The organism is Pseudomonas sp. REST10 (assembly GCF_029542605.1).
Classification (GTDB): domain Bacteria; phylum Pseudomonadota; class Gammaproteobacteria; order Pseudomonadales; family Pseudomonadaceae; genus Aquipseudomonas; species Aquipseudomonas khazarica.
The window spans coordinates 3,893,245-3,950,915 of sequence record NZ_CP035677.1 but is presented as its reverse complement, the minus strand read 5'-3'; the positions used below and the strand labels follow the sequence as shown (position 1 = coordinate 3,950,915).

General features: G+C 59.6%; 47 protein-coding genes and 2 pseudogenes (2 of these 49 only partly in view). 28 read left to right on the top strand and 21 right to left on the bottom strand.

The window, feature by feature from the left end:
* From EWH21_RS18560 to EWH21_RS18515, 10 genes are all read left to right on the top strand, one after another.
* Nucleotides 1-142, top strand: the 3' end of a protein-coding gene (locus EWH21_RS18560; RefSeq protein ID WP_277699033.1) for a RodZ family helix-turn-helix domain-containing protein. 851 nt of this gene lie to the left of the window's left edge; only the last 142 of its 993 coding nucleotides appear in the window; its start codon lies off the left edge, out of view; it ends in the stop codon at nt 140-142.
* 3 nt (nt 143-145) lie between these two features.
* The gene (gene ispG / locus EWH21_RS18555) at nt 146-1,258 is read left to right on the top strand and encodes a flavodoxin-dependent (E)-4-hydroxy-3-methylbut-2-enyl-diphosphate synthase (RefSeq protein ID WP_277699032.1); all 1,113 of its coding nucleotides are present in this window, start codon (nt 146-148) and stop codon (nt 1,256-1,258) included.
* A gap of 161 nt (nt 1,259-1,419) precedes the next feature.
* Nucleotides 1,420-2,709 (top strand): histidine--tRNA ligase, encoded by a 1,290-nt coding sequence (gene hisS / locus EWH21_RS18550; protein WP_037049586.1) that lies wholly within the window; start codon nt 1,420-1,422, stop codon nt 2,707-2,709.
* Nucleotides 2,710-2,741: 32 nt separating this feature from the next.
* Nucleotides 2,742-3,380, top strand: coding sequence for a tetratricopeptide repeat protein (locus EWH21_RS18545; protein ID WP_037049583.1), 639 nt, complete (start codon nt 2,742-2,744; stop codon nt 3,378-3,380).
* Nucleotides 3,373-4,524, top strand: a complete 1,152-nt coding sequence (bamB, locus tag EWH21_RS18540) for an outer membrane protein assembly factor BamB (RefSeq protein WP_037049581.1) — start codon at nt 3,373-3,375, stop codon at nt 4,522-4,524. Before EWH21_RS18545 ends, bamB begins: the two co-directional genes overlap by 8 nt.
* Before the next feature lie 110 nt (nt 4,525-4,634).
* Nucleotides 4,635-6,113 (top strand): ribosome biogenesis GTPase Der, encoded by a 1,479-nt coding sequence (der, locus tag EWH21_RS18535; RefSeq protein ID WP_277699031.1) that lies wholly within the window; start codon nt 4,635-4,637, stop codon nt 6,111-6,113.
* A 141-nt stretch (nt 6,114-6,254) separates the two neighbouring features.
* Nucleotides 6,255-7,403 carry a pyridoxal phosphate-dependent aminotransferase gene (locus EWH21_RS18530; RefSeq protein WP_277699030.1) on the top strand — a complete coding sequence of 383 codons (1,149 nt, stop codon included), beginning with the start codon at nt 6,255-6,257 and terminating at the stop codon, nt 7,401-7,403.
* Between the two features lie 97 nt (nt 7,404-7,500).
* Nucleotides 7,501-8,283 (top strand): amidohydrolase, encoded by a 783-nt coding sequence (locus EWH21_RS18525; protein ID WP_134677038.1) that lies wholly within the window; start codon nt 7,501-7,503, stop codon nt 8,281-8,283.
* A gap of 17 nt (nt 8,284-8,300) precedes the next feature.
* Nucleotides 8,301-8,756: a hypothetical protein gene (locus tag EWH21_RS18520; protein WP_150606192.1), complete on the top strand. Its 456-nt coding sequence runs from the start codon at nt 8,301-8,303 to the stop codon at nt 8,754-8,756.
* A 210-nt stretch (nt 8,757-8,966) separates the two neighbouring features.
* Nucleotides 8,967-10,679: a GEVED domain-containing protein gene (locus EWH21_RS18515; RefSeq protein ID WP_277699029.1), complete on the top strand. Its 1,713-nt coding sequence runs from the start codon at nt 8,967-8,969 to the stop codon at nt 10,677-10,679.
* 61 nt (nt 10,680-10,740) lie between these two features.
* On the opposite strand, the gene leuA is transcribed toward EWH21_RS18515, so the two are convergent.
* From leuA to EWH21_RS18485, 6 genes are all read right to left on the bottom strand, one after another.
* A complete protein-coding gene (gene leuA, locus EWH21_RS18510; RefSeq protein WP_037049566.1) occupies nt 10,741-12,417 on the bottom strand; it encodes a 2-isopropylmalate synthase in 1,677 nt (558 codons plus the stop codon).
* A 276-nt stretch (nt 12,418-12,693) separates the two neighbouring features.
* Nucleotides 12,694-14,376: a flagellinolysin gene (locus EWH21_RS18505; RefSeq protein WP_347177583.1), complete on the bottom strand. Its 1,683-nt coding sequence runs from the start codon at nt 14,374-14,376 to the stop codon at nt 12,694-12,696.
* A 69-nt stretch (nt 14,377-14,445) separates the two neighbouring features.
* Nucleotides 14,446-15,717 carry a mechanosensitive ion channel family protein gene (locus tag EWH21_RS18500; protein ID WP_150606186.1) on the bottom strand — a complete coding sequence of 424 codons (1,272 nt, stop codon included), beginning with the start codon at nt 15,715-15,717 and terminating at the stop codon, nt 14,446-14,448.
* 121 nt (nt 15,718-15,838) lie between these two features.
* Nucleotides 15,839-16,702, bottom strand: coding sequence for a peptidoglycan DD-metalloendopeptidase family protein (locus EWH21_RS18495; protein WP_277699027.1), 864 nt, complete (start codon nt 16,700-16,702; stop codon nt 15,839-15,841).
* Between the two features lie 4 nt (nt 16,703-16,706).
* On the bottom strand, nt 16,707-18,086 hold the full coding sequence (gene xseA, locus EWH21_RS18490) for an exodeoxyribonuclease VII large subunit (protein WP_152489415.1): 1,380 nt from the start codon (nt 18,084-18,086) through the stop codon (nt 16,707-16,709).
* Nucleotides 18,087-18,129: 43 nt separating this feature from the next.
* Nucleotides 18,130-19,008 carry a LysR family transcriptional regulator gene (locus EWH21_RS18485; RefSeq protein WP_277699026.1) on the bottom strand — a complete coding sequence of 293 codons (879 nt, stop codon included), beginning with the start codon at nt 19,006-19,008 and terminating at the stop codon, nt 18,130-18,132.
* Between the two features lie 88 nt (nt 19,009-19,096).
* Between EWH21_RS18485 and EWH21_RS18480 the strand changes: the two genes are divergently transcribed.
* Nucleotides 19,097-19,552, top strand: a complete 456-nt coding sequence (locus EWH21_RS18480; RefSeq protein WP_277699025.1) for a multidrug/biocide efflux PACE transporter — start codon at nt 19,097-19,099, stop codon at nt 19,550-19,552.
* A gap of 55 nt (nt 19,553-19,607) precedes the next feature.
* Complete coding sequence (locus EWH21_RS18475) at nt 19,608-20,162, top strand: sugar ABC transporter ATPase (RefSeq protein WP_277699024.1); 555 nt, start codon at nt 19,608-19,610, stop codon at nt 20,160-20,162.
* Nucleotides 20,163-20,215: 53 nt separating this feature from the next.
* Here EWH21_RS18475 and EWH21_RS18470 read toward each other — a convergent pair whose 3' ends face one another.
* Nucleotides 20,216-22,333: a TonB-dependent siderophore receptor gene (locus EWH21_RS18470; protein ID WP_277699023.1), complete on the bottom strand. Its 2,118-nt coding sequence runs from the start codon at nt 22,331-22,333 to the stop codon at nt 20,216-20,218.
* A 145-nt stretch (nt 22,334-22,478) separates the two neighbouring features.
* Here EWH21_RS18470 and guaB point away from each other — a divergent pair, with 145 nt between their 5' ends.
* The 5 genes from guaB to EWH21_RS18445 all read left to right on the top strand — a co-directional run bounded on the left by guaB (nt 22,479) and on the right by EWH21_RS18445 (nt 28,024).
* Nucleotides 22,479-23,948 (top strand): IMP dehydrogenase, encoded by a 1,470-nt coding sequence (guaB, locus tag EWH21_RS18465; RefSeq protein WP_037049532.1) that lies wholly within the window; start codon nt 22,479-22,481, stop codon nt 23,946-23,948.
* A 75-nt stretch (nt 23,949-24,023) separates the two neighbouring features.
* Complete coding sequence (gene guaA, locus EWH21_RS18460) at nt 24,024-25,601, top strand: glutamine-hydrolyzing GMP synthase (RefSeq protein WP_047589986.1); 1,578 nt, start codon at nt 24,024-24,026, stop codon at nt 25,599-25,601.
* 301 nt (nt 25,602-25,902) lie between these two features.
* Nucleotides 25,903-27,159 (top strand): site-specific integrase, encoded by a 1,257-nt coding sequence (locus tag EWH21_RS18455; RefSeq protein ID WP_277699022.1) that lies wholly within the window; start codon nt 25,903-25,905, stop codon nt 27,157-27,159.
* Nucleotides 27,160-27,219: 60 nt separating this feature from the next.
* Nucleotides 27,220-27,495 (top strand): hypothetical protein, encoded by a 276-nt coding sequence (locus tag EWH21_RS18450; RefSeq protein WP_012019489.1) that lies wholly within the window; start codon nt 27,220-27,222, stop codon nt 27,493-27,495.
* A 4-nt stretch (nt 27,496-27,499) separates the two neighbouring features.
* The gene (locus EWH21_RS18445; protein ID WP_277699021.1) at nt 27,500-28,024 is read left to right on the top strand and encodes a DNA-binding protein; all 525 of its coding nucleotides are present in this window, start codon (nt 27,500-27,502) and stop codon (nt 28,022-28,024) included.
* Nucleotides 28,025-28,038: 14 nt separating this feature from the next.
* Here the strand turns inward: EWH21_RS18445 and EWH21_RS18440 are convergent, their stop codons facing one another.
* The 4 genes and pseudogenes from EWH21_RS18440 to parA form a co-directional block, all read right to left on the bottom strand.
* Complete coding sequence (locus tag EWH21_RS18440) at nt 28,039-28,410, bottom strand: AlpA family phage regulatory protein (RefSeq protein WP_231499300.1); 372 nt, start codon at nt 28,408-28,410, stop codon at nt 28,039-28,041.
* Nucleotides 28,411-28,529: 119 nt separating this feature from the next.
* Complete coding sequence (locus EWH21_RS18435; RefSeq protein WP_277699020.1) at nt 28,530-30,200, bottom strand: DUF6119 family protein; 1,671 nt, start codon at nt 30,198-30,200, stop codon at nt 28,530-28,532.
* Between the two features lie 1,150 nt (nt 30,201-31,350).
* Nucleotides 31,351-31,584: pseudogene (locus tag EWH21_RS18430) on the bottom strand (hypothetical protein).
* Nucleotides 31,581-32,200 (bottom strand): annotated as a pseudogene (gene parA, locus EWH21_RS18425) (ParA family partition ATPase). The pseudogenes EWH21_RS18430 and parA overlap by 4 nt, the downstream one beginning before the upstream one ends.
* A gap of 1,919 nt (nt 32,201-34,119) precedes the next feature.
* Here parA and EWH21_RS18420 point away from each other — a divergent pair.
* From EWH21_RS18420 to EWH21_RS18405, 4 genes are read left to right on the top strand one after another with little or no spacing between them, the layout of a single operon-like run.
* The gene (locus EWH21_RS18420; RefSeq protein ID WP_277699019.1) at nt 34,120-36,270 is read left to right on the top strand and encodes a DEAD/DEAH box helicase family protein; all 2,151 of its coding nucleotides are present in this window, start codon (nt 34,120-34,122) and stop codon (nt 36,268-36,270) included.
* A complete protein-coding gene (locus EWH21_RS18415) occupies nt 36,267-36,467 on the top strand; it encodes a hypothetical protein (RefSeq protein ID WP_037049501.1) in 201 nt (66 codons plus the stop codon). Before EWH21_RS18420 ends, EWH21_RS18415 begins: the two co-directional genes overlap by 4 nt.
* A gap of 9 nt (nt 36,468-36,476) precedes the next feature.
* A complete protein-coding gene (locus tag EWH21_RS18410) occupies nt 36,477-38,603 on the top strand; it encodes an AAA family ATPase (protein WP_156049207.1) in 2,127 nt (708 codons plus the stop codon).
* A complete protein-coding gene (locus EWH21_RS18405; protein ID WP_277699018.1) occupies nt 38,603-39,052 on the top strand; it encodes a hypothetical protein in 450 nt (149 codons plus the stop codon). Before EWH21_RS18410 ends, EWH21_RS18405 begins: the two co-directional genes overlap by 1 nt.
* Nucleotides 39,053-39,178: 126 nt before the next feature.
* On the opposite strand, the gene EWH21_RS18400 is transcribed toward EWH21_RS18405, so the two are convergent.
* Genes EWH21_RS18400 through EWH21_RS18390 form a run of 3 tightly spaced genes read right to left on the bottom strand, consistent with a single transcriptional unit; the run spans nt 39,179 to nt 44,353 of the window.
* Nucleotides 39,179-40,015 carry a phosphoadenosine phosphosulfate reductase family protein gene (locus EWH21_RS18400; protein WP_051800552.1) on the bottom strand — a complete coding sequence of 279 codons (837 nt, stop codon included), beginning with the start codon at nt 40,013-40,015 and terminating at the stop codon, nt 39,179-39,181.
* Nucleotide 40,016: 1 nt separating this feature from the next.
* Nucleotides 40,017-43,391 carry an ATP-binding protein gene (locus tag EWH21_RS18395; protein ID WP_037049493.1) on the bottom strand — a complete coding sequence of 1,125 codons (3,375 nt, stop codon included), beginning with the start codon at nt 43,389-43,391 and terminating at the stop codon, nt 40,017-40,019.
* On the bottom strand, nt 43,391-44,353 hold the full coding sequence (locus tag EWH21_RS18390) for a DUF4007 family protein (RefSeq protein ID WP_051800547.1): 963 nt from the start codon (nt 44,351-44,353) through the stop codon (nt 43,391-43,393). Before EWH21_RS18390 ends, EWH21_RS18395 begins: the two co-directional genes overlap by 1 nt.
* 81 nt (nt 44,354-44,434) lie before the next feature.
* Between EWH21_RS18390 and EWH21_RS18385 the strand changes: the two genes are divergently transcribed.
* Complete coding sequence (locus EWH21_RS18385; protein ID WP_347177582.1) at nt 44,435-45,607, top strand: cysteine desulfurase family protein; 1,173 nt, start codon at nt 44,435-44,437, stop codon at nt 45,605-45,607.
* Between the two features lie 78 nt (nt 45,608-45,685).
* Here the strand turns inward: EWH21_RS18385 and EWH21_RS18380 are convergent, their stop codons facing one another.
* From EWH21_RS18380 to EWH21_RS18365, 4 genes are all read right to left on the bottom strand, one after another.
* Nucleotides 45,686-45,985 (bottom strand): LasR-specific antiactivator QslA, encoded by a 300-nt coding sequence (locus EWH21_RS18380; protein ID WP_277699017.1) that lies wholly within the window; start codon nt 45,983-45,985, stop codon nt 45,686-45,688.
* Entirely contained in the window at nt 45,982-46,251 is a 270-nt protein-coding gene (locus EWH21_RS18375) for a hypothetical protein (protein ID WP_081876442.1), read from the bottom strand. The genes EWH21_RS18380 and EWH21_RS18375 overlap by 4 nt, the downstream gene beginning before the upstream one ends.
* Before the next feature lie 698 nt (nt 46,252-46,949).
* On the bottom strand, nt 46,950-47,465 hold the full coding sequence (locus EWH21_RS18370) for a hypothetical protein (RefSeq protein WP_277699016.1): 516 nt from the start codon (nt 47,463-47,465) through the stop codon (nt 46,950-46,952).
* Between the two features lie 2 nt (nt 47,466-47,467).
* Complete coding sequence (locus tag EWH21_RS18365; protein WP_277699015.1) at nt 47,468-47,938, bottom strand: DUF3592 domain-containing protein; 471 nt, start codon at nt 47,936-47,938, stop codon at nt 47,468-47,470.
* Between the two features lie 180 nt (nt 47,939-48,118).
* Between EWH21_RS18365 and EWH21_RS18360 the strand changes: the two genes are divergently transcribed.
* The 3 genes from EWH21_RS18360 to EWH21_RS18350 are packed head-to-tail and all read left to right on the top strand — an operon-like array spanning nt 48,119 to nt 50,514.
* On the top strand, nt 48,119-49,492 hold the full coding sequence (locus EWH21_RS18360; RefSeq protein ID WP_277699014.1) for a multicopper oxidase family protein: 1,374 nt from the start codon (nt 48,119-48,121) through the stop codon (nt 49,490-49,492).
* A gap of 56 nt (nt 49,493-49,548) precedes the next feature.
* Nucleotides 49,549-50,025, top strand: a complete 477-nt coding sequence (gene tadA, locus EWH21_RS18355; RefSeq protein ID WP_152489406.1) for a tRNA adenosine(34) deaminase TadA — start codon at nt 49,549-49,551, stop codon at nt 50,023-50,025.
* 21 nt (nt 50,026-50,046) lie between these two features.
* Nucleotides 50,047-50,514, top strand: a complete 468-nt coding sequence (locus EWH21_RS18350) for a hypothetical protein (RefSeq protein ID WP_277699013.1) — start codon at nt 50,047-50,049, stop codon at nt 50,512-50,514.
* Nucleotides 50,515-50,518: 4 nt separating this feature from the next.
* On the opposite strand, the gene mltF is transcribed toward EWH21_RS18350, so the two are convergent.
* Nucleotides 50,519-51,985, bottom strand: coding sequence for a membrane-bound lytic murein transglycosylase MltF (gene mltF / locus EWH21_RS18345; protein ID WP_277699012.1), 1,467 nt, complete (start codon nt 51,983-51,985; stop codon nt 50,519-50,521).
* A gap of 167 nt (nt 51,986-52,152) precedes the next feature.
* On the opposite strand from mltF, the gene purL reads away from it, so the two are divergent.
* The 3 genes from purL (at nt 52,153) to EWH21_RS18330 (ending at nt 56,935) form a co-directional block, all read left to right on the top strand.
* Nucleotides 52,153-56,049 carry a phosphoribosylformylglycinamidine synthase gene (gene purL / locus EWH21_RS18340; protein ID WP_277699011.1) on the top strand — a complete coding sequence of 1,299 codons (3,897 nt, stop codon included), beginning with the start codon at nt 52,153-52,155 and terminating at the stop codon, nt 56,047-56,049.
* Between the two features lie 143 nt (nt 56,050-56,192).
* Nucleotides 56,193-56,462 carry a CDGSH iron-sulfur domain-containing protein gene (locus EWH21_RS18335; protein ID WP_047589961.1) on the top strand — a complete coding sequence of 90 codons (270 nt, stop codon included), beginning with the start codon at nt 56,193-56,195 and terminating at the stop codon, nt 56,460-56,462.
* Nucleotides 56,463-56,617: 155 nt separating this feature from the next.
* A complete protein-coding gene (locus EWH21_RS18330) occupies nt 56,618-56,935 on the top strand; it encodes a YqfO family protein (protein ID WP_277699010.1) in 318 nt (105 codons plus the stop codon).
* A 36-nt stretch (nt 56,936-56,971) separates the two neighbouring features.
* On the opposite strand, the gene EWH21_RS18325 is transcribed toward EWH21_RS18330, so the two are convergent.
* A complete protein-coding gene (locus EWH21_RS18325) occupies nt 56,972-57,475 on the bottom strand; it encodes a L,D-transpeptidase family protein (protein WP_277699009.1) in 504 nt (167 codons plus the stop codon).
* Between the two features lie 18 nt (nt 57,476-57,493).
* Nucleotides 57,494-57,671, bottom strand: partial view of an NUDIX hydrolase gene (locus EWH21_RS18320; protein WP_037049459.1) — the final stretch only. 377 nt of this gene lie beyond the right edge of the window; the window shows 178 of its 555 coding nt (coding positions 378-555); its start codon lies off the right edge, out of view; the stop codon is at nt 57,494-57,496.

Genomic DNA, 57,671 nt, shown 5'->3' with positions numbered 1-57,671 from the left:
GCGCATCGAACTGACCGGCAAGGCTCCGATGGAGCTGCGTCTGGGTTTCGCTCGCGGAGCCCAGGTGACCTACAACGGCGAAAGCGTGGACGTTGCGCCGCACATGACTGGCGAAACCGCGCGCCTGAAACTGGGGTTGTAAAGCATGCATTGCGAATCGCCGATCAAGCGTCGTCTGTCACGCAAGATCTGGGTGGGCTCGGTACCGGTGGGCGGCGATGCGCCGATCGCGGTGCAGAGCATGACCAATACCGACACCAATGATGTCGCCGCCACCGTGGCGCAGATTCGTCGCCTGGAAGATGCCGGCGCCGACATCGTGCGGGTTTCCGTGCCTGACATGGACGCTGCCGAGGCCTTCGGCCTGATCAAGCAGCAGGTGCGCGTACCGCTGGTGGCCGACATTCACTTCGACTACCAGATCGCCCTGCGCGTGGCCGAGCTGGGCGTCGACTGCCTGCGTATCAACCCCGGCAACATCGGCCGCGAGGACCGCGTCAAGGCGGTGGTCGAGGCGGCGCGCGACAAGGGCATTCCGATCCGCATCGGCGTCAACGCCGGTTCGCTGGAAAAGGACCTGCAGAAGAAGTACGGCGAGCCGACCCCGGAAGCGCTGGTCGAGTCGGCGCTGCGCCATGTCGAACACCTGGACCGCCTCAACTTCCCCGACTTCAAGGTCAGCGTGAAGGCGTCCGACGTGTTCATGGCGGTCGAGGCCTATCGCTTGCTGGCCAAGCAGATCGAGCAGCCGCTGCACCTGGGCATCACCGAAGCCGGTGGCCTGCGCTCCGGTACCGTGAAGTCGGCCGTCGGCCTGGGCATGCTGCTGGCCGATGGCATTGGCGATACCATCCGCATTTCTCTGGCCGCCGATCCGGTGGAAGAGATCAAGGTCGGTTTCGATATCCTCAAGTCCCTGCGCCTGCGTTCGCGTGGCATCAACTTCATCGCCTGCCCGAGCTGCTCGCGGCAGAACTTCGATGTGGTCAAGACCATGAACGAGCTGGAAAGCCGCGTCGAGGACCTGCTGGTGCCGCTCGACGTCGCCGTGATCGGTTGCGTGGTCAATGGTCCAGGCGAAGCCAAGGAGGCGCATATCGGCCTCACCGGTGGCAGCCCGAACAACCTGGTCTACATCGACGGCAAGCCGGCGTCGAAGCTGACCAACGATAATCTGGTGGATGAGCTGGAAAAGCTCATTCGCGACAAGGCGGCCGAGAAGGTCGCCGCCGATGCTGCCGTGATCGTTCGCGGCTGAAACCGGCCAGCCTGCGCGTCGAGTACATCGCGAGCGCGGGCCAGGCAAGGAAAATACGGGCGAAGAAGCGCAGTTTACGACTGTAAATGAGCATTTTGAGCCTGTTTTTGACGCTGCATCAGCAAGCACAGCAGTGTCGAGAGCAGGTTTAAGGATTATTTGTGAGCAAATCTCTGCAAGCCATTCGTGGCATGAACGACATCCTGCCGGAGCAGACGCCTGCCTGGCGCTACCTGGAAAACACCCTGGTCGACCTGCTCGACGGCTACGGCTACAAGGAAATTCGCCTGCCCATCGTCGAGTACACCGAGCTGTTCGCGCGCGGTATCGGCGAGGGCACCGATGTGGTCGACAAGGAGATGTACACCTTCCGTGACCGCAACGAGGAGTCCCTGACCCTGCGTCCGGAGGGCACTGCCGGTTGTGTGCGTGCCGTGCTCGAGCATGGTCTGTCCGGTGGTGGCCAGGTGCAGAAGCTGTGGTACGCCGGCCCGATGTTCCGTTACGAGAAGCCGCAGAAGGGCCGTTATCGCCAGTTCCACCAGGTCGGCGTGGAGGCCTTCAACCTGCCGGGGCCGGACGTCGATGCCGAACTGATCGTGCTGACCTGGCGCCTGTGGAAGAAACTCGGCCTGGCCGATGCGGTGACCCTGCAGCTCAACAGCCTGGGTTCCAGCGAGGCGCGTGCGGCCTACCGCGATGCGCTGGTCGCTTACCTGCAGGAGCGTTTCGAGCAACTGGACGAAGACAGCCAGCGCCGTCTGACTACCAACCCGCTGCGCATCCTCGACAGCAAGAACGAGGCGACCCAGGCCGTTCTGGTCGGCGCACCGACCCTGGGCGACTACCTCGACGAGGAGTCGCGCCTGCACTTCGACGGCGTCAGGGCACGCCTGGATGCCGCCGGCATCCGCTACGAGATCAATCACAAGCTGGTCCGCGGCCTGGATTACTACAACCGCACCGTGTTCGAGTGGGTGACCGACAAGCTCGGTGCCCAGGGCACGGTGTGCGCCGGTGGTCGTTATGACGGCCTGGTTTCCCAATTGGGTGGCAAGGCGACGCCGGGGGTCGGCTTCGCCATGGGCGTCGAGCGCCTGGTGCTGCTGCTGGAAACCCTCGAATTGTTGCCGGCCGAGCTGAACCGTGCCGCCGACGTCTACGTCTGCGCCTTTGGCGAGGCGGCCGAGCTGGCTGCACTGACCCTGGTCGAGCGCCTGCGCGATGAATTGCCGGCGCTGCGCCTGCTGCTCAACAGTGGCGGCGGCAGCTTCAAGAGCCAGTTCAAGAAGGCTGACAAGAGCGGCGCACGCTATGCGCTGATTCTGGGGGACGACGAATTGGCAGGGCGCGTGGTAGGTTGCAAGCCGCTGCGCGACGACAGTGAACAACAAAGCGTTGCCTGGGATGCTCTGGCCGAGCATCTGGCTGCCTGCCAGCAACAGGCCTGAGCAGGCTCTCGATTAGGAGTACGGGGTTAGACATGCAGACCGAAGACGAACAGATCGCGCAAATCAAGGACTGGTGGAATCGCAACGGTAAACCGTTGCTGACCGGCGGCGTACTCGCGCTGGTAGCCGTGCTCGGCTGGCAGGGTTGGCAGAAGTACCAGACCAACCAGGCGCAGAGTGCCTCCGCGCTGTATCAGCAACTGCTGGAAACCGCGCTGGATCCGGCCGGCAAGCCTGATGCAGGCAAGGTGGCCGAACTGTCCGGCAAGCTCGACAGCGAGTTCGGCGGTAGCCATTACGCGCAGTACGGCAGCCTGTTCGTCGCCAAGGTCGCGGTCGAGGCCGATCGTCTCGATGACGCCGCCGTTGCCCTGCAACGCGTGCTCGACAAGCCGGCCGACGCCACCCTCGACGAGCTGGCGCGTCAGCGCATGGCACGCGTCCTGGCTGCCCAGGACAAGGTCGACGAGGCGCTGAAGCTGCTCGACGCCAAGGTCGACGAGGCGTTCCTGGCCAGCCGCGAGGAGCTCAAGGGTGATCTGCTGGTCCAGCTGGGCCGCAGCGATGACGCGCACGCGGCCTACCAGAAGGCCAAGGATGCGCTGGCCGAGGACGCCGCCGTTGGCGGTCTGCAGATGAAGCTGGACGACCTGGCAAAAGGGGATGCGTGACGTGATGCGTTGGAAGAATGCCGCACTGCTGGCTCTGGCCGTTCTGGCCGTGGGTTGCAGCAGCAATAGCAAGAAGGAACTGCCACCCGCCGAGCTGACCAAGTTCGATACCGAGGTCGAACTGCGTACCGAATGGAGCCGCTCCGTTGGTGACGGCCAGGGCGAAACCTTCAACATGCTGGTACCGGCCATCGATGGCGACGTGATCTACGCGGCCGACGTCGAAGGCCTGGTCATGGCCATGGACCGCACCAGTGGCAAGGTCATCTGGCGCAAGAAGCTCGACATCCCGGTCTCCGGTGCCATCGGTGCCGGTTATGGCCAGGTGCTGCTGGGCACGCTCAAGGGTGAGGTGATCGCCCTGGACTCCAGCGACGGCGAGGAGCAGTGGCGCTCGCGCGTGACCAGCGAAGTGCTGGCCGCCCCGGCGAGCAACGGCGATATCGTCGTGGTGCAGACCCAGGATGACCGCCTGATCGCGTTCGATGCCAGCACTGGCAATCAGCGCTGGATCGTCGAGAACACCCCGGCAGTGCTGACGCTGCGTGGCACCGGCGCGCCGCTGGTGACCAACCGCCTGGTGGTCGCGGGTCTGTCCAGCGGCAAGGTGGTGGCGGTCGACGCCCAGCGTGGCCTGCCCGTTTGGGAGCAGCGCGTGGCCATCCCGCAAGGTCGTTCCGAGCTGGAGCGCGTGGTGGATATCGACGGCGGCCTGCTGCTGTCCGGTGGCACCGTGTACGCGGTGAGCTACCAGGGCCGTGTCGCGGCGATGGACCTGGATTCCGGCCGTGTGCTGTGGCAGCGCGAGGCCTCCAGTTCGGTCGGCGTCGCCCAGGGCTTCGGCAACGTCTACGTCAGTCTGGCCAACGGCACCGTCGAAGGCATCGACGAGCGCAGTGCCTCGGCGCTGTGGAGCAACGATTCCCTGGCACGCCGCGAGCTGTCCGCACCGCAGGTGTTTTCCAGCTACGTGGCGGTGGGCGATTTCGAAGGCTATCTGCACCTGCTGAGCCAGGTCGATGGTCGCTTCGTGGGTCGTACCCGTATCGACAGCGACGGTCTGCGCACGCGTCCGCTGGTGGTGGGTGACTGGCTGTATGTCTTCGGCAACAGCGGCAAATTGGTGGCACTGACCATCAAGTGACCAACTATGCTGCATCCAGGCCCGGGCCTGGACGCAGCAGCGCAAAAGATTCCGGCCGCTGCCCGTGCAGCGGCCTTTGCATTTTCTGAAATAACGTAGTGGAGAGCCTGATGGTTCCCGTAATTGCCCTGGTGGGCCGGCCCAATGTCGGCAAGTCCACACTCTTCAACCGCCTGACCCGCAGTCGCGACGCCATCGTCGGCGACCTGTCCGGTCTGACCCGCGACCGCCAGTACGGCGAGGCGAAGTGGCAGGGGCGCACCTATATCGTGATCGATACCGGCGGTATCTCCGGCGACGAGGAAGGCATCGACGCGAAGATGGCCGAGCAGTCGCTGCAGGCGATCGAGGAAGCCGATGCCGTGCTGTTCCTGGTGGACGCGCGCGCCGGCATGACCGCCTCCGACCAGATGATCGGCGAGCACCTGCGCCGGCGTAACAAGCAGAGCTTCCTGGTGGTGAACAAGGTCGACAACCTCGACGTCGACCTGGCCCGCGCCGAGTTCAGCCCCATGGGCCTGGGCGAGCCGCTGGCGATCGCCGGTGCCCATGGCCGCGGCATCACCCAGATGCTGGAAGTGGTGCTCGGTGCCTTCCCCAAGGATGCCGGCGAGCCGGAAGAGGGTGCCGAAGAAGAGGAAGAAGTGCTGGAAGGCCAGGAAGCCAAGCGCATCCCCGGCCCGAGCGAGAAGGACGGCATCAAGCTGGCCATCATCGGTCGCCCCAACGTCGGCAAGTCGACCCTGGTCAACCGCATGCTCGGCGAAGAGCGGGTCATCGTCTATGACCAGGCCGGCACCACGCGTGACAGCATCTACATCCCCTTCGAGCGTGACGACGAGAAGTACACGCTGATCGACACCGCCGGCGTGCGTCGTCGCGGCAAGATCTTCGAGGCCGTGGAGAAGTTCTCCGTGGTCAAGACCCTGCAGGCGATCCAGGACTCCAACGTCGTGGTCTTCGTCATGGACGCCCGCGAAGGGGTGGTCGACCACGACCTCAACCTGCTCGGCTTCGTGCTGGAGAGCGGTCGTGCGCTGGTCATCGCCCTTAACAAGTGGGACGGCATGGACCAGGGCCAGAAGGACTACGTGAAGACCGAGCTGGAGCGCCGGCTGTTCTTCGTCGACTTCGCCGACATTCACTTCATTTCTGCACTGCACGGCACTGGCGTCGGCCATCTGTACAAGTCGGTGCAGGCGTCGTTCAAGTCGGCCATCACCCGCTGGCCGACCAGCCGCCTGACGCAGATCCTCGAGGATGCCGTCAGCGACCACGCGCCGCCGCTGGTCAACGGTCGCCGGATCAAGCTGCGCTATGCCCACCTGGGTGGTGCCAACCCGCCGCTGATCGTCATCCACGGTAACCAGGTCGACGCGGTCCCGCGCGCCTACTCCCGTTACCTGGAGAACACCTTCCGCCGCGTGCTCAAGCTGGTCGGCACGCCGATCCGTATCGAGTACAAGGGCGGCGACAACCCGTACGAAGGCAACAAGAACAAGCTCACCGACCGCCAGGTGAACAAGAAGCGGCGCCTGATGAGCCACCACAAGAAGGCCGAGAAGAAGCGCAAGGACAAGCGCAAGTAAGGCCGTCGCCGTCGTGCATGCCCGGACCCGTTCCGGCATGCACGGCGTAGGCTTGCTCCCGCTTTTCATGCGCGTGCAGGTGCCGTCTGCGGCGCCCTTCGGCTATCCTCGCGACTTGCCCAGATCTTCCAGGAAGACGCGATGCTCGCCAGCAAACTGCCCAACGTCGGCACCACCATCTTCACGCGCATGTCTCAGCTCGCTCTGGATACCGGGGCGATCAACCTGTCCCAGGGCTTTCCCGATTTCGACGGGCCGCAGGCGCTGCGTGAAGCAGTGGCGCGCCATGTACTGGAAGGGCGCAATCAGTATTCGCCGATGACCGGTCTGCCCGTCCTGCGCCAGCAGGTGGCAGCGAAGATTGCGCGCAGCTACGGCGTGCAGCGGGACGCCGACAGCGAGATCACCATCACCCCCGGCGCCACCGAGGCAATCTTCTGCGCGGTGCAGGCGCTGATCCGTCCGGGCGACGAGGCCATCGTCCTCGATCCCTGCTATGACAGCTATGAGCCCTCCGTGGAGCTGGCGGGCGGTCGCTGCGTGCACGTGCCGCTGGCCCTGGCGGATTTCGCCGTGGACTGGCAGCGCCTGGCCGATGCGATCACCCCGCGTACCCGGCTGATCTTCCTCAACTCGCCGCACAATCCCAGCGGCGCGCTGCTGTCGCGCGGCGACCTGGACCGCTTGGCCGCGCTGATCCGCGAGCGCGATATCCATGTGATCAGCGACGAAGTCTATGAGCACCTGATCTTCGACGGCGTGCAGCACGCCAGCGTGCTGGCGCACGACGAGCTGTACGCGCGCGCCTTCGTGGTCAGCTCGTTCGGCAAGACCTACCACGTCACCGGCTGGAAGACCGGCTACGTGGTGGCGCCGCCTGCGCTGAGCGCCGAGCTGCGCAAGATCCACCAGTACGTGAATTTCTGTGGCGTCACGCCGTTGCAGCATGGCCTTGCCGACTTCATGGCCAGTCACCCCGAGCACGTCGAGGAGCTGCCAGCGTTCTACCAGACCAAGCGCGACCTGTTCTGCGACCTGCTGGCCGGCTCGCGTTTCACCTTCACCCGCGCACCGGGCACCTACTTCCAGCTGGCCGACTACCGGGCGATCCGCCCGGATCTGGACGACGTCGCCATGGCCGAGTGGCTGACCCGTGAGCATGGCGTGGCGGCGATCCCGGTCTCGGTGTTCTACCAGTCCGCACCGCAGGATCTGCGCCTGGTGCGCTTCTGCTTCGCCAAGCGCGAGGACACCCTGCGCCAGGCGGCGGAGAAACTCTGCGCGGTGTGATGCAGGCTGATCACCGCGACGCGTGATCCAGCAAGGCGGGGTGGGTGTGAAACGCGACATCCGCCCTGCGCGCTACCGATTTCCCCGAGGCCCTGATATGACCGACAAAACCGATCTCGAACTGGCGCTGATCCAGACCTCCCTGGCCTGGCACGATCCGGCCGCCAACCGCGAGCACTTTCAGACCCTGCTGGAGCAGGCGCGCGGCGCCGATCTGGTGATCCTGCCGGAGATGTTCACCACCGGCTTCTCGATGGAGTCGGCAGCGCTGGCCGAACCGGAGGATGGCCCCAGCAGCACATGGCTGCGCGAGCAGGCGCAGCGTCTCGATACGGTGATCTGCGGCAGCCTGATCATCCAGGCCGACGACGGCAGCTATCGCAATCGCCTGCTCTGGGCGCGTGCGGATGGTTCGCTGGCGCATTACGACAAGCGCCACCTGTTCCGCATGGCCGGCGAGCACAAGCATTTCCAGGCCGGTGACGAGCAGGTCGTGCTCGAGCTCAAGGGCTGGCGTGTCCGCCCGCTGGTCTGCTATGACCTGCGCTTCCCGGTCTGGAGCCGCGACGCGGGTGGCACCGATCTGCTGCTCTACACCGCCAACTGGCCCGCGGCGCGCCGCCAGCACTGGAACCGCCTGTTGCCGGCGCGGGCCATCGAAAACCTGTGCTATGTCGCGGCTGTGAACCGGATCGGCGAGGACGGCAAGGGGCATGGATATACTGGCGACTCCCAGGTGCTGGACTTCCAGGGCGAGCCGCTGCTGCAGGCGAACGCCGCCGATGGCGTGTTCCGCCAGCGCCTGGCGGCCGAGCCGCTGGCGGCCTATCGCGAGCGTTTCCCGGCGCATCTGGATGCCGATGCCTTCACCATGAACTGAATCAGGAGCGACACGACATGGACGTACAGCAGGACAACCCTTTCCAGACCCCGCAGGCGGACCTGCAGCAGGCTTCTGCCTCGACGCTGCCGCTGTACAGGATTGCCGCGGTGGGGCTGGGCACCTTTCTCGGCACACCGCTGGCCGGTGCCTGGATGCTCGCGCACAACCTGCAGCTGCTGGGCAAGGCCGACCGTGTCGCGATGGTCTGGGGCGTTGCCGTGTGCCTGCTGGCGCTGACCCTGGCCCTGGCCTTCGTCTTGCCGGAAGAAGTACCCACGCTGCCGTTCGCCATCGGGCAACTGCTGGGCATGGTGATGCTGGCCAAGCACCTGACCGAGGCCGATATCCAGCAGCACGCGGCCGCTGGTGGCACCTTCCTCTCCAACTGGCGGGCGGCAGGCATTGCCGTGCTCTTCTCGATCGCCGTGATGGCGCTGCTGTTCGCCGTGCTGATGATCCTGGACGTCTGATCCGTGTCCGCCCCTTGCCGTGCGGGGCGTTCGCCTCTGCAGCATGCGGATCGATCGCGGATGGCGGCGATTCGCCAATAAATTCCGGACGGCCGCTCGCTTTTGCCTCTAGCATTGCTGGCGCAGGGACGCGTCGATGGAAGTGGGCACAGGCTTGGCCCTGATAGCTCTGTCGCTCCCTGCCCAACATGAACGCAAGGAGCGAAAACAATGCACAAGACACTCATGGCGCTGGGCACCTGCCTGGCGATGAGCCCGTTGATGGCAGCCACGTACTGCGACAGCCGGGGTAACAGTGGTAGTGAATGGATCGCCGGAGTCAGCGTCAATGGCGCGAGCCAGACGTCCGGCAGCGATGGCGGTTACCTGAACGCCACGGGTCAGCCTCCCTTCCAGCTGACGGGGCAAGGTGACCGGCTGGAGCTCCGTCCCGGTTTCCGTAACACCCAGTACGTCGAGAACTGGGGGGCCTGGATCGACTTCGACCAGAACGGCAGTTTCGACGCGAGCGAGAAGGTGCTGGTCGCTCAGGGCAGCACCGTCGTCTCCGCACCCATCGCGGTGCCTTCCGGCAGCGCCGGTACCACCCGCATGCGGGTGCAGATGCGCTGGGGCGCCACCGCGCAGCCGTGCGGGGCCTATGGCTACGGCGAAACCGAGGATTACCTGGTCAAGCTGCCAGACGGCGCAGGGCAACCGACGCTGCCCTACAGCCTCACGCTGGAGCCCGGTTTCTGGGTGTCCCGCAGCGGCGATCTGGGCGACAAGCTGACGCTGGTGGTCGAGGAGGACGGCAAGCGCGTGCTCGGGCGCAACGCGGCCGGCAACCTGCGTGATCACTATTGGAACAATGCTGCCGGTAAACACTACCGGATCTGGTTGGAGAGCTTCATCGACGGCGGCTACAAGACCGTCTCGAATGTCGTGGCCTACCAGCCCGGCGTCACTGACCGTGTTGCGCTGAGCCGCAATGCCGATCAGGGCAGCATCAGTTCGTCGGCCGCGTTCCAGGGCAACTGGGTGATCGCCGCACAGGGCGGCGAGACGCTGCGTCAGCCGGCGCAGGCCGGTGTTCCGCTGCAGTTCGCCTTCAGCCATGGCGAGCGTTACCAGGTCTGGGCCGAAGCCAGCGTGAACGGCAAGGACGAGGCCATCTCGGTTCCGCTCGCCTTTCGCGAGGGTTTTCCCGCGCGCTACATCGACCTGGAGGTCGAAGCGGACTTCCAGCTGCGGCATGACGGTCCTGCCGACAAGCCCCTGAACTGGGTCATTCGCGAGGACGGTGTCGAGGTGCTGCGCCAGCCCACCGGCGGTGCTGTGGAACTGCGCTACCCGTTCCAGCAGGGCCGTGCCTACAAGGTCTGGATCGAGCAGGCCGTTGGCGGCGAGCTGGTGCAGGTCTCCGATGCCGAGTACTTCTCGCCGGGGCTGACGGACCTCTATCAGTTGAGCATCGGCGACAATCGCCAGGTCAGCCGCAGCGGCAACATCGGTGATGCCCTGACCTGGGTGATCGAGGAGGAGGGCAATATCGTTCTGGAGCGTAACGCGGCCAACGAGCTGGCCTACACCTACTACCGCTTCGATCCCGCCAAACGCTACCGCGTATGGCTGAACCGCTTCCAGAATGGCTACTACCAGCGGGTGTCCAACGTGGTGCGTTATGGCCGGGCCGCCGAGGACTACCTGCCGCTCTACCAGCTGACGGTGGATGCCAACCAGACCCTGACGCGTACAGCGGGCGTACACGCCATGCTGACCTGGGTGATCGAGCAGGATGGCAGCATCGTGCTGCAGCGCCTGGCGGAGAACGAACAGAGCTATCGCTACTTCGCCTACAGCGCGGGCAAACGCTACCGTTCCTGGCTGAAGGCCTATATCGACGGCCGCTACCAGCGCGTCTCGCCGGTGGTCAGCTACTGAGCCTCTGCTGAAACGAAGAACCCCGCCGAGCGGCGGGGTTCTTTTTTCAGCCTGCTGCCTTTCAGGCCGCTTCGGTCTTCAGTTCAGCCTGCTTGACCGCGCGGTTGAGTGCGCTGAACAGTGCACGGAAGCTGGCGGTGGTGATGTTCTCGTCGATGCCGATGCCATGCAGCGGGCGCTGGCCGTCCAGGCGAATCTCGATGTACGAGGCCGCCTTGGCACTGGCTCCGGCACCGATGGCGTGCTCGTGGTAATCCATGATTTCCACGGACAGCGGCAGGCTCGACACCAGGGCTTCCAGCGGGCCCTTGCCCGAGCCATTCCAGCGCTGCTCCTGGCCGTCGACCTGGACCTTCAGCTCGACGCTGCTGTCGCCATTCTCTTCCTGCAGGCGATGCCCCTTGAGCTCGTAGGGCGACGTCGCCTTGAGGTACTCGCTCTCGAGCAACTGGTGGATCTGCGACGCGGTCATTTCCAGGCCCAGGCGATCGGTCTCGCGCTGTACCACCTGGCTGAACTCGATCTGCATGCGGCGCGGCAGGTTGATGCCGTATTCCTGCTCCAGCAGGAAGGTGATACCACCCTTGCCGGACTGACTGTTGACGCGAATCACCGCCTCGTAGTCGCGGCCGATATCGGCCGGGTCGATCGGCAGGTACGGCACTTCCCAGACGGCTTCCGGGTCCTGCTGGGCGAAGCCCTTGCGGATGGCGTCCTGGTGCGAGCCGGAGAACGCGGTGTGCACCAGGTCGCCGACGTACGGATGACGCGGATGCACCGGAATCTGGTTGCAGTCTTCCACTACCTTGCGCACGGCGTCGATGTCGGAGAAGTCCAGCTCAGGGTCGATGCCCTGGGTGTAGAGGTTCAGCGCCAGGGTCACCAGGCAGACGTTGCCAGTCCGCTCGCCGTTGCCGAACAGGCAGCCTTCGACGCGGTCGGCGCCGGCCATGACGGCCAGCTCCGAGGCGGCGACGCCGGTGCCACGGTCATTGTGCGTGTGCACGCTGATCAGCACGCTGTCGCGGCGGTCGACGTGGCGGCCGAACCATTCGATCTGGTCGGCGTAGTTGTTCGGCGTGGCGCACTCGATGGTGGCCGGCAGGTTGAGGATCAGCTTGTTCGCCGGGGTCGGCTGGAACACGCCGATCACCGCGTTGCACACCTCGACGGCGAAGTCGATCTCGGTGCTGCTGAACACCTCCGGTGAGTACTCGAAGCCCCACTGGGTTTCCGGCGCGGCGTCGGCCAGGCGCTTGATGGTGCTGCCGGCTGCGACGGCGATGGCTTTCACCCCCGCCTTGTCCTGGTTGAAGACGATCTTGCGGAAGCTCGGCGCGCAGGCGTTGTAGTAGTGGACGATGGCCTTCTTGGCACCCTTGAGCGACTCGAAGGTGCGTTCGATGAGGTCGTCACGGGCCTGGGTCAGTACCTGGATGGTGACGTCATCGGGAATGTGGCCGCCTTCGATCAGCTCGCGGACGAAGTCGAAGTCGGTTTGCGAGGCGGACGGGAAGCCCACTTCGATTTCCTTCAGGCCCACGGCGACCAGGCACTTGAAGAAACGCATCTTCTTCTCGGCGTCCATCGGCTCGATCAGCGACTGGTTGCCATCACGCAGGTCGGTCGACAGCCAGATCGGTGCCTTGTCGATGATCTGGTCCGGCCAGGTGCGGTCCGGGATCTGGATCTGGGTGAACGGGCGGTACTTCTTCGATGGATCTTTGAGCATGGTCATGAGGCTAATCCTTGGTTCGGCGCTGGGCCGGGGGCAACACGGAGGCTTGGGGGCGAGACGAGGATTCAGCCACGCAGTCGCGGGCTGACCAGGCGCAGGCAGCGGTGTTGCCGCATCAGAATGAGGGTATGTGCAGTGATCATGTCGCTAACCCTACGTTCGGTAGGGAATGATGGCAATACTTACGGAAAAAACGCCTGAAAATTTCGCGCTGTCGTGTATGCGGGCGATTAATTGCGCTTCTTGGCGCAAGGCTTGCGACGGATTGCGCAGGGCTCAGGCCAGCAGCTCGAGTACCGCCTGCGGGCGCTGGTTGGCCTGGGCGAGGATGCTCTGCGCGGCTTGCTGGATGATCTGCCGCGAGGCGAGGTTGGCGGTCTCGTTGGCGAAGTCGGTGTCGAGGATGCGCGAGCGACTGGCTGCGGTGTTCTCGGCGATGTTCTGCAGGTTGCTGATCGTCGACTCCAGGCGATTCTGCACCGCGCCCATGTAGCCTCGCTGGCGGTCGATATAGGCCAGGGCGTCGTCGATGTCCATCACCGCCAGGCCGGGGGTGTCCTGCAGGCTGAGGCGGCCGAGCGCCAGGGTGTCGACATTGAACGCGCCCAGGCCGATCTGAATGGTTTCGTAGGCCTCGGCGCCGACCTGGAACTGCGTCAGGGCGCTGCCGCCGACCGCCGTGTCGTTGAACAGGGTCGGTTCGACGAGGCGGAAGCCCTGCGAGCCGGGGACCCCGGTACCCTGATTGAGCAGCACGTTCTCGGCCGTCAGCGTCGGCCCGCCGTCCGCGTCCAGGCCGCCGATGGCGCCGGTGTCGGCGTTGCTCAGGTCGAGGCCCGCCACGTAGGCAGCCGCGTCGCTGCTGAACTGGCTCTGGAAATCTGCGAGCCCGGTGAACGCGCCATGGCTGGCATTGCTCAGCGCCTGGTCCAGCGTGGAGCCGGGATTGCTGTTCAGGTAGCCCATGATGTCCTTGATGCCCTTGCCACCCTCGGCCTTGATGCTGGCATGCATGTAGCGCACCGCCGCATAGCCGCCGGAGTAGCCTGCGGAGCCGCTGACGTCGTCGGCATTGAAGGCGCTGACGATCGCCGTGGTATTGGTACCGCCGGCGGTGTCGGCGGCCAGGCGCTCGTCCGCACCCTGTACGGCTTCTGCTGCGCCCTCGATGAACCAGGCGGGCAGGCCGGCGGCGAAGTTCATGGTGCGGCCCATCACCGCGTGGGTCATCTCGTGGGCAATCACGCGGTCGGTGTACTGCGGGTAACTGCCGCCGTCGGGCAGCGAGCTGGCGTCGAAGTACGCGAGGTTGACGTTGAGCACCTGATTGAGCACGCGACCGCTGCCATCCGCGCCGCTGGAGGAGACCGACGCCAGAGCCTGGCTGCTGCTGTCGTTGCTGAAGGTGATTTTCAGCTCGGCGCCGTCGGCGCGCAGACCGAAGGCGTCGAAGACGCGCTGTTCTCCTTCGCTGATCCAGAAGCCCTTGAGCGAGTTGAGCACGGCGCGCTGGTCCAGGTCTCCGAGGGCAGAGGACTGGCCCTGGGCGAAGACCTTGCGGCCGGCGAAGGTGGTGGTCTCGTTGACCCGGTCGATCTCCTGCAGCAGCTGCTGCGCTTCCTGGTCGAGTGCCTGGCGCTCGCTGGCGCCGTTGGAGCCATTCATTGCCTGCAGGCCGAGCGAACGGATGCGCTGCAGGGCGTCGGTCACGCTTTGTAGCGCGCCCTCTGCGACCTGCAGCAGCGAAATACCGTCGTTGGCGTTACGTATCGCCACGCCCAGCCCGCGTGCCTGCGAGTTGAGGCGGTTGGAGATCTGCAGCCCGGCAGCGTCATCCTTGGCACTGTTGATGCGCTGCCCGGTGGACAGGCGCTGCAACGAGATGTCGAGGCCGGTGTTGTTGCTCTCCAGTTGGCGACGCGTGAACGACGAGGCGATGTTGGTATTGACCGTCAGCATCATCGGCTCACTGGTAGCCGCCGGGCGATTACCCGGCTCTACCGAGAGATCGGCGCGATGCTGCTGGACTTAAGCCATTTCGCTGTTGAGGCGACGAGCGGCGGGGGCTTTCTCCCGCAGCGCCTGGAAGTCGGCCCCGCTCGGATGCTGGAACACGCGCAGGCCGAACTCCGGGAGGATGGCCAGCAGATGGTCGAAGATGTCCGACTGGATGCCCTCGTAGGCATTCCAGGCCGTGGTGTTGGTGAAGCAGTAGATCTCCAGCGGCAGGCCATCGGCAGTCGGGCTGAGCTGGCGCACCAGCAGGGTCATGTGCTGGTGGATGTGCGGGTTATGGCGCAGGTAATGCTCGACGTAGGCACGGAAGCTGCCGATGTTGGTGATGCGGCGGGTGTTGACCGCTTCCTTGCCATGCTCGGCCAGCCTGGTGTTCCAGTCGAGCAGCTCCTGATCCTTGTGGTCGAGGTATTCGTCGAGCAGCATGAAGCGGCGCAGGCGGGCGATTTCCTCGTTGCTCAGGAAGTGCACGCTGGTCTGGTCGAGATACAGTGCGCGCTTGATCCGTCGGCCGCCGGATTCCTGCATGCCACGCCAGTTCTTGAACGGGTCGGTGATGAAGCGGCGGGTCGGGATGGTGGTGATGGTCTTGTCCCAGTTCTGCACCTTGACCGTGTGCAGGGCGATGTCGATCACGTCGCCATCGGCGTTCAGGTTGGGCATCTCCACCCAGTCACCGACGCGAATGATGTCGCTCGACGAGATCTGCACGCTGGCCACCAGCGACAGCAGGGTGTCCTGGAAGATCAACATCAGCACGGCGGCCATGGCGCCAAGGCCGGACAGCAGGATCAGCGGCGAGCGGTCGATCAGCGCGGCCACCATGAGGATCGCGGCGATCGCGTAGATGGCGATCTTGATCACCTGCAGGTAGCCCTTGATCGGCTTCAGGTGGGCATTCGGGCGCCGCTGGTAGAGGGTGTTGAGGATGTCCAGAAAGGCGCCGATGGCCATGGCGATGGTCAGCACGATGAAGGCGCTGCAGACGTTGCGCGTCACCTCGACCACGGCCTCGGGCATGTCCGGTACCAGCATCACGCCGCTGGACAGCACCAGCGCCGGCACGACGTTGGAGAGCCGCTTGATGATGCCGCTTTCCTTGATCTGGCCGTGGCGACCCACGGTCGTGGCGCCGATCACACGATAGATGGCGCGCACCAGGATGTGCTTGACCACCCAGTTCGACAGCCAGGCCGCCGCGATCAGGGCGAGTGTGGCGCTGAGGGTCAGCAGTTCCGGCTGTTGCTTCAGCCAGTCCATCCAGGTGTTGAGCTCATTCGGCATATCCGGCTCCGCTGCGGGCATGAGGCAGGCCGGCCTTGCGGGGCCGACCGTTTGAGCCGCCGTACCCTAGCAAAAATCGGCGCGCCAACCCAGCGCTCAGGTGTTGCAGGCTGCGTCCAGTTCAGGGTTTGAACGCGCCGATGAAGATCGCCGGGTCGACCCGTGCATCGTTGAGGCTGACGTTCCAGTGCAGGTGCGGGCCGGTGGCGCGCCCGGTGGCGCCGACCTTGCCGAGATGACCGCCGCGAGGGACCTCGTCGCCGAGTTTCACGTCGATCGCCGACAGGTGGCAGAACATGCTGATCAGGCCCTGGCCATGGTCGAGGAATACCGTCCTGCCATTGAAGAAGTAGTCGCCGATCAGGATCACCTTGCCGGCAGCCGGCGCCTTGATCGAGGTGCCACGGCTGGCGGCGAAGTCCAGGCCCGAATGCGGGTTGCGTTCCTCGCCGTTGAAGAAGCGGCGCAGGCCGAAGGGGCTGGAGAGCGGGCCGTCGACGGGTTTGTCGAACAGCAGGTTGCTCGGTTGGCGGGCGCTGAACTGGCGGTAGGCGCGGGTCTGTTCGGCCAGCTCGCGTTCGATGCGGGCGAGGTTCTTGGCGTTGGGGTTGACCTGCTGCTGATTCTTGAGGGTGATGCGCTGCTCGGTGTAGTGCTTGGCGCCGACTTCGAAGGCGAGCGACTGGCCTCCCTCGATCTGCACCTGTTGCGTGCCCGGCTTGACGCTCAGCGGGATGCCGACGATGGCGATCCAGCGCTGCCCGTCCTCACGAATGGTCAGCACCAGCTTGCCCTGGTAGCGAACCTTCGGCGCCTGGGCCTGGCCACCCAGATCGAGCACGGCCACGCCGCCGGGTACCGGCTTGTTCAGCAGGCGGGTGATGAAACCCTCGGCGTGGGCCGGCGCGGCGAGGCTCAGTGCGAGCAGCAGAGCGAAGAAGACTTCTGCGAGCGGGCGTCGCGCGCGAACGGGGAATGCAGGCATTGGCTCAGTCCAGCAGCGACAGGGTCGCGGGTTGTATGTGGTTGTCTTCGACGCGTACGTCCAGTTCGCCTTCGCTCAGGCGTGCCTTGAGGCGCTGGCCCGGCTGCGTCTGGGCGGCGCTGCGCACGGCCTGACCGCGTTCGTCGAGGAGGATGCTGTAGCCGCGACCAAGGGTGGCCAGCGGGCTGACGATCTGCAGTTGCCCGGCCAGCGCGCCGAGGCGCTGGCGCTGGTTGCGCAGCTGGCCCTGCATGGCGCGCGGCAGGCGTTCGGCCAGACCGTCGAGACGCTGGCGCAGCAGGGCCAGACTGCGTCCCGGATGCTGGGCCGCGAGGCGGGCGTCGAGACGGGCCAGGCGCTCGCGCTGGCTGGCCAGCTGCTGGTTGAAGGCGCGGCGCAGGCGCATGTCCAGGTCATCCAGGCGCTGCGCCTGTTGGCGCAAACGCTCGCCGGGGTGGCGCAGGCGCTTGCTCACACCGTCCAGGCGCAGGCGCTCGCGGGCCAGGCGACCCTGCATGTGCAGGACCAGGCGCCGCTGCAGGTTGTGCAGACGCTGCAGCAGTTCGCTGCTGTCCGGAGCCAGCAGTTCGGCGGCGGCGGAGGGCGTCGGGGCACGCACGTCGGCGACGAAGTCGGCGATGGATACGTCCGTCTCATGGCCCACGGCGCTAACGATAGGCGTGCTGCAGGCCGCCACGGCGCGGGCCACGGCCTCTTCGTTGAAGCACCAGAGGTCTTCCAGCGAGCCACCGCCACGGGCCAGGATCAGTGCGTCGAAGCCCAGCGCGTCGGCTCGTTGCAGGGCACGGACGATCTGCGCGGTGGCCTCGCGCCCCTGGACGGCGGTGGGGATCAGGTTCAGTTCGACCTGCGGCGCACGGCGGCGGAACACGCTGATTATGTCGCGGATCACCGCGCCGGTCGGCGAGGTGACGATGCCGATGCGCCTCGGATGGGCGGGCAGGGCGATCTTGCCGGTGCTGGCGAACAGCCCCTCGGCGCCGAGTTTTTCCTTCAGCGCTTCGAAGGCCAGGCGCAGGGCGCCATCGCCGGCAGGTTCGACGGCATCGAGAATCAGCTGGTAGTCACCCCGGCCCTCGAACAGCGACACCTTGCCACGGACCTTCACCGCCAGCCCGTCGCGCAGCGCCTGGCGCACCCGCGCGGCGTTCTGCCGGAACAGCGCGCAACGCACCTGGGCCTGGCCATCCTTCAGGGTGAAGTAGATGTGCCCGGACGCCGGGCGTGCCAGGTTGGAGATTTCCCCCTCGACCCAGATGCCGGAAAACACATCCTCCAGCAGCAGGCGGGCGCGGTTGTTGAGCTGACTGACGCTGAGCACCTCGCGGTCGAGGTTCAGCCGTGCAAAGGGATCGTTGATCATGGGGCGGCATGATAAGCGCAGCGGGCAGCGGGCGCGACCTCCGTCAGGTACCGCCTTGCAGGCGCTGCAGCAACCACGCGGCAACCGGCCCGAGCGTGCGCTGGCGCGACCAGATGGCATCGACCGGCATGCGCCGTGGCCAGCCGCTGCAGGGCAGTTCGTGCAGGGCCTCGAAGCCATAGGTCTCGACCAGTTGCCGTGGCAGCTCGGCCCAGCCGAAGCCCAGGCGCGCCATCTCCAGCAGCATCAGGTAATCCGGTGCTGCCCAGCAGCGCCCCCCGCTGCCGGGCAGGTCATCGCGGTTGGCGTCGTCGTCGGCCACGCTGCTCAGGCGCAGCAGGCGCCAGTGCGAGAGGTCTTCCGGGCGCACATGCGAGCGCTCGGCCAGCGGGTGCTCCCTGGCGACGAACAGGCCGAACTCGCTGCTCATCTCCAGGCGGGCATGGGCGATGTGCGGCGGGTAGCGATCCTGCGCCGCCAGCAGGCCGATCTGGGCCCGCCCCTGGTTGACCAGGTCGAGCACGTCGGCCTGCTCGGCGATCAGGCTTTCGAACTGCAGGTCGGGAAAGCGTTCGTCCAGTTCCTGCAGGCGGGCTTCGTACTGCTTCGGCTGGTAGGCGTCGGAGAGGGCCAGGGTCAGGCGCGCTTCCTGACCGCTGGCCAGCCCGGCGGCGTGGCGGGCCAGGCGGTCTGCGGCTGCCAGCACCTCGTCGGCGTGAGCCAGCAGGCTGGCGCCGGCCTCGGTGAGCTGCAGGCGACGAGGGCCGCGCTCGAACAGCGTCACGCCCAGGTCGATTTCCAGTCGAGCGACGGCTTCGCTGATCGTCGACTGGCTCTTGCCCAGGCGCCGTGCCGCTGCACTGAGTGAGCCACTGTGAGCGGCCTGGGCGAAGGCCTGAAGGGATTCGGGAGATATGTTCATATCGGTTTCGCCGATGGCAACTCACTTCGTCATGGCAGGTTTGCCGATGATCATAGCGCCCATCGCTTCCTGTCACGAGGTTTCAGTCATGAGCCAGCCACTGCCACGCACCCTGCGCGAACGCATCGTCCATGCCCTGGCGTTCGAAGCCATCGCCGTACTCATCTGTGCGCCAACCCTGGCCTGGCTGATGGGCAAGCCGCTGCTGCATCTGGGCGTGCTGACGCTGATGTTCTCCACGGTGGCCATGCTCTGGAACATGCTGTTCAACTACCTGTTCGACCGTGCGCAGCGGCGCATGGGCTTCGCGCGCGGCCTGGGCGCGCGTGTCAGTCACGCCTTGCTGTTCGAACTCGGTCTGGTGGTGGTGCTGGTGCCGCTGGCTGCCTGGTGGCTGTCGATCGGTCTGCTGCAGGCATTGCTGCTGGATATCGGCCTGCTGCTGTTCTTCCTGCCCTATACCCTGGGCTTCAACTGGGGCTACGACCTGCTGCGGGAGCGGGTCCTGGCCCGGCGCGAGGTGGCGATCTGCCGGGGGGCTTGATTTGCCCGCGGCAGGGCCTAAGCTGCCGCCTCTGTTCGCTGCCAGCCCAAGCCTCATGACCGCACAACTCGTTCTCGTTCCACAGATATCCACGCTTCCCGCGCATGAGGAGAAGGCGAGGGCGCTGCTGCGCTGGTTGGTCAAGCGGCGCATCGTCGAGGCGCTGCCGACCACCTGTGGCCAGGGCGGCAACGGCATGGCCTATGCCATCGGTCCGGGGGCGCGGCAGATCGCCGAGCGCCCCGAGCTGCTGCCGTACGGCCAGCCCCACAATGGCCTGGAGATCATCACCCACCGCTGCATCTATGTGCCGACACGCGGCTTTCTCGAAGAGGCGGGGTGTGCCGAGTGTCGGCGGGAGGTGGGGGTGCCGCTGTTCGACAGTCTGGAGGTCTGGTGGCCAGGGGAAACCGACAATTTCACCTGCCCGGAATGCGGGCATGAGGATGACATCAACGGTTTCCTGTTCCTGCAGCCCTGCGGCTTCTCCAACCTGGGCTTCATCTTCAACGGCTGGGTGGAGGCCGGACTGCGCCCGGCGTTCGTCGAGGAGTTCGGCGAACGCCTGGGCTTCGCCCTCCGCCAGGTGCGGGTCGACGACCCGGCCTGAGCCGGGCGGCGACCGCGACACCAGCCAGCGGCGGTCGTCGCTGGCACATCGCCTCAGAAGGTGATGCTGGCCGACAGGCGGGCGGTGCGTGGCTGGCCGACGCTGACGTTGAGCTCGCTACCCGTGGTGGAGGGGTAGTAGTGCTTGTCGAAGATGTTGTCCAGGTTCAGCTGCAATGCGGTCTGCTGGCCCAGCAGCGGATACTCCCAGCGAATGAACGCATCGGCCAGCGTATAGCTGTCGAGGCGGAAGCTGTCGGCATTGTCGCCGGTGCGTTCGCCGACATAGCGAGCGCCGCCGCCGATGCGCCAATGGCCCAGTTGTTCGTCGATGGGCAGATCGTGGGTCAGGTAGAGGCTGCCGGTGTGGCGCGGCGCCTGGGCGAGCCGGTTGCCTTCGTTGGCGGGGTCGTCGAGAACTTCCGTGTGGGTGTAGGCGTAGGTGGCGATCAGCGCCCAGCGCTCGGCGATCTGCCCGGCGAGATCCAGCTCCACGCCGCGCGAGCCGACCTTGCCGGCGGCTTCGATGTCATCGCCAGAGCCCACCACGACGTTCTCCTTGACGATGTCGAACAGCGCCAGGTTCAGGCTCAGGCCCGGTCGCAGGTCGTATTTCGCGCCCACTTCGTAGCTGCGTCCTTCTTCGGGGTCGAAGGTCTGGCCGCTGTCGGTGACGCTGGTGTTGGGCACGAACGAACGGCTGTAGTTGCCATACAGCGAGAGTGCCTCGCTGGCCTTGTAGACCAGCCCGGTGAAGGGAATCAGGGTCTGGTCATTCTTGCTGTACAGCTCGCTGCGACTGGCGCCCAGCCCCTGGGCGATGTACTGGTCGTAGTGCTGATAGCGGCCGCCCAGTACCAGAATCCAGCGCTCGTCGAGGTGCCAGTTGTCCTTGAGGTAGAGCGAGGTCGACGTCAGCTCGTTGCGACGGTTGCTCTGCGTGGCGCTGACCACGCTGGGTTCGGGCAGGTTGCCGTAGACCGGGTCGTGGATGCTGATGTCGCGCCGCATGCTGGCGAGGTTGCGGTAGGTCTTGCCACGGTACTGGTCATTGAATTCGTGCTCGACACCGATCAGCAGGTCGTGCCGCTGGCCGAACAGGTGCTGCTGGCCGATGAAGTCCAGGCTGCTGTAGCGGGTTTCATCGTCGTAGTGCGCGCCGTTGCCGACGCGCCTGAACGTGCCGGTCGTGGCATTCAGCGAGTTGGCCACCGGCTGGGCGATGGAGAGGCCGTAGGTGTCATTGTTCCAGGCGTGGGTGAAACGGGTCTTCCAGTCGTCGTTCAACTGATACTCGAATACCGCGCGGGCGCTCTCGGCGATGCCCCGGGTTTCGGCCCAGCGCTCATCCAGGCGCTTGTCGTAGTCGTCAGCGGCAGGGTGGCCGTCGCTGAACACGGTGCCCCGGTCGAACGGTGCGGAGTAATCGTTGTATTCGTACGCCAGCGTCAGGCTGGCACGCTCGCCGGTCCAGGTCAGCGACGGGGCGATCAGCACCTGCTCGTGGCTACCGTAGTTGCGCCAGTAGTCTTCGTGCTGGCGCTCGGTGATGAGGCGGTAGGCCAGGCCGCTGTCACCCAACGGGCCGGTGGTGTCCAGCGACAGCGAGCCGCCGCCCTCGCTGAACAGGGAGCCGCTCAGGGTCGTGCGCTGCTGGTACTGCGGCAGTTTGCTGATGACGTTGATCAGCCCGCCCGGGTCCATCGCGCCATAGAGCAGTGCGGCAGGCCCCTTGAGTACCTCCACCCGTTCGCTGGTGGCGGTGAAGTTCTTCGACAGGTTCGAGCGGATGCCGTCACGCAGGATCGAGCCGTCGGAGTTGGTGCCGAAGCCGCGCTTGATGAAGGCATCCTTGGTACTGCCCAGGGTGTTGCTCTGGCTGACACCGCTGACGAACTTCATCGCGTCGTCCAGCGAGCGGACCTGAAAGTCTTCGATGGTCTGCGGTGTCACCACCTGGACCGATTGAGCCTCATCCTTGAGTGCAACGGAGGTTTTGCTGGCCGTGCTGCTGCGCCTGGCCTGGTAACCGTCGTCGTCGACGACGGGGGCGGCGACGATGTCCTGGCTGGGCAGTTCCAGTTCCTGCGCCAGCAGCTGGGAGGTCGGGAGCAGGCAAAGGCTCAGCAGCGCTGCGCGCGGGCAGCACCGGGATAGGCGGGTGAGTTTCATTTGTTACTCGGATGCGGATGTTTTTGAGAATCATTATTTTATGATCTCTCTGCCATCGCTGCCTAGCGTCACACTTTGCATTGAGTGCATCGCGGTGGCTGGGTATAATGCCGCGCTTCTTATTTTCCCGCTCGGGAGCCCGCCCATGCTGCGCATCAGCCAAGAAGCACTCACTTTCGACGACGTCCTGCTCATCCCCGGATACTCCGAGGTACTGCCCAAGGACGTCAGCCTGAAGACCCGCCTGACCCGCGGCATCGAACTGAACATCCCGCTGCTGTCCGCTGCCATGGACACCGTCACCGAAGCGCGCCTGGCCATCGCCATGGCCCAGGAAGGCGGCATCGGCATCATCCACAAGAACATGACCATCGAGCAGCAGGCGGCGGAAGTCCGCAAGGTCAAGAAGTTCGAGGCCGGCGTGGTCAAGGACCCGATCACCATCGAAGCTGACGCCACCGTGCGTGACCTGTTCGAGCTGACCCGCCAGAACAACATCTCGGGTGTACCGGTGCTGTCCGGCGGCGATCTGGTGGGTATCGTCACCTCCCGCGACGTACGCTTCGAGAATCGCCTGGATGCCCTGGTACGTGACGTGATGACGCCGAAAGAGCGCCTGGTCACCGTCAAGGAAGGCGCCGACAAGGAAACCGTGCGTGAGCTGCTGCACAAGCACCGCATCGAGAAGGTCCTGATCGTCGACGACGCCTTCACCCTCAAGGGCATGATGACCGTCAAGGACATCGAGAAGGCCAAGGCCTACCCGCTGGCCAGCAAGGACGACCAGGGTCGTCTGCGTGTCGGTGCTGCCGTCGGCACCGGTGCCGATACCGGTGATCGCGTGGCTGCACTGGTCAACGCCGGGGTGGACGTGATCATCGTCGACACCGCTCACGGTCACTCCAAGGGCGTGATCGACCGCGTACGCTGGGTCAAGCAGAACTTCCCGGAAGTCCAGGTCATCGGTGGCAACATCGCCACTGGCGCGGCTGCCAAGGCGCTGGTCGAAGCGGGCGCCGACGGTGTCAAGGTCGGTATCGGCCCAGGCTCGATCTGCACCACCCGTATCGTTGCCGGTGTCGGCGTCCCGCAGATTTCCGCCGTGGCCAATGTGGCTGCCGCCCTGGCCGGCACCGGTGTGCCGCTGGTCGCCGATGGTGGCATCCGCTTCTCCGGTGACCTGTCCAAGGCCATTGTCGCTGGCGCCTCCGCCGTGATGATCGGTTCCATGCTGGCCGGTACCGAAGAGGCACCGGGCGAAGTCGAACTGTTCCAGGGCCGTTCCTACAAGGCTTACCGTGGCATGGGTTCGCTGGGTGCCATGGCACAGGCGCAAGGCTCGAGCGACCGCTACTTCCAGGACTCCTCGGCCGGTGCCGAGAAGCTGGTGCCGGAAGGTATCGAAGGCCGCGTACCCTACAAGGGCGCCATGGCTGCCATCGTTCACCAGCTGATGGGTGGCCTGCGTGCCTCCATGGGCTACACCGGCTGCGCCACCGTCGAGGAAATGCGCACCAAGCCCGAGTTCGTGCGCATAACGGGCGCCGGCATGGCCGAATCGCATGTCCACGACGTGCAGATCACCAAGGAAGCCCCGAACTACCGGGTTGGTTGATCCGCTGCAATGTTATGAATAACGGGGCTGTTCGATCAGCCCCGTGTCATTTGTGAATACCTACGAGAGACGGCCATGGCCCAAGACATTCACGCCCACCGCATCCTGATTCTGGACTTCGGTTCCCAGTACACCCAACTGATCGCCCGTCGCGTGCGCGAGATCGGCGTCTATTGCGAACTGCACCCCTGGGACATGAGCGACGAGGACATCCGCGCCTTCGCCCCGCGCGGCATCATTCTCGCCGGTGGTCCGGAGTCGGTGCACGAAGCCAACAGCCCGCGTGCACCGCAGGCGGTGTTCGACCTGAATGTGCCGGTGCTGGGCATCTGTTACGGCATGCAGACCATGGCCGAGCAGCTCGGTGGCAAGGTGGAAGGCTCCGACCTGCGCGAATTCGGCTACGCCCGTGTCGACGTGGTCGGCAAGAGCGAGCTGCTCACCGGCATCGAAGACCATGTCGACGCCGACGGCGTGCTCGGTCTGGATGTGTGGATGAGCCACGGTGACAAGGTCACCCGCCTGCCGGAAGGCTTCCACGTACTGGCTGCCACCCCGAGCTGCCCGATCGCCGCCATGTGCGACGACGCCCGCCACTACTACGGCGTGCAGTTCCACCCGGAAGTGACCCACACCAAGCAGGGTGGTCGCATCCTGTCGCGCTTCGTCCTGGAGATCAGCGGCTGCGAAGCCCTGTGGACCCCGGCCAACATCGTCGATGACGCCGTTGCTGCAGTACGCGCCCAGGTTGGCGATGCCAACGTCCTGCTCGGCCTGTCCGGCGGCGTGGACTCCTCGGTGGTCGCCGCGCTGCTGCACAAGGCCATCGGCGACCAGCTGACCTGCGTGTTCGTCGACAACGGCCTGCTGCGCCTGCACGAAGGCGACCAGGTGATGGCCATGTTCGCCGAGAACATGGGCGTCAAGGTGATCCGCGCCAACGCCGAAGAGCAGTTCCTCGGCAACCTGGCCGGCGAAGCCGACCCGGAGAAGAAGCGCAAGATCATCGGCCGCACCTTCATCGACGTGTTCGATGCCGAGGCCAGCAAGCTGGACAACATCCGCTTCCTCGCCCAGGGCACCATCTACCCGGACGTGATCGAGTCGGCTGGCGCCAAGAGCGGCAAGGCCCACGTGATCAAGAGCCACCACAACGTCGGTGGCCTGCCGGAGGAAATGAACCTCAAGCTGGTCGAGCCGCTACGTGAACTGTTCAAGGACGAAGTGCGCAAGATCGGCCTGGAACTGGGCCTGCCCTACGACATGGTCTACCGCCACCCGTTCCCGGGCCCGGGCCTGGGCGTGCGCATCCTCGGTGAAGTGAAGAAGGAGTACGCCGACCTGCTGCGTCGTGCCGACCACATCTTCATCGAAGAGCTGCGCAAGGCCGACTGGTACCACAAGACCAGCCAGGCGTTCGTGGTGTTCCAGCCGGTGAAATCGGTCGGCGTGGTCGGTGACGGCCGTCGCTACGCTTGGGTCGTCGCCCTGCGCGCCGTGGAAACCGTGGACTTCATGACCGCTCGCTGGGCGCACCTGCCGTACGAGCTGCTGGAGACCGTCAGCGGCCGCATCATCAACGAGATCGAAGGCATCTCCCGCGTCACCTACGACGTGTCGAGCAAACCGCCAGCGACCATCGAGTGGGAGTGATGTCTGGTCCTTCTGGGCTCATTGAGATGTATCGATAGCCAATTGCAACGTGTTGATTTAAAAGAAAATTCGTTGCAATGGTTATCGAGGCCTATCGTCGATTAGCAGAACGGATTGGCGGTAGCGGGGACGGTAGTAAACAGCGGTCGGATTGAGACCGTTCTGTTTACTATCCGGTCAAAACCGGTCTTTGACGGTAAATCGCTCCTTGGGAAAGCTTGCTCTGTGCGGCTTTCCCGGCATCAACAGGTCTCCTGACCCTTGACGGTAAAAGCCGTCATGAACAGGAGTAAAAACCTCGATGCTTACTGATACCAAACTGCGCAATCTCAAGCCCAAGTCCAAGCTGTACAAGGCTTCCGACCGCGATGGTATGTACGTGACGGTATCGCCTACCGGTACCGTCACCTTTCGCTACGACTACCGTCTCAATGGACGCCGAGAAACGCTGACCATCGGGCGCTATGGGCCAACTGGCATTTCCCTGGCCATGGCTCGCGAGAAGCTGCTCGATGCCAAGCGCATGGTCGCTCTGGGCAAGTCTCCCTCCCTGGAGAAGCAGCGCGCTAAGCGGCGCCTGAACGCTGCCAAGAATTTCGGTGAAACGCTGACGAAGTGGTTGGCCGGTGCGCGCATGGCCGACAGCACGCGTGCGATGCGTAAAAGCATCATCGACCGCGACATCCTGCCAGTCTTTGAAAATCGGCTGCTGACCGAAATCACCCCTGACGATCTGCGAGCACTGTGTGCCAAGGTCAAGGCTCGAGGGACGCCGGCAACTGCGGTCCATATTCGCGACATCGTGAAACAGGTCTATGCGTTCGCGATCCTGCATGGCGAGAAGGTCGAGAATCCGGCTGACGACGTTAAGGCGTCTTCCATCGCTATTTTCGCGCCGAAAGACCGGGCGCTGAGCCCGACCGAAATTCGGCTGGCCTTCCATCAACTGGAGACAATCGCTGCGTATCCCACGATCAAGCTGGCCTTGCGGCTGGTGCTGCTGACCTTGGTTCGCAAGAGCGAGTTGATCGAGGCGACCTGGGACGAGGTGGACTTCGAGAATGCCGCCTGGACGATCTCCAAGGAGCGGATGAAGGGGCGTAACCCGCACGTTGTCTACTTGTCGCGCCAGGCCTTGGATATCTTCGTGGCCCTGCACACCTGTGCGGCCGGTTCCCGCTATGTGTTGCCCTCGCGCTATGACATCTACCGCTGTATGTCGCACGCTACCCTGAACCGCATCACCCAGCTCATTGCCTCCCGTGCGAAGGAAGCAGGCCTGCCGTTGGAGCCGTTCACCGTCCACGACCTGCGCAGGACGGGTTCCACGCTGCTCAACGAGCTGGGCTTCAACGGCGATTGGATCGAAAAATGCCTGGCTCACGAGGATGGTCGTTCCTCGCGCTCGGTCTACAACAAGGCCGAGTACGCGGAGCAGCGTCGGCATATGCTGCAGGAGTGGGCGGACATGATCGACGCTTGGATCGATGGCCGCACTCATGTCCCCCGACTGCTGCCGGACAGCGTTGTAGTGCCGGTGTTGAGTGCAACGGTTTAAGAAAAGTGCAAGGTTGTCAGTTGACAACCTTGCCAGTCATGCGAATACTGGAGATCACTGATGACCCGTCCTTCTCACTCGAAGAAAGAGGTCGAAGAAGCACTCAGGCATGCCGAAGAGCAGGGCTGGCGCATAGAGCTGGGTGGTAGCCACGCTTGGGGACGAATTTACTGTCCCTACAACGATGAAGAGTGTCGCTGTGGCGAGTTCTGCATCACCAGCGTGTGGAGCACACCGAAGAACCCAGGCAACCATGCGCGTGCCCTTCGGCGCGTCGTCGACAACTGCACCACGCACCGTAAGCAGCGGCAGACCGCTGAGGGTGCAGAGGAGTAGCGCTATGGAATACATCTTCACCCTGAAATACCAACTGGCCGACGAAGACCGTGACCCGGAAGCGTTGGTCGAGCGCCTCGGCGAGGCCGGCTGCGACGATGCTTTGATCGGCATTGGTCAGCCAGGCCGGCTGGCGCTGGAGTTCACCCGTGAAGCGGAGAACGCTGAAGCGGCTGTGCGCAGCGCACTGGCTGACGTGCGCAGTGCCGTGCCGTCGGCCAGGCTGATCGAGGTGGCGCCAGATCTGGTCGGTCTTACCGATGTGGCGGAGATCGTCGGCGTGTCGCGCCAGAACATGCGCAAGCTGATGTTGGCTTATCCGGGCAGCTTCCCTACGCCGGTGCATGAGGGCAGTGCGTCGATCTGGCACCTGGCGGACGTGCTGACCTGGCTGCAGGCCAAAGGCAGCTATTTGCTGCCTGGCGGTGTCTTGGATGTAGCTCAGGTGGCCCTGGAGGTCAATCTAGCCAAGGAGGAAAGGCGACTCACTCGCCCGGCCTCCAAGGAACTACAAGCCCTTGTCGGATGAGGATTGCGCCGACTTCATGCCTGGTTGGAGCCCGCCCGGACAGGGCGGGTTTTCCTGAGGTAAACATCCGGCTTGCTGATATTGAGCCGAGGTGCCTGCTTGCGATCCTCGATCCACGCCTCTACCTCGGCAAGATCCCAGACCACGCAACGTGGTGTCAGGTTGAAACGCCTGGGGAACTCCCCACGGCGCTCCATTTCGTAGATCGTTGACTCAGCCAGGGGGACGATCTGTCTCAGCTCATGCTTGCGAATTGTGCGCCGGAAGGGCAGGGGGCTGCCCTTCGGGAACTGCGGAAGCGACTCGTAGGCTTCCGTGCCCGGTAAGGGAAGAGACTGCTCAGGCGCAGTGTCGAGGGCATCGGTTGTACGCGCAGAAGTATCCATCTCTATCTCCATGATTACGCTACATGTTCGAGAGAATGGATTTCATTATTTGGTAATGCACCTTATTGTGGCGTATTTATCGGTATGGATTGTGTTCAGGTCAGAAGCGGACACTTACGTTACTCCTCATTCTCTTCGGCCTCCCCAAGCTCACCCGCTGGCTTAGCAATAATCTCGAGTGCCATCGGAATATCGAGTTGTAGCAGACGATCTGCTGCTGCCTGCAGGCTGACCTTGCTGAAAAATGGGATATCTAGGCTTCCGTCTTTATATGGCTTGCGCATCACGCCGTACACGACGGTGTATTCCGCACGAGCCACTTTCCCCTGGATCGCCGGCAACAGTGGCAATACTTCTGCTCGACGCTGCCTGACCTCTCTACGAAGAGCCCTTCTAAATGCCACATCTCCGATGAGCGCCTCAGCACTGACGATTCCCTGTGACCAGAGGTGGCTGATGGGGCCGGAGGAGTGGCCATCCTTTAGATGGATGAACTGTTTGCTATCTGAAAGGAAATCGCATGGCTCTATATTCGCGTACCTCACACCTTGAGGGTTGATCTTCACTTGATCCAGGCACAACAAATCGGGCCTGGTCGCTTCCAGGTGAGCAATCAGCTCCCTCTCGTTTTTGCAGTGCGTCGGTCCGATGATTGTGATCTTGGGGATCTGCTGGAATCGCTGCTCAACCTGCTGCTTAAAGTTGCGCTCAATGCAATACCAAGTTCCGGAAAAGAGGACGTAACTTGTTTCCTGCCCCCTTTCTATCAGGGTAGTCTCAAACGTAAAGCACTGATAGACCTTCCAGTGAGTATTGAATACTTCAGATGAACCGGTCTTAGCTCGAATATAGTGTTTTTCACGTACTTCATTGATGTCACCACTAAAGCCGCAGCGGTTGAGTTCTTCAGCGTAGTCCTCAATGGAAAGGCTATGAAATTCAGTACCGCCAGCTCCGAATCCGTTGTAATGCAGCAGGCAGCCCTCTTCGTAGTCCAGCACCTCTGGCGGAGCCATGTGAAGGTCACTCTCACCGTTTCGCCGCAGGCTCTGCAAGGCTTCAAATAGACGCTCGTCCAAGTCCTGGATCGTGTCGTTTTCCCTGACAGTTTGCATGTTGTCGACCCATGCAAAATCTGTCTTGTACGTGTCAGAGCCATACACATCGAGAATCTCTTCGCACTTAGCTAAGAGCTCGTCTGAGCTCACTCGGCAGGTGATAGACAAGCTGTCTCGGCCAGCTAGGAATTTGGCAAAGTCTCCATTGAGGGGCGTACCACCGGCGACACGCGCCAAGTCTCGGAGCATATCTACGCCGAAATCTTGGATGTCACTATCTCGACTAGCTTGGACTCGCTTCTGAAATGTCACAGCGTCGGGGGTGGCCAAATCCAGTGTTCGAATCCTCCGCCTTGGTACCGAATTGAGCGTGACCTTCAATCCAAAGTGACGCTCGAATGCATCGTCATCCAATGCCAGGTGTATATGGCCGAAGCAGATTGCCATAAGACGATCACGTACAGGGAGTATCAGAGTCGCGCCAGCGCCACTTGAGATGACTCGTTCCGCGCCGCCATCCATGTGCTCCTCAACAAACGGAAGCCAGGAAGGCGGATTTGTATAGAGCTGACCAAGAAAAAGAACGGCGTCGTCGACTCCCGTCCACGAAAACTGTCGCAATGCGCCCTTTTCTCCACCGGGTAGATAGGCAAATTTCAAGGCAGCATCTGGTCTGCGCGCCTCTCGCAGGAGTCGCACAGACAGAGTTCTTGTTTTCTCTGGACTTGGCATCGCGTCTCTCCTTGAGCAAGGCATGTCCTGCAAAGGAAATACTAATCACTTAATAGTGAATTGCCACTTTTGAGCGCTTAATGGGCGACAAAAAACTGGAGACCTGCATGGTCAGCAGGTCTAGTAGCCTGGGGGCACCGATCCGAATGTCACGAAGGTTCCGCTTTTTGAGGAGCTGGGCCGCTATACCAAAACCGTCGAAGTTTCTCCCTGAAATTCGCATCCGGATACAGCAATTCACGTATGAGCCCAGCAGTCCACCATGCTAATGCTGCCCTTTTTTCATGTCGGCAGATTCTCCAAGTAAATCGCAGTGCGGCGTACTAGGCACGCGATTGGACCAGTGGTGGCGCGGATGACGTGTATATATGGCACGCCACGGCACCAGCTGGGTGCCGTCTCCAACCCCCGTGCAGACTGCTTTTCAGGCTAACGAAGTGCCGCCTCCTTTTATCTTGCCCTCCGCTTTTTCCGTGCCTTTGTGCGCCTAAGCAGGGTAATCAGGTTGGGGGATACTAAGGACCTCGACGTCGCCGGGCGATAGCCGAGGGCAGACGTATCTGCAGCTCCGCGCTGCTTGAATGCGCAGGCTGAGCACACGCAATCGACATCATGATCTACGCGATAATGGACAGCTCATCGACATGAGTCCGATCACAAGAGCTGCGCTCGAACGATCACTGCGCCGACAGACACCGGACCGAAGTAGCGATTGTTGAATGACTTCGGGTTGGTGCTGCTGAACAGGACCAGTTCATCGCCAACTAGGCGCCGACAGGTGCGCCAGACTGGCGGTGCGCGACCCTGTCGTTTCTACCCCGAGCGTCTGGAGATAAGGACGCCATTGATGCGTATCGCTTCTGACGACCTTGTATGCACACGCGCTGCGGCACCATCGACGCTACGGCTTTCAACAGCGGTGTGTTCGCCAGCAAGTAGCCGTGCTGCGCAGCAATTGCATTAGGTGAACCAGCATAAGATCGCCAGGCTTCAGTGAGCCGGCCGGGAAGTGCGATATCAGCCGGCAGACACGCATTCGTACGTGTTGTAGACCAGCTGTGGTGGCGACGTAGCGAGCACTGTCCAACCCAGGGCGGATATGTGCCTGTTAGCAGTGTCAGCGCTCGCCATGCCAGGTGAGTCCCCTGCGTCATGACGTGGCCTTCTGCTTCAGCAACTCGCGCAGCATTTCCGCCATGGTCACAGCGGGGGCGAAGGACGCTAGCTTGAGGTGCGTGCGCAGCGCCGGCGTCACGTCTAGCGTAAGCCGAGTGCTGTAGCGCTCGACATTTCCGTTGTCGATGACAGCGCCCTGGCGTATTCAGGCTTCGGCCTGCGGATCGGCCACAGGGCGTGCACTGATGCCGATGCGCTTGCCGCTCATGGTGAGCACCTCAGCAGCTCGTCGACCAGGCTGCTGACCTCGCGCGCGACGGCGCTATCTGGTGCCAGTTTATGCGCCAGGCGACCGGTCGCCACGCTCTCGGCGAAGACGATGCGTTGGCGAACCTCTGCCTGCAGCGCCGGTAGCGGTTGGTCGGCCAAGGCGCCGCGTGCTTCGCGCGCCGATAACCGTGGTGCGGATGCGGCGGTTGATGGAAAGCACCGCGGGCAACGTGGGCCTGAACACCTGCGCCTCGCGGATCATTTCGACCATCTCCGCGCTGGTCCTCAGGCTGTAGGAACTCTGCTGCACTGGCGACACTCGATTCGCCGCCAGCAACGTGGAGCGGGCAGTGGCCCGTCGATGATCACGTCATAGGCACGACGAGCCAGCTCCGGAAATACCTGGTGGAGTGTCTCGCGCGCCAGGCTGACGGCGCTGAACAGTCTGGGTAAGACCTGTTGGCTGCGCCGCTGTGTCCAGTCCAGTGCCGAGCCCTGTGGGTCGGCATCGAGCAGGATGACGTTCTGTCCGCGCAGGGCCAGTTCGCCAGCGATGTGGGTGGCCAGGGTGGTCTTGCCCACCCGCCTTTCTGGTTGAGCAGGGCGACGATCATGGCCGGATTTCCCCGGCCAAACCGCCCAAATCAGCAGCTGTCCACAAACGGGCGCTGTCCCAATAACAAGTTAGAGCTTTTAAGTTAGTTAAGTTAAGGGAGGCGTGGAAGTCACGCCAGCCGTGGCCTGTAGAGATGTTCGTGCGCCTGATAGCACGAGAGTGATGCGCCTGATAGCACGTGCCGTCGTGCGCCTGATAGCACGACTGAATTCACAGCTTTTCCAGAAGATATCCCCGTGCCGTTGACGGCACGCGACGGAGATCCGCTCGCCTGGGGTGCAAGCGCTGCGATGTTTCAGCGGTTTCCCAGGCTGGGGTTGGCGCCGATCCCGGAGCTGGGTGCGGGCAGGCTCGAGATAACTGCGCTCAGGAGAGGCGTCACAATCTGCGGCGCATCGTCCTCGTGCTGGAGTTTGCGCCAATGGCCGTCCTCCGAGCCTGTGCGCGTTTGCCGGAAACGGTCCAGGAGCGGGTTGAAACGCTTCAGATGACTTGGGAAGGGGCACAGATGGGGGAAGGCGGTTGGAGCGTTCTAAGGGGCTCTGGCGGCGTTTCTGGCCTGGGGCTCAAGGGTAACCGGCGGGCCTCATTGGTAGACCCTGGGCTGTTCGTGTGCGAGCTCGCGTCTCGCAGTCTCGCCCAGCGGGCGGTACGCGGATTGTGTGACTGCAGTCTCCGAAGGTGCAGTTCTACGGCTTTCTGCAAAACCAGACAACCGCATCGGCAGATTTCTGTAAATCCGTAAAAGCGTAAATCTGCGACCCCACAAATCCGTAAGACCGCAACGGTCTTGATCAGCAGGCGGTACAACGCTGTTGCTCCTGGCTGATCGTCGGGTGCGTACGCCCGTGAATCAGCCTTACGGGTGGCCTGCAGGGCTGGGGCGAAAAAACCAGGCACCAGGTCGCCCCGGTGCTACCCGCTCAGCCTATCGATTCCAGAACACGTGCACCTTCTCGAGGTCGATCTCCAGAGTGAACATGGTCTCGCTGTACTACATGTCGCTAGCCATGGCGCGGTAGTCAATGTACATGATCAGGTGCGGCGGCGTGTTGCTGTTTCTTCGGTCGGCTCCCGGGTCTAGTCGGGCTGCGATGCAGCCGCCGCAGTAATCCTCCTCGACGCCTGCTTCGAGTCGTTGACGTGATCGAGCAGGGCGCCATCGAGTGCGGGTTACTCATCGATGAAGCCGGCGATCTCGTGGGCGCTTTCGAGGTTCTCCTATTCACCGAGGCGGTAGCCGTCGAAGCCCTCGAAGTCGTGGAAGGCGTATTACCCGTACCAGTGGACCTACAGCTGTATGCCTTCCTGCTCCAAGGGTTGCATAGATCCAGACTACGTGGTGGATGGCCGGCGTTGCAGGCGGTCAAGCCCGCAACGTAGATCCTGATTTGTTCGCTCAGGACTTTCGCTCCTTTGTCTTCAGGGGCTGCGCTTGCGCTGCGTATGAACACCTGATCATGGACAGGTATGGGCGCCACCATCGCCTGATGAATACACTGTGCTCACTGCTGTTGGATGGAGCCGACCCTGAGCTGCCCTACAGTGCATTGGTTCCGGAGTCACCAAGTTGGCGTTCAGGCGCGCATTCGAATATGCGGCCTATCTACTAAGCGATCTCAGGCAGTGGCTGCTTCAACGATCATCCTGGGGTGAAAAATAGATCGAGATCATGCATGCTCCTACGTTGGGGGATAGGTGATATCGATAAAATAATCTCCCTTTAGGCAGTAATCAAAAGTAGACGATGATTTATGCGGGAGGGGGCATTTATGGTTGATGCTATAAAAGATGTCGATATGGTGCTCGCAAGAAAAAATATTGCAAACTAACGAGTAACAAGTGCGCTTATTTGGTTTAAGTACAATAGCATATGAAAACTATTTTGCTATTTGCCAGTGAGATATGCGCTGAAGTATGCTGAGATTGGTAGGCGGCTTTAGTGCTTGGGGCGGAGAAAGTGGCAGCAAGGAAAAAACAAAAATGAATAATGATGAGGGAATTGTTGAAATTGATTCAATAGGGCCTATTTATTTTCCAAATGAATGCAATATCAGCAAGGAGCTATTTTATCCAGTAGTATCTCGCTCTAAGAATTTTAGCTGCATGACAGGTTACTTTTCGTCTGAGATGTTGGCTGAGTTAGCATTTCCGTTGGCTTGCTTCTACTCGCAAGGAGATAGATCATCTAGGTTGCTAATGAGCCCAGCGCTTAGTGAACAAGACAAAAACGCCCTCTATCAAGCTTACGAAAATGATGAGGACATGCTTCCTTATCTGTTCGGTGACGTTGAGGAAATAAGGAAGGGGCTTAAGTATAAAACGCTAGAAGTACTTATAGCGCTCATTAAATCTAGAAAATTAGATTTGAAAGTCGTGTTAATGCGGGAAGGTATATTCCATGCGAAGGTATGGCTGTTTGATGTTGGGGGCGGTAAGGTCGCAATACATGGTTCTAGCAATGCTACGCAGAATGGTTTAATTAGAAATTTTGAACAAATCACAGTGACAAAAAATTGGGCCGGTAAGGATGCTAACCTCACATGTGAAGAATTGCAAAAGCGATTTGATAGCTTTTGGGATGCGAGAAGAGATGATTCTGTAACGATTTCCCTAAATAAAAAAACTATTACTTTAATAGATGAAATGTCTAGTGGCGGAGATGCAAAAAAGAGTGCCGCTGAGGTAATAGAAGCCTTCGAAGAAGAGCTCCGTATACCATGGTTAAAAATTCCTAATTGGTTGAATTTCAAGGATGGTAATTACTCGCATCAGAATGATGCGGTAAAAGCATGGTTGAATAATAAAGGGGGGATTCTAGCTATCGCTACTGGGGGGGGTAAAACGCTGACCTCGCTCGTATGCATGGCAAAAATTCTCAGTGGAGAGAGGAAGGCGCTATTAGTGATAACAGTGCCAAAGGTTCCCTTGATTGACCAGTGGTGTGAAGACGTTGAGCTTTTTGGTGTTAAGCCAGTAAATACCACCGGACTTGGAAGCAAGGGAATAGCTGTTGCGTTAAATAAATTAAGACTAAATTTAAAGTATAGCGATGGTCATGTGGTCGTAGTCATGACTCACGACGCAATTAAAAATGATAAAGTTCAAGCGGCCATTGAAAAGATAAAATTTTTGAAGGGGATTATCGCTGACGAGGTGCATAACCTTGGCACCTTTGATTTAGCGGAAACAAGTTTGAGTACTATAGGGCTAAGGCTTGGGTTGTCGGCAACGCCAGTTCGGCAATATGACGAAGCTGGGACGCAACTTCTATATAACTACTTCGGTGACTCAGTTTTTGAGTTTGGGTTGGATCAAGCAATTGGTAAGTGTCTAGTTCCATATAATTATTATTCTCATGTTGTAAATCTTACTGAGGAAGAAGCTGAAGAATGGTTGGAAATCAACGATAAGATAAAAAAAATGGGCTGGACCCTTTCCGGGAATGAAGGGAATCCGGCTCTTGAAATTCTACTTGTTAAACGTAGACGAATACTGGAGTGCGCTGAAAATAAACTGGTAAAGTTGAAGGAGTTGCTGGGAGCAAAGAAGGGTTCAGAAATTACAAAGTGTTTGATATTTTGCACTGACAAAGACCCGGGGCAATTGAACGCGGTTAATCAGTATCTCTTGCGTAGAGGGATTAACTTTCATCAGGTTACGTCTGAAGAAAGTGGCAACTCTGCAAAAATGAGGCAGATTAAGTCTGACTTTTCGAATGATACTTTGTCAGTGCTTACTTCGAAAAGAGTTCTAGATGAAGGTTTTAACGTCCCACAGATACAGACAGCTTATTTGCTTTCTAGTAATACAGTAAGAAGGCAGTGGATCCAACGATTAGGGCGTGTTCTTCGTCTGTCTCCGGGAACTGACAAGAAAATTGCATACGTTCATGATTTCGTAGTTATTCCGCCTATGTCGCAAGGAGTGGACGAAGATTTGAAGAAAATAATAAATTCAGAGTTCGAGCGCGTGCAGTTCTTCACAGAGCTATCAAAGAATGCTGTTGGTAGTGATGGCGGGTTAAGAGTGATGAGTGAACTAATTAGGATGATGGAGAAATCATGAGCGCTAACTTTACCCATATAATGTATTTAGTTAGAAAAGAAATTGAAAAGCAGTCTTTAGATAAGGATATTGATGTAGAGAGATTAAATTCGCTGTGCGCTCAACTTTATATGATTGAGGTCAATCCGGTGCTTTCATCACATGCGAAGAAAAAGGAAATGAAAGAGAAGATTGATCATATAAGTAGCTTGATTTGAGGGGGCAGTATGAAATTTCTACGCGCGAAGTTCAAAAATTTCAGGTTGTTAAAGGACCTAGAGTTTGAGTTCTCTACTGATCCAATCAGGAACCTAACTGTTATACGCGCTGCAAATGAAACGGGAAAAACCACATCAAAAACAGCGTTAATTTGGGCTTTGTATGGCTCCGAATCTTTGCCGAAGCAAGGCAAAGAATTTCCTTTGCATCCTGCAGACATAGATAAGAAAGTTAACGATAAAGTCGAAATTTCTGTTGAAATTGATTTTAGTGTTGATGAGGTTGTGACCTTCAAAGGAAATACGCTAGTTAAGAAGAAGACATATAGACTGATACGTGCATGCACGGAACGTATTCAGGGGGATGGTTTTACAAGATCTCCGGATAGCGTCACATTAAATGAGCTAACTGAAAAAGGAGCTGACCCAGTAATTCAGTCAGATATTAAGATTCGCATTGAACAAGCCTTGCCTGAGTCTCTGAAAGATGTGTTCTTTACTGACGGTGATGCCGCAATGTCTTTTATTGCTGCAGACTCCTCAACATACGAACGACGTAAGCGCGTAAAGGAAGCAGTTGAGTCTCTTTTGGGGCTGAAGGACTTGGATGCGCTAATTAAACGAACTGCGGATGCAAAGAAAGATTTTAACTCGGAGATTGATCCTACAGATTATTCGAAGATTGTCAGAAGTCTTGAGGAAAAGAAGCAGTTTCAGCTTGATGAAATTTCAGAAAACGAAGAAGAGCTTCAAGAAAAGAGTAGCTTATTGAAAGATGCGCAAGAGGAAAGTCAAGCTAACCAGCTCAAGATAGACGATTGCTTGAGGCAAGGTAATAAAAATAAGTTGCTGGTAGAGAAAAACAAGATAAAGGCTGATATTGAGAAGCAAGAAGCGCTCAGTGATTCTTCGCTTAAGGCTCTTAGAAAGGTCTTTAGAGATAAAAGCTTAGCGTATTCGTTAGTTAAGAGTGGCATATCGAAAGCCGTGAATATACTGGGGGCAATGGAGAAGGATAAAAAACTGCCTAAGCAAAGCATTCCCGTTCTTTCGGAATTATTAGATGCGGAAGAGTGTTTTTGTGGAAGTTCGCTGAAAGGAGAGGAAGGTGCTGTTCGTGTACAGCACATTAAACAAATTATAAAGATAAGTGAAGAGTCGGATAAGCTTCAGGGTGTTGCTACAGAAGTATATTACGGCATGAAGAGCTTCTCTGATACACAGTCATGGTTGGTTGAATATAATGAAAAGGCCGAGCTGTACTTTAAAGCAGGTAACGTGCTAAAGGATTTGCAGCAGAGTTACGAATCAAAGGAAAAAGAAATTGATCTTATCAATGATGATCTTTTGATAAAATATCGGGCTTTAGGCTCAAAGCTTAACTCGGAGATTGCTGATTTAATTGCGGAAATGGCGAGGCGTCAGCAGAATATAGTAAATGCTAAGTCCGCACTGTCCGATATCAATCTGGAGTTAGAAAGGGCCAGTAGAAAACTCAATAAAGATGATTCCGCTGTAAGAAAGTATCGCCTTGCCGGTGTGGTTAATGATGTATTTTCAGGTGTGCTTAGCTCGATAAGAGAAGTAGAGCTTAAGAAAGTCAGTGATGAGATGAATCGAATATTTTTACAAATGATCGGTTCTGATCCTGAAGCCAATCAGCACGTGATTATTAAATCTGCCGCACTTACTGAAGATTTCGACATTGTTGTTCTGGGGCCCAATGGCCATAGACTAGATCCTGATCAGGATCTGAATGGTGCCTCACGTCGTGCAATTACGCTTGCGTTTATTTTAGCACTAACAAAGGTGAGCGGTGTCGAGGCACCTAATGTTATTGATACGCCTCTTGGAATGATGTCGGGTTACGTTAAACAGTCTGTCTTACTAAGAACAATCGAAGAAAGTTCGCAGCCTATCCTGTTCCTGACTCACTCAGAAATTAATGATGTAGAGGAAATTCTAGATAAGAGAGCGGGAATGATTTTTACATTGACAAACCCTGGGCATTATCCTTTGCAACTAGTCAATCCTTCAGGCGTGAGTGACTCTAGGGTTGTAAAATGCAGCTGCAATCATCGGTCTCATTGCAGCGTCTGTGAGCGCCGGTCGACTGAGTTATTGGAGGTTGTCTGATGGCGTATGATAATCCATTCGCAAACTATACAATTCATATGCCCAGTGCTTACCAAGAGCGAATCAAACGATTCTGCAGCACTGGCACAGGAATGAAAGAGTCGCCAGAGTATGTGCCGTTCGAGAGGCAAGTCGATCTTTGGTTTATGGCTCTAACGCTGGCTGTAAATAAGGGCTTAGATCCCATTGTTTGCAAAGACAACTACAATGCTACGCCTGCAGGTATCCTCAGTAATGACAGTTATCGTGCATTGCTCATGCAGATGATCGCGATCTCCCACTATGGAGATGTTGCTGTCCTAGCGGACTCGAGGAAGGTGTTTGATTTGTGTCTATCATATGCCAATGCGGGAATTCCATATGTGCTGGATATATTGGAGTCTGATGATACGTCTCCAATGTGGTCGCTCTTGGAAAACCTCGAAGAGCTTGCGAAGCCGGCTAACTAAATTCTTAGCTGTTCCGCTATGGGCAGTAGTTGCTGCCCATGTATTAGTGCGCATATGGCCAATCTATGTTCTTGGTACGAGGAGGTACTAGGCTAATGAGTGCTTTGTTTGGCATTTGAGCACTTTCTACTTATGGCATGTGACGCAAAATTTCGGTTGCCCGTAGAGATCGTCAATATCAATTAATTCAATTTCTGGCCGAAGCGGATTGCTTTTCTTTCGTGCTTTGGTTCGTAGTAGTCTTTTTTCATAGTCTTCTCTTACTTGTTTTATACGCTCCGGGCGGGCCAGTTCATCTAAAGATTCACCTTGGCTCCAAGTGAACGGTGAACCGTTTGCTACAGCAGTTTTCTCATAGCTCAGAGCTTCTGCATATGCCTCTGGATGTCGTTCTTTCAGACGAATCCATTCAATTTTTTGTTGATAGAAACAAAATGTACAGCCGCTACGCGAGCGCCATTCATAATATTTGGGAAGTCCTAAGCCGGAACTCTCAAGTAGTTCGATGACACCGGCCTTGTCGACACCCGCTTCCTTGAAAGGAAGGTGAATTTTGAGGTTATTTTGCTTCGCGTTGTATCCTTCGCGATAGGGTTCGTCAGCTCTAATAGCTACGTAGCTGTGGACAATAGTGCCATTAGCAAGAATTGGCTTTAACCAATCCTCAAATGGTTTGAGTTTTAACTGTCTTGTGCACCAACGTGTCTGAGCAGAAGGTAGAAAATTGTTGTATTGCTTCAACCAGTAGTCGAAGTCTCTATCTGGATTAAGGCGAAGGATGGGTTGTCCGAGAAAACCCTCAAGTTTCCCCAGAAATTCATAGACTTCTGGGAGCTCTTTGCCTGTGTCTGTATAAAAATAATCAATCTCTAGCTCGGGATGGTTTTGCTGCATATAGATGGCCAGCGCAGCGCTATCACGCCCACCAGATAGACCTAAGACATGTTTTTCTTCTGTTTTCATTTCAGTCGGCTGCATTAGATGCTTTCCCGAAGTCTATGTCTTCGATGTAAGTAGTGCTTAGTTCTGCTAAGGCAGCTAGTACAACGGCGTCTTTATTGGGGAGATTAGCTTTAAGAGTGTTTTGCAGCTGCTCAATAAGTTCAGCCACTCGCGCTTGATCCGCATCGGTCACTTCAAAGTCTACATGGTAGGGTGTAGACTTGCCATCTCGGTTAATAATTACAGACATTGCACGACGCTTGTCGATTCTGTTTTGAACTCTTGCGTAGCTTTCTGTACGCAGAAAACTCCTCGCAAAGGCAGCTATTTCAATTAGTGCCTTGTCAAGATCAGTATCGACCCAGTCGCGTGGAGGTTTGTTTGCTGCAAGACTTCCAATACCTTCCACTTGATTGATGGTGTCTTCATAGTTTACTAGACGAGCAATAAAGGCATCGACTCTAAAGTCGCCAGAAATCTTCTTAATATTCTTTGCTCGGGTTCTTAGCTCTGCAATGTCCAGCGGTGTTTTATTGCTAGCATTTAATTCGTTGAGCATTAAGTCAGAAAGTCTTTTCAGCATTTCTGGATACGCGTTGACCAACTCGAGAAGCGAACTCTCAACAAGGTTTACCACATTAATGATTGCATCCTGGTCATTAATGTTTTCGATGCCAATTAACCCAGGTAGGTCAGAGAATAGTAACTGATTAGGATCGTATGCATTTTTGAAAATGGTTCGAACCTGCTTAGCCCTTTCCGAAAGCTTTTGTGTGCGTTTCGTCCAAGCAGGTAGTCGATCAAATATTGAAATTAGGCCTCTTGCAACATCAATTGCAGTAAGCTCATATAGATCGTTGCTTGTGTCCAGCTTTCGCACGACATGCGCAAGTCCTGATAGCAAACCTACTGACACGTTACTAAGATCCATCCAGCGTACTTGGATTGATTCTGGATCCTTGGCCAGGTAATCAACGTCTAGATCCGTAAAGCGTGCCTGGAAAATACCCTCTCGGTATATCGCAAGGTTTTCTTTTCGGGATAAAAGGAATGCCACGGCAAGTACGGGCATCAACCCGCGCTTGATGCCATAAGGGCTTCCTTCCCAGATGTCATATATCTCTCTAATCAAGACAGATCTATGCGCATTCTCTTCGATATGCTTAGTTGCCGCCCGCCATGTCGGCTCCAGGTTGGCGGGATCATTTGCCCAGTTTGGAACTTGAAACTTGTAGCTTGAGCCTGAGGCTACATAGAGCCTAGTATGCTTAAGTAAAGAGTCAAATAATCCACCCTCAGCAGGGTAGCCTTCAATGTCTAAACGATCTCTTCCCTCATTAAGCGCCATTGCCTTAAGCAATGCATTCTGTGCTGCAATAGCGTTGCTTGACGGCTTTGCTCTATTGAGAAGTTCATTGTGGATTTTGGGTGATTCATTATATTGCTTGTTTGCGATGTCGGAGGCAAGGTTGTTCAAATCGCCATGATTAAGGCGTGTTAGTTTTTTTCCATTTTTAAACCATGTGGCGGTTAGTAATGCTTGTTGAAGCTCTGCCTCTAGCTGATTCTGAATAAGAATCAAACGATTCATTACTTCGCGCCTAGCTACTGGGTCACCTTGCAGTTCAGGTCTTTCTTCCTGAACCTTTTCGAGTGCCTTTAGCTCTTTTGCTAAATCCATTATGGCCCAGGCATGTGCGGGATATCCGACAATTACATCCTTTCCTTTACGCTGAGCTCGTTTTGACGCGTCCTTGCAAAGCTCTTCCGCTTTCTTTTGATCCTCGCCCAAAGTAGGTAATGTCAAAAGTAACTGGCCAATTGTCCCTTGCTCAGGGGTGAATTGGCTTGCGGTATATGGTGAGGCGGATATAGAGCCAATAGTTACATCAATCCACCGTAGTGCTCCGGTTTCAAAGTAGTGTCGCTTGGCAAGAATAGGCTGAATCCCTGCAAGATTCTTCAGTGTACCAAAGTGGACTTCTTTAATATCTTGTAAGGCTAACTCAATCGCCTCCTCAATGTTAAAGTCGCTGCCGGCGTATACGCTGTATGCATCTGTGTGCTTTCGATAAATTATAAGCGACCATCGCTTGAGGTCTTCAATTATCTCGTTCAGTTCTGGCTCTGGTACAGAGGTTACTGTTCCAAGTAGAGTTTTGCTTGCATAGAGTCCGGAGCGCTCCCGAAACAGGTCCAATAGGGCGATAGTCTTAAATAACTGTGAATGTAGTATTGAGCCGCCGTTAGCTTCACACCGATCGAGCCCTTCTGCTGCCATTGCCCACCTATGGCCATCAGGCGAGGCAATGATTGAGGGCTCAAGATTTACTCTTAAATAATCCCAAAGTCGATCAGGTGTATACCGTGATTTAGTGGTTGCTGTGCGTAGGAAATCTTGAAAACCGTACGGCTCGGCAGAATTCAGGAACCCAAATAAACTACGCTGGTTTTGCCCAAAGCGTCGTCGGGATATTGGTCCGAGTAATGACGCAACTATGGGGTGGAGCGGCCAAGTGTTTTCAAGTAAATACTCAAGTTTTTTCGATGCACCAGCTTTATTTCGGCGTATGCATTCAGCGACAACTTGAGATTCTAAACTTGGTTCTACAAGACGGTTTGTCTGAATTGCACGTGCGAGCAAATCAATCTGCTCCTCGCCTGCGGTGTTCACCGAGAGGTCAATGAACCTTCCTTGAATTTTCGACCATTCATCTCTTGCTTCTCTGGATAGACGATTTGCATATTCCTCAAAGGCTTGATGAAGAATGCCAACTATAACTATTTTTCCATCCGAGCGTGATGCCGTTTCAGCAAGTAGCTGGAAAAAGAACAAATCCGTGCCATCACGTGCTGCTGCTTCGAGGAATTTTCCCATCTCATCAACAAATACGATTAAGCCCGCTTTCCCGGGGATACTAGCTGCTACATTTTCTAGATGCTTTAAGACATTGCTGTCATTCCAGCCGCCTTCTGGGGCCAAATACGCCATACCGTGTGATACAAGTGCTTCGCCAATTGTCTTGGAAACTTGTTCCCGTCGACCAATTACCGGGAGAACGCTCCAGCCTTGTTTGCCAATCGGGAAAGCTTTAGCTATGGCTTCAGAGACTCTTTCACCTACTGCTTTCGAAGCTTCTTGCCTCCGGCCTTTGTTGCCGTCGGTAAGTGCACTTAGAGCGATCACAAGGCTTGACTTTCCACTGCCATAGGGGCCTGTCCAGGTGAATGCGGAGTGATTATTCTCAAGCTTGTGTGCTGCCATTGAAAGTAGGACAGCGGCTGACGACTCTGGGCAAATAAAGCCAGTTAGCGCCTCGGGTGAATTTATATCGCTGTCAATATTTATTGAGCGCTGAAATCGTCTTGCTACGTGAACTGTTTCAGACAGATACATTACGAAACATTCCCTTGTTCGGCGGCTCTGTAGTCATGATCAATCAGAGCGAGGGTTTCCTGGTGTGATAACATATGTGTTCGGACTAGCTGTTTTAGGCCGGCTGTTTCGGACCAGGATAGAGTGCCATTAGTGATTCTATCGATTCGAGTTAGGCGTTCGGCGAGGTCATCTTCCGACAGGAGGAAGACTTTCCCTGGTGAGCCTGGGTGGTGTGCTAGAACTTCAAAAGATATTGTTGAGCTAGTTTTGGAGTAGGATTCCCAGAACTTGGCTACTGCGTAAGTAAAAACTCCATCCCCGAGAGAGTTCTTTGGGCCGCGCACCATTCTAAATCCATCTTTTTTTCCAATGGCTTTAATCAGACTCAACTCAGTGAGTGGGGACTCCATAGCATCTTCATGAGTCTGTTGGCTCGTCAATGGTTTCGCTGCATATGTACGCACTAGGCATTCCACGTCACGCTTAATTGTAGCGGTTGCCATGCGGGTCCATCCGCGATCAATGCCGACCTTTTCCAATGCAGTGACGATGTGTTCGCGATCGAAGCTCGGGTTTGGGTAATGGCTAAAAACCCAAAACCATGAAGTCAGCTTTGGATTTGAGGTCAATTGCCAATGAATCAGCCATAGAGTTGGTGGCTTTTCCATGAAGGGGTCAAGGCCGCTTTCTGAGAAAAGCTTGTCGCCGAGCTCAGTCGTTGATGACGTATTACCTTTGCTTCCTTGGCTGATGATGCCGCACTGCGTTGCCCAATGCCGCAGTGCCGCGACCATGTTTTTCCCTACGCCAAAGTGAGCTATCGCACTCGCATCGTTGAAAATCGAGTGGTCGGTCCCTGCTTTTTGTGATGCATCAACTGCATCGTACGCTTTCTTTAGCCATCCATAGCGCATAGGAAAGGTTTCATGCCCCGAAAACTGAGGGGTGTAGTCGGGGGCAAAAATTGGGCTGTTAAACATGTTTTCCCCTGGAGGGTGATTCCAGGCTAGACAATAACTCCCGGGAGCGATACGGTCAATGCAGCTGGATAGCTCATCCAGTTGCATTTTTTGGGGGGGTCACCTTTGCGTGTCGATGGGAAAATTTATCTTGACTATCAGGCGTCAACGCCATTGGACGCTGCATGCCTCGAGGCTATGCTGCCATTCTTTACTCATGATTTCGGCAATCCTCACTCTACTGACCATGCGCTAGGTTGGTCGGCTGCAGCTGCGATTGATCTGGCTCGCCTCTCTGTTGCTAAGCTTATTGGCGCCTCCCCTGAGGAGGTGTTCTTTACTTCCGGAGCAACCGAATCAAACAATCATATTATTCAAACGGTGGCTCGGGCTACAGGTCGATCCAAAATTTTAGTTAGCGCGGTAGAACACAAAAGTGTATTGGCTGCCGCAAATGCGGCGGCTAAGTTCTGGGGGATGGAGGTTCATTTTATCCCTGTTGATTCAAGTGGACTTGTGAATCTAGAATGTTACAAAGCGATGCTTGACCAGGATGTCGCATTGGTTTCGATAATGGCCGTTAATAATGAGATTGGTACAATTCAACCTATTCCCGATCTCGTGAAGGCCGCGCATGCTGTTGGCGCGTTATTTCTTTGTGATGCTGCGCAGGCTCCGACGGGAATAGATATAGATGTTTATAGCTGGGATTTAGATTTTTTGAGTCTTTCGGCGCATAAGTTGTACGGTCCCAAGGGAATAGGGGCGCTGTATGTTCGTAGTGATTTATTAGTCGACTTGGAGCCTTTGATCTATGGTGGTGGTCAGCAGGGTGGAGTCCGTTCTGGTACGTTGTCAACGCCATTGTGTGTCGGTTTTGGAGCCGCAGCAGATTTAATTTGCGAAGACTCGTTTCTGGATCGTTCAGCTCTGAATTTAAGAAAGTCTCATTTTCTTGAGGTTATCAAAAGTAATTCTGTTAGTTACGTATTAAATGGAGTGCAAGGAGAATATTGTCACCCGGGGAATATAAGTGTCAGGTTTTTGGGGGTTGATGCTAGCTCTTTGCTCTTGAGGTTGCAGTCTTATATTTGCGCATCTACTGGTTCGGCTTGCAATAGTGGGTTCATTAATCAGTCTCATGTTTTACGTGCTATTGGTTTAAGTGAGGATGAGTCATCTAATACTGTGCGGTTTAGTTTTGGTCGCTTCACTGATAGTTCCCAGGTCGAAGAAGCTGCATACCTCATCTGCAATGCTATTAAGAAGGTATAGCTTGCCCTATATGATCGGTAGTGTGGTCCCGGCATGATGCGGCTAGCGCGAGCCGGCAAGCCGGCTCGAACATCTATTCTACAGCGGTGAGGTGAGTGAGCTAATCGGTTGGTTGCAGCTCTGGTGTAGTACGCAAATTCGTTGGTGGATGCGGCTGAGGAAGCCTACTTCGAAGGCTCTCCGTTCTATCGCGCATGGCAGTAAGTCGCGCTCGGCGATCATCACTGCCCAGAGCCATCCGCTGCGAGCATTGTCGAGCCAGGTCTGGGCCAGCTTCACGCCCTGGTTGAACGCCTCCCTGCAGTCGGCAGCCCAGGCGATCTCCATGCCTGGATGGCCGTCGTGAGGCGGAAGGCAGGTCATTACACCTTTGCTCATCTCGCACCTCCTTGCGCCTCGGATAGAGCTCGGCGATAGAGCACGACCATCTCATCGAGCAGATCCAGAGCTGAGTAAGCAGCAATCCGCACACGCAGATCTTCCGGCTGCAGTCCATCTGGTTCAGCTAGTTGATCCAGCAAATTGCCGAGCATGACGCCACGCAGTTCAGCTGCAGCTTCAGCGGGTAGGGGAGAGCGTTCGGATTCATGCAGCGGGCTTCGCTGCAGCGGAAAAGGTACAACGCAGGATTCGAACTCAGCCATGGCGCACCTCCAGATCAGAGGTGGACAGCAAGACCAGCAGCCCAAGGCGGAGCTCTCGGGTAAAAAGGGGGTAGCGCATTTTCCTTATGCTCCTTCGTGAGATTAAGGAGCCGCAGCCATTCGCTACCACACGAATGGAGGCGGACCGTGCAAGGGTGGTAGACCGACCCACGAAGGAAGGCCGGCCAGGCCGAAGCCTGCCTCACACGGCCCGCCATAAATGCACGAGAAAACAGCAGATCCTGAGAAGGGCCTGCTCTCGTTTATGACGCAACCGCGCCTTCGTGTGAATCGGGCTACCACACCCGGCCGTGGGATTGACCACGACGGGCGCACTCTAGCCCGAGGGTTTCACGATGGCAACCTACTGTGGCGTAGGTGAGATTGAAGACGGGTAACGCCTCGGCCTCTGATTCGGCGGCGGCATGTTCGGGCTCGTCTCGAGGGCAGGGTACGGATAATATGAGAGCTGATTGATGGTGCCGCCAGAGCCGTCGCCCCGCAAATCGATCTATCTCCCGCGTCAGCAAAAGCTCTGCGCGATTGACGGTAGAAGTGACGGTAGGGCTCCATTGCAATTACAACGAATCCCTTTAGCCAAGCGGGCTCGGGCGGCTTGTTGATGATCGAGTGGGAGTGATCCCGCAGCGTGGCATGAGGAAACCGGCTTAGGCCGGTTTTTTCATGGCTGCATGCTTTCAGTGTTGCAGTAGAGACAGCGTGACGATGAGTGCGAACAGGCTCAGGCTCAGAAAACTGACAAGGAGCAGGCGTCTGTCCTTGCGAATCTGGCTGGTGAGTATCGCTTTGTGCTGGCGCCAGTCGCAGGCGATCGTGATCCATCGCTTATCCAGCAGCTGTTGCCAATCCTCTTCGCTCAGCCAGCAGGCGACGTGGTGTGCAGGTAGGTCCAGTGCGGGGAACAGCTCCTCGCAGGTCAGCGGCCCCAGAGATATCTGAAAGTGCTGCCCATGGCGCTCGCAATCCAGTTCGAGGCGGATTTGCGGGCGGCTATCCTGAGCGTCTTGGTTATCGGGATCGGGTGTGGAAATTTCATAGGCTGTGATTTGCGCTGTGCCTGGACGCAGCAAAGCGCTAAGGATTTTTGCCCAGAGCAGTCGCGCGAGTTTGTAAAAGGCCCAAGCGGAGAAGGCGAGCAGCAGCAAACTGAACAACCACAGCAGGCCGCCGAGTATGACGAAGACCACGATCATGCTCAGAAGCCTGTCAGCAGTGCCGGTGCGGCTATCCAGACCGCATATCCCATGAACATCAATGCCATTGCGGCGATAGGGGAGGCGGCGCTTGGGGACTCGGGAGTGGCATTGGCCGGGTTTGCCTTGGGAACGTAGAGCAGAACGGTCCCTGCTTGCGGGTTGAGTTCCACATGATCGTTATCGAGTACCAGATGCTCCACTTCGTAGGTGCGTTGTTCGTACTCGTAGCGCAGGCGATAGACATACTTGAAGCTGACCATTGTGGCTTTGCCAGCGCTGATGCGGGCTTTGACAAGCTTCTGATCGATGATTGCTGCTTTAACGATTTCATGCGCGCGGCTTAGTCGGTAGCAGTCAGACCAGATCACTTCGCCGAATGCGGCCATGAGCCCGATCCACGCGAGCAGGATCAGGGGCGTCATTGCGGCGAGCATGATCGCCAAGGGGGCGTCGAAAAAGAAACTGTCCATGTCCGGGGGAGCGTTTTCCTGAGATTACCGGGCGATTCTATCTCGCTAAGTGTGTTCCTTTCCTGGCCTTGCCTCTCAATGGCGGCCGCGGCAATTTGTCTTTGCAGATGCTCGTCTGCCACTGCATGAAAATGAGAAGATACCGCAATTGAGTCTGCTCACAGATTGCCGAGGATGAAGATGTCGTTTACTCGCAGACAAGTGCTCGCCGGCCTGGCCGGTCTCGGTGTGGTCGGCCTTGGCGCTGGCGGCGTGTGCTACTGGCTGGGGCGTCCGGAGAACGTCGCGACCCATGATTACGAGCTGGTCGCTGCGCCGGTCGATATGGAGCTGGTGCCGGGACATGTGACGCCGGCCTGGGGGTACGGTGGTCAGGCGCCTGGGCTGGAGCTGCGGTGCCGCCAGGGCGAGCGGCTGCGGGTGCGCTTCATCAACAAGCTGGAGCAGCAGAGCACCATCCACTGGCATGGCATCAGGCTGCCGCTGGAAATGGATGGCGTGCCCTATGTCTCGCAGGCGCCGGTGTTGCCGGGCGAGTACTTCGACTACGACTTCATCTGTCACGACGCCGGCAGCTTCTGGTATCACCCGCATACCACCAGCGCCGAGCAACTGGGGCGCGGTCTGGTCGGGCCGCTGATCGTCGAGGAGCGCGAGCCGACCGGCTTTCGCCATGAGCGCACGCTGAGCCTGAAGACCTGGCATATCGATGAGCAGGGCGCGTTCACGCCGTTCATGGTGCCGCGCCAGGCGGCACGTGAAGGCACCCGTGGACGGCTGACGACCATCAACGGCACGCCCAACCCGACACTGGAACTGCCGGCGGGGCAGGTGGTGCGCCTGCGTCTGATCAACCTAGACAACACTGTCACCTACCGCCTCAACCTGCCGGGTGGCGAGGCGCGTATCTATGCCCTGGACGGCAACCCCGTGCAGCCCCGGCCATTGGGCAAGGAGTACTGGCTCGGTCCGGGCATGCGCATCGACCTGGCGCTCAGGGTGCCGGCCGCCGGCGAGACGCTGTCGCTGCGCAATGGGCCGCTGCGCCTGGCGACCCTCGAGGGCGTCGCCAGCACGGAGGCAGCGGGCGACTGGCCACCGGCGCTGCCGGCCAACCCCATCGCCGAGCCTGACCTGGCGCGTGCCGAGACCCTGCGCTTCAACTTCGAGTGGGCGGCCGCCCTGGCTTCGCCGGCCGACGAAGCGGCCGGGCGCTACAAGTACTGGCAGATCAACGGCCAGGCCTGGGACATCAACGACAAGACCTGTGCCGACCGGCCCATCGCCACGCTGAAGAAGGATGGTCACTACATCTTCGTGCTGCGCAACATGGCGCAGTACCAGCACCCGATCCACCTGCACGGCATGACGTTCAAGGTGCTGGGTTCCGACCGACGCAAGATCGTGCCGTACTTCACCGATACCTATCTGCTGGGCAAGAACGAGACGGCGCGCATCGCCTTCGTCGCCGATAATCCCGGGGTATGGATGTTCCATTGCCATGTGATCGACCATATGGAAACGGGGCTGATGGCGGCCATCGAAGTGGTGTAGGGTGGGCGCCGTTTTCAGGCCGGCCTCGGTGGCCGGCCACCCTACGGATTGATGCAATGAAGCGACCGCAGATCATCGACCGCTCGCACGACGAGCACTTCATGCGCCTGGCGCTCGACCAGGCACGCCTGGGCGCGGAACAGGGCGAGGTGCCGGTCGGTGCGGTGCTGGTGCAGGACGGCGAGGTGGTGGGGCAGGGCTACAACTGCCCGATCCTGCGCCACGACCCCAGTGCCCATGCCGAGATGGTGGCGATCCGCGCTGCCGCGCTGTCGGTGCAGAACTATCGGCTGCCGGGCAGCACCTTGTACGTCACGCTGGAGCCCTGCAGTATGTGCGCCGGTCTGATCGTGCACGCCCGGATCGCGCGGGTGGTATTCGCCGCCAGCGAACCGCGTGCAGGGGTGGCGATCAGTCAGGGGCAGTTCTTCGACCAGGGTTTTCTCAATCATCGCGTACTGGTTGAGGGCGGTCTGCTGGCCGACGAGAGCGGGGCGCTGCTGAAACAATTCTTCAAGGCTCGGCGTGGCTGAGCATCGTCACAGGACATCATCATGAACAAAGGGATATTGGGTCTGCTGGCACTGTTGGCGTTGCCGGTGGAGGCCGAGGAGCAGGAGGTGTACCTGCTGGCCACGGTGCAGCTGGGCGGCTCCAATCTGGCGCAGAGCATCTTCCTGCACGAGCCGCAGATCACCACGCTCGAGGATTGCCAGGAGGCCGTGCGAGTCGGTCAGCGTGACCGCGACTGGCAGCGTTATCACCACATCTTCATGCGCGACCGTTTCCAGGGCTTCACCGGCCACCTGGATTACCGCTGCGTGTTCAGTGCCCAGCGCTTCAGTGGCTGGAACGACCGGGCGCGCTACAACCAGCCCTACCTGATCAGCATCGACGAGCAGGCCAATCTGCAGGTCGAGCGCATGTCGAGCCAGGCCCAGTGCGCCACGCGTCTGAAGGGGCTGGCACAGGCGCAGCGAGCGATCAGTCGCTGCTCGGTGGGCAACCAGAACCTGCTGTAAGGGCTTACAGCGGCGGGGTTTCTTCTTCGGGCTTGCGTTTGTCGATGCCCGGCACATGGACGCCGCTCTCGGCGACCTGCGTGCCTTCTAGCTGCGGCTGGGTCACCCACGTGAGGATGTCGTAGTAGCGGCGGATGTTGCGCACGAAGTGCACCGGCTCACCGCCACGGGCATAGCCGTAGCGGGTCTTGCTGTACCACTGCTTCTGCGCCAGGCGCGGCAGGATCTTCTGCACGTCGGCCCACTTGTTCGGGTCCAGGCCTTCGGCTTCGGTCAGCTTGCGCGCATCTTCCAGGTGACCGCCGCCGACGTTGTAGGCTGCCAGGGCGAACCAGGTGCGGTCCGGCTCGGCGATGCCTTCCGGCAGTTGCTGATGAACCTGGATGAAATAACGGGCGCCGCCATCGATGCTCTGCTTGGGGTCGAGCCGGTTGGAGACGCCTACCGACTGCGCGGTGCGCTGGGTGAGCATCATCAGGCCGCGCACGCCGGTCTTGGAGGTGGCATTGGGTTGCCACAGCGATTCCTGGTAGCCCATTGCGGCCAGCAGGCGCCAGTCGATCTGGTTGGCCTGGCCGGCCTGGCGGAACATCTTCTCGTAGCGCGGCAGGCGTTTCTGCAGGTGCTGGGCGAAGGTGTAGGCGCCCACGTAGCCGAGCACGTCGACATGGCCGTAGTAGCGTTCCTTCAGGCGCTGCAGGGTGCCGTTGGCCTGGGCGCGCTCAAGGAAGGCGTCGATCTCCAGCAGCAGGCTCTCGTCGTCACCGGCGGCCACGGCCCAGCGCATGGTGTTGGTGTCGTCCAGGTCGAACGCGACGCGTACGTTGGGGAAGTACACCTGGTTCATCGCCAGCTCGTTGGAGTCGACCAGGGTCAGGTCGATCTGCCCTTCGTCGACCATGCGCAGCAGGTCGACCACCTCGACGGCGTCAGAGACTTCGAACTTGAGTTCGGGGAACTGCTGTTTCAGGGCTTCCAGCTGCTCGGCATGGCTGCTGCCGGACAGCACCAGGATACGCTTGCCGACCAGGTCTTCCGGTTTGGTCGGGCGAGACTCGCCGTTGCGGTAGATGACCTGCGGTGTGACTTCCAGATAAGGGATGGAGAAGCGTGCCTGGCGCTGACGCTGCGGCGTATCCACCAGGCCGGCTGCCGCCATCACCGGGCCGTCGGGGCGGGCGAGGCTGGAGAACAGGCTGTCGAGATTGTCTGCCGTCTCGATCTTCAGTTCGAGGCCGAGGTCGGCGGCGAAACGCTTGGCCAGTTCGTATTCGAAACCGGTAGCGCCGTTGCGGTCCTGGAAGTAGGTGGCGGGGCTGTTACGAGTGACCACGCGCAGCTCACCCTCCGCCTTTACCTGCTCGAGTACGCTGGGCTTGGGTTCTTCGCCACAGCCAGTGAGCATCAGGAGGGTTCCAATCGCCAACAGCCCTGTGGCGCAACGCATGCGTATCGCAGGTCGTGCAAACATCGGCGCAGTATACGCAAAGCATCGTCGCTGCCATATCTCGACAGCGACGCGCTTCTCTGCTAGCGATCGCCCGTCTCGAAAGCGCCCGGCACGGGTGCTGTGAACGCGGCTTTAGGCTAGAATGCACGGCCTCTAAGCACACCCCTTCTCCAGAGGCTGTACCGACGATGTTGATCCTGCGCGGCGCTCCCGCCCTTTCCGCTTTCCGCCATGGCAAATTGCTCGAGCAACTGACCAGCAAGGTGCCGGCCGTGACCGGGCTGTACGCCGAGTTCGCGCATTTCGCCGATGTCACCGGCGTACTCAACACCGATGAAGAGCAGGTGCTGGCGCGCCTGCTCAAGTACGGCCCGAGCGTCGCTGTGCAGGAACCCAGCGGCAAGCTGTTCCTGACCATTCCGCGTTTCGGCACCATCTCGCCCTGGTCGAGCAAGGCCAGCGATATCGCCCGCAACTGTGGCCTGGCCAAGATCCAGCGCCTGGAGCGCGGCATCGCCTATTACGTCAGCGGTGAACTGAGCGAGGCCGACAGCGCTGCCGTCGCCGCGCTGCTGCATGACCGCATGACCCAGCTGGTGCTGAGCACCCTCGAGGACGCTGCGGCACTGTTCAGCCATGCCCAGCCCAAGCCGCTGACCGCCGTGGATATCCTCGGTGGTGGCCGTGCGGCGCTGGAGCAGGCCAACCAGGACCTCGGTCTGGCACTGGCCGAGGACGAGATCGACTACCTGGTCAAGAGCTTCAACGACCTGGGGCGCAACCCGCACGACATCGAACTGATGATGTTCGCCCAGGCCAACTCCGAGCACTGCCGCCACAAGATCTTCAATGCCAGCTGGGACATCGACGGCGAGAGCCAGGACAAGTCGCTGTTCGGCATGATCAAGAACACCTACCAGATGCACAGCGACGGCGTGCTGTCCGCCTACAAGGACAACGCCTCGGTCATCGAAGGCTTCAGCGCCGGGCGCTTCTTCCCCAACCCGGAAAGCCGCCAGTACGGCGCGGTGCAGGAGCCGGTGCACATCCTGATGAAGGTGGAAACGCACAACCACCCGACCGCCATCGCGCCGTTCCCTGGCGCCTCCACCGGCTCCGGTGGCGAGATCCGCGACGAAGGCGCGACCGGTCGTGGCGCCAAGCCCAAGGCGGGCCTGACCGGTTTCTCGGTGTCCAACCTGAACATCCCCGATTTCCTCCAGCCCTGGGAAAAGCCGTACGGCAAGCCCGAGCGCATCGTCAGCGCGCTGGACATCATGATCGAAGGCCCGCTCGGCGGCGCCGCGTTCAACAACGAATTTGGCCGTCCGGCGCTCAACGGTTATTTCCGTACCTTCGAGCAGGCGGTCGGCAGCCCGCGTGGCGAGGAAGTGCGCGGCTACCACAAGCCGATCATGCTCGCCGGCGGCCTGGGCAACATCCGTGAGAACCACGTACAGAAGGGCGAGATTTCGGTCGGCGCCAAGCTGATCGTGCTCGGTGGCCCGGCCATGCTCATCGGCCTGGGTGGTGGCGCCGCGTCGTCGATGGCCACCGGCGCCAGCTCGGCCGACCTGGACTTCGCTTCGGTGCAGCGCGAGAACCCGGAAATGGAGCGCCGCTGCCAGGAGGTCATCGACCGCTGCTGGCAGCTGGGCGAAGCCAACCCGATCAAGTTCATCCACGACGTCGGCGCCGGTGGTATCTCCAACGCCCTGCCGGAGCTGATCAACGATGGCGGCCGTGGCGGTCGCTTCGAGCTGCGCAAGGTGCCCAACGACGAGCCGGGCATGGCCCCGCACGAGATCTGGTGCAACGAGTCGCAGGAACGCTACGTGATGAGCGTGGATGCTGCCGACTTCGAGCGCTTCCAAGCCATCTGCGAACGCGAGCGCTGCCCGTTCGCCGTGGTTGGCGAGGCCACGGCCGAACCACACCTGACCGTGACCGACAGCCATTTCAGCAACACCCCGGTGGACATGCCGCTGGAAGTGCTGCTGGGCAAGCCGCCGCGCATGCACCGCAGCGTGCAGCGTGAAGCCGAGCAGGGCGACGATTTCGCCGCCAGCGTAGTGGCCATCGATGAAGCGATCGAGCGCGTGCTGCGCCACCCGGCCGTGGCCAGCAAGAGCTTCCTGATCACCATCGGCGACCGCAGCATCACCGGCCTCGTCGCTCGCGACCAGATGGTCGGCCCGTGGCAGGTGCCGGTGGCCGATTGTGCCGTCACCGCCACCAGCTTCGACGTCTACACCGGTGAAGCCATGGCGATGGGCGAGCGCACGCCGCTGGCACTGCTCGATGCCCCGGCTTCCGGGCGCATGGCGGTCGGTGAAACCATCACCAACCTGGCGGCTGCGCGAATCGGCAAGCTGTCCGATATCAAACTGTCGGCCAACTGGATGGCCGCAGCCGGCCACCCGGGTGAAGACGCGCGTCTGTACGACACCGTCAAGGCCGTCGGCATGGAGCTGTGCCCGGCACTGGGTATCACCATCCCGGTGGGCAAGGACTCCATGTCGATGAAGACCCGCTGGCAGGACGAGGGCGTCGACAAGAGCGTCACCGCGCCGCTGTCGCTGGTCATCTCCGGCTTCGCGCCGGTGCAGGACATCCGCCAGACCCTGACCCCGCAACTGCGCATGGACAAGGGCGAAACCGATCTGATCCTGATCGATCTGGGCCGTGGCCAGAACCGCATGGGCGCGTCGATCCTGGCGCAGGTCTATGCGCAGATCGGCCAACAGGCACCGGACCTCGACGACGCCGAAGACCTCAAGGCCTTCTTCGCCGTGATCCAGGGCCTGAACGCCGACGGCCACCTGCTGGCCTACCACGATCGCTCCGACGGCGGCCTGCTGACCACCGTGCTGGAAATGGCCTTCGCCGGTCATTGCGGGCTGTCGCTGAACCTCGACGCACTGGCGGGCGATGCCTCCGAGCTGCCGGCCGTGCTGTTCAACGAAGAGCTGGGCGCGGTGATCCAGGTGCGCCAGGACGCCACCCCGGAAGTGCTGGCGCAGTTCAGCGCCGCAGGCCTGGATGACTGCGTGGCGGTGATTGGCCAGGCGGTGAACAACGGCGACGTCAACATCAGCTTCAACGGCGAGTCGGTGTTCGCCGGCGAGCGTCGTCTGCTGCAGCGTCAGTGGGCGGAAACCAGCTATCGCATCCAGCGCCTGCGCGACAACGCCCAGGGTGCCGACCAGGAATTCGACCTGCTGCTGGAAGAAGACAACCCCGGTCTGTCGGTCAAGCTCGGCTTCGACGTCAACCAGGACATCGCCGCGCCCTACATCAAGAAGGGCGTGCGTCCGCAAGTGGCGATCCTGCGCGAGCAGGGCGTCAACGGCCAGGTGGAAATGGCCGCCGCGTTCGACCGCGCCGGTTTCTCGGCCATCGACGTGCACATGAGCGATATCCTCGCCGGTCGTGTCAGCCTGGAAGAGTTCAAGGGCCTGGTGGCCTGCGGTGGCTTCTCCTACGGTGACGTGCTCGGCGCCGGTGAGGGCTGGGCCAAGTCGGTGCTGTTCAATGCCCGCGCCCGCGATGCCTTCCAGGGCTTCTTCGAGCGTCGCGACAGCTTCGCCCTCGGCGTGTGCAACGGCTGCCAGATGATGAGCAACCTGCACGAGCTGATTCCGGGCACCGAGTTCTGGCCGCACTTCGTGCGCAACCGCTCCGAGCAGTTCGAGGCGCGCGTGGCCATGGTCCAGGTGCAGGAGTCGGCGTCGATCTTCCTGCAGGGCATGGCCGGTTCGCGTATGCCGATCGCCATCGCCCACGGCGAGGGTCATGCCGAGTTCGAGAGCGAAGAGGCGCTGCTGGAGGCGGACCTGTCCGGCACAGTGGCCCTGCGTTACGTCGACAACCATGGCAAGGTCACCGAAGCCTACCCGGCCAACCCCAACGGTTCGCCGCGTGGCATCACCGGCCTGACCAGTCGTGACGGCCGCGTGACCATCATGATGCCGCACCCGGAGCGGGTGTTCCGCGCCGTGCAGAACTCCTGGCGCCCGGATGAGTGGCAGGAAGACGGCGGCTGGATGCGCATGTTCCGCAACGCCCGCGTCTGGGTGGACTGACAGCGGCCGCGTAGCGGCCCTCTGTCGCCCCTCTCCCGTCATTGGGAGAGGGGCCGGTTCCGGCGTTCGTAGCCCGGATGCAATCCGGGGAAAACCTGTGGCATACCTTCCCTGGATTTCATCCGACTACGCAGGCCTTGTGCATGGCCGATGATCCTCTGCCCATCCTCCCCGAGGTTCGCCTGGTCAGTCCCGGTGAAGCCCATCGCCTGTGCCGCTGCGGCCAGTCTGCGCAGTTGCCGGACTGCCACGCCGGTTGCCCGCAATCCCTGATCCTGCGTCCCGAGCGCGAGCAGCGACTGTTGCTCTGCCGCTGCGGACGCTCACGGAGCATGCCTCATTGCGATGGCAGCCACAGCCCGCCGGCACCCAGCCTGGCCGACAAGTGGCGGCGTTTTTTCGCCGGCAGCTGAGAACGTCGCGCCGATCATTCGAGTCGAACGCAGCGAATCGTTTCCCGCCTCGGGCGGATTTGTGCGGGCGACCGCAAGACAAAATCATGGCGAAATGACACTATATTGGCGTCATGACTTGTCTGCTGTTCGGTTGCCCATCTGCGGAGAACTTGATGTACAAACTGTGTTTCTATGTGCCGGAAGCCCATCTGGAGCCGGTGAAAAAAGCGGTGTTCGCTGCCGGGGGCGGGCGTATCGGCCTCTATGACAGTTGCTGCTGGCAGGTGCTCGGCCAGGGCCAGTTTCGCGCTCTGGAGGGCAGTCAGCCGTTCCTGGGGCGGGTCGGCGAGATCGAACAGGTTGCCGAGTGGAAGGTGGAGATGGTCGTCGCGGACGAGCTGATCCACGATGCGGTCAAGGCCCTGAAAAAACACCACCCGTACGAGACGCCGGCCTTCGACGTCTGGCGACTGTCCGATCTGCAGTTCTGAAAAAGGCGCCGATGGCGCCTTTTTCGTGGCGTGACCTCAGGGGCGAATCTCGATCAGCGTCCCGTCCTTGACCAGGCTCCACACCTCGCGCATGTCGTCGTTCTTCATGGCGATGCAGCCTTCGGTCCAGTCAAGGGTGTGGAAGAACCACTCGGGGTACTCCTCGTCCAGCGGCGTGCCGTGGATCATGATCATGCCGCCCGGTGGCACACCGGCGTTCTTCGCGTATGCCAGGTCACGGGCATTGGGGTAGGAGATGTGCAGCGACAACTGGTACTTGTCGCTCGGCTTGCGCCAGTCGATCCAGTAGAAGCCTTCCGGCGTGCGCAGGTCGCCCTCGCGCTGCTTGGCGCCGGTGGGTTGCTTGCCCAGGGAGATGCGGTAGGACCTGATGGTCTCGCCGCGCTGCTGCAGGTGCAGCTGGCGCTCGGACTTGAGGATGAGCACCTTGTCGACGGTGCGCGTGCCGCTCGCCGGCGTGGTGCTGGCGAAGGCATTGAGGCTGAGGGTCAGGCAAAGCAGGGGCAGCAACCAGCGCATCGGGATCGTCCGCAAGGGTCAACGGGGTGTGTAGTGGGCGCGCAGCGCTTCGAGGGGTTCGTTGCGTACCGGAAAGAGATTCTGCCGACGGTCGGCGAAGAAGCATTCTAAGGTACGGCCTATGGTGGGGAAAGCCAGCTCTGACCAGGGGATCTGCGCTTCGTCGAACAGGCGCACCTCCAGGCTTTCCTCGCCC

Bases quoted from the DNA above. Each gene is read 5' to 3' on its own strand.
- ispG (WP_277699032.1), top strand. From the start codon at position 146: ATGCATTGCGAATCGCCGATCAAGCGTCGTCTGTCACGCAAGATCTGG.
- EWH21_RS18545 (WP_037049583.1), top strand. From the start codon at position 2,742: ATGCAGACCGAAGACGAACAGATCGCGCAAATCAAGGACTGGTGGAAT.
- bamB (WP_037049581.1), top strand. From the start codon at position 3,373: ATGCGTGACGTGATGCGTTGGAAGAATGCCGCACTGCTGGCTCTGGCC.
- der (WP_277699031.1), top strand. From the start codon at position 4,635: ATGGTTCCCGTAATTGCCCTGGTGGGCCGGCCCAATGTCGGCAAGTCC.
- EWH21_RS18530 (WP_277699030.1), top strand. From the start codon at position 6,255: ATGCTCGCCAGCAAACTGCCCAACGTCGGCACCACCATCTTCACGCGC.
- EWH21_RS18525 (WP_134677038.1), top strand. From the start codon at position 7,501: ATGACCGACAAAACCGATCTCGAACTGGCGCTGATCCAGACCTCCCTG.
- EWH21_RS18520 (WP_150606192.1), top strand. From the start codon at position 8,301: ATGGACGTACAGCAGGACAACCCTTTCCAGACCCCGCAGGCGGACCTG.
- EWH21_RS18515 (WP_277699029.1), top strand. From the start codon at position 8,967: ATGCACAAGACACTCATGGCGCTGGGCACCTGCCTGGCGATGAGCCCG.
- leuA (WP_037049566.1), bottom strand. From the start codon at position 12,417: ATGACCATGCTCAAAGATCCATCGAAGAAGTACCGCCCGTTCACCCAG.
- EWH21_RS18505 (WP_347177583.1), bottom strand. From the start codon at position 14,376: ATGCTGACGGTCAATACCAACATCGCCTCGTCGTTCACGCGTCGCCAA.
- EWH21_RS18500 (WP_150606186.1), bottom strand. From the start codon at position 15,717: ATGCCGAATGAGCTCAACACCTGGATGGACTGGCTGAAGCAACAGCCG.
- EWH21_RS18495 (WP_277699027.1), bottom strand. From the start codon at position 16,702: ATGCCTGCATTCCCCGTTCGCGCGCGACGCCCGCTCGCAGAAGTCTTC.
- xseA (WP_152489415.1), bottom strand. From the start codon at position 18,086: ATGATCAACGATCCCTTTGCACGGCTGAACCTCGACCGCGAGGTGCTC.
- EWH21_RS18485 (WP_277699026.1), bottom strand. From the start codon at position 19,008: ATGAACATATCTCCCGAATCCCTTCAGGCCTTCGCCCAGGCCGCTCAC.
- EWH21_RS18480 (WP_277699025.1), top strand. From the start codon at position 19,097: ATGAGCCAGCCACTGCCACGCACCCTGCGCGAACGCATCGTCCATGCC.
- EWH21_RS18475 (WP_277699024.1), top strand. From the start codon at position 19,608: ATGACCGCACAACTCGTTCTCGTTCCACAGATATCCACGCTTCCCGCG.
- EWH21_RS18470 (WP_277699023.1), bottom strand. From the start codon at position 22,333: ATGAAACTCACCCGCCTATCCCGGTGCTGCCCGCGCGCAGCGCTGCTG.
- guaB (WP_037049532.1), top strand. From the start codon at position 22,479: ATGCTGCGCATCAGCCAAGAAGCACTCACTTTCGACGACGTCCTGCTC.
- guaA (WP_047589986.1), top strand. From the start codon at position 24,024: ATGGCCCAAGACATTCACGCCCACCGCATCCTGATTCTGGACTTCGGT.
- EWH21_RS18455 (WP_277699022.1), top strand. From the start codon at position 25,903: ATGCTTACTGATACCAAACTGCGCAATCTCAAGCCCAAGTCCAAGCTG.
- EWH21_RS18450 (WP_012019489.1), top strand. From the start codon at position 27,220: ATGACCCGTCCTTCTCACTCGAAGAAAGAGGTCGAAGAAGCACTCAGG.
- EWH21_RS18445 (WP_277699021.1), top strand. From the start codon at position 27,500: ATGGAATACATCTTCACCCTGAAATACCAACTGGCCGACGAAGACCGT.
- EWH21_RS18440 (WP_231499300.1), bottom strand. From the start codon at position 28,410: ATGGATACTTCTGCGCGTACAACCGATGCCCTCGACACTGCGCCTGAG.
- EWH21_RS18435 (WP_277699020.1), bottom strand. From the start codon at position 30,200: ATGCCAAGTCCAGAGAAAACAAGAACTCTGTCTGTGCGACTCCTGCGA.
- EWH21_RS18420 (WP_277699019.1), top strand. From the start codon at position 34,120: ATGCTGAGATTGGTAGGCGGCTTTAGTGCTTGGGGCGGAGAAAGTGGC.
- EWH21_RS18415 (WP_037049501.1), top strand. From the start codon at position 36,267: ATGAGCGCTAACTTTACCCATATAATGTATTTAGTTAGAAAAGAAATT.
- EWH21_RS18410 (WP_156049207.1), top strand. From the start codon at position 36,477: ATGAAATTTCTACGCGCGAAGTTCAAAAATTTCAGGTTGTTAAAGGAC.
- EWH21_RS18405 (WP_277699018.1), top strand. From the start codon at position 38,603: ATGGCGTATGATAATCCATTCGCAAACTATACAATTCATATGCCCAGT.
- EWH21_RS18400 (WP_051800552.1), bottom strand. From the start codon at position 40,015: ATGAAAACAGAAGAAAAACATGTCTTAGGTCTATCTGGTGGGCGTGAT.
- EWH21_RS18395 (WP_037049493.1), bottom strand. From the start codon at position 43,391: ATGTATCTGTCTGAAACAGTTCACGTAGCAAGACGATTTCAGCGCTCA.
- EWH21_RS18390 (WP_051800547.1), bottom strand. From the start codon at position 44,353: ATGTTTAACAGCCCAATTTTTGCCCCCGACTACACCCCTCAGTTTTCG.
- EWH21_RS18380 (WP_277699017.1), bottom strand. From the start codon at position 45,985: ATGAGCAAAGGTGTAATGACCTGCCTTCCGCCTCACGACGGCCATCCA.
- EWH21_RS18375 (WP_081876442.1), bottom strand. From the start codon at position 46,251: ATGGCTGAGTTCGAATCCTGCGTTGTACCTTTTCCGCTGCAGCGAAGC.
- EWH21_RS18370 (WP_277699016.1), bottom strand. From the start codon at position 47,465: ATGATCGTGGTCTTCGTCATACTCGGCGGCCTGCTGTGGTTGTTCAGT.
- EWH21_RS18365 (WP_277699015.1), bottom strand. From the start codon at position 47,938: ATGGACAGTTTCTTTTTCGACGCCCCCTTGGCGATCATGCTCGCCGCA.
- EWH21_RS18360 (WP_277699014.1), top strand. From the start codon at position 48,119: ATGTCGTTTACTCGCAGACAAGTGCTCGCCGGCCTGGCCGGTCTCGGT.
- tadA (WP_152489406.1), top strand. From the start codon at position 49,549: ATGAAGCGACCGCAGATCATCGACCGCTCGCACGACGAGCACTTCATG.
- EWH21_RS18350 (WP_277699013.1), top strand. From the start codon at position 50,047: ATGAACAAAGGGATATTGGGTCTGCTGGCACTGTTGGCGTTGCCGGTG.
- mltF (WP_277699012.1), bottom strand. From the start codon at position 51,985: ATGTTTGCACGACCTGCGATACGCATGCGTTGCGCCACAGGGCTGTTG.
- purL (WP_277699011.1), top strand. From the start codon at position 52,153: ATGTTGATCCTGCGCGGCGCTCCCGCCCTTTCCGCTTTCCGCCATGGC.
- EWH21_RS18335 (WP_047589961.1), top strand. From the start codon at position 56,193: ATGGCCGATGATCCTCTGCCCATCCTCCCCGAGGTTCGCCTGGTCAGT.
- EWH21_RS18330 (WP_277699010.1), top strand. From the start codon at position 56,618: ATGTACAAACTGTGTTTCTATGTGCCGGAAGCCCATCTGGAGCCGGTG.
- EWH21_RS18325 (WP_277699009.1), bottom strand. From the start codon at position 57,475: ATGCGCTGGTTGCTGCCCCTGCTTTGCCTGACCCTCAGCCTCAATGCC.